Below are 56,585 nucleotides of genomic sequence, written 5' to 3'. Positions count from 1 at the left end.
AAAGACAACCCCGGCACCGGCTGGACCGTCACCCAACCCAGCCCCGGCACCTTCATCCACACCTCACCCACCGGCCGGACCTACACCAAAAACCCCCAACCCCCACCCTTCTAAGACCAACCCGTGCGAAGTCTCCTCGCACAGCATATGGTGGAACGGTAAGGACGCATTGGAAGATCCGCCGCCCGTGCCGGTAAAGTTCCCCGGCGCGCTGGCAGCACCAACCACCCTAGGAGTTAGCATGGCGACTACACGCACAGCCCATACCGTTTGGAACGGCGATCTGCCCAGTGGTTCCGGGCAGGTCACGCTGGATACTTCCGGCGTTGGCACCTACGACGTCACATGGAGGGCCCGTGCCGAGCAGGCCGAAGGCAAAACCAGCCCAGAAGAACTGATTGCCGCCGCTCATTCTGCATGTTTCTCCATGGCCTTCAGCAACATGCTGGGCGAAGAAGGCAAGACTCCCGACGAGGTTCATACCACCGCTGATGTGTCGTTCCAGCCGGGTGAAGGCATCACCGGTAGCCATCTGACGCTCAAGGCGAAGGTTCCGGGGCTCAGCGAAGAAGACTTCCAGCGTATTGCCGACAACGCGAAGTCCGGCTGTCCGGTCTCCGCAGCACTGGCCGGCGTCAATATAACGCTGACCGCCTCGCTGGAAGCTTAACACCCGCCACCGGAGCTTCCCACCGGGTTCTCCAGCGTCGGGAAGATTGATTCGAAGGCCGTGCGTCTCCTTGGGGATTCATGGCCTTCGATGCGTGCTGAAACACCATGCTGGTCTGCTTTGCCACCCAAAATCCGTACCGCTGCCATGGCCACTGTCTTCGGCACGGTCGTCTTATGCCACAGCTCCGGACACGGCCCAGAACCGGGCATGGCCCAGTTCCGGATGTCGACCAAATGGTCAGAGACCATCACGCCCGGCATCCGTACTCGCGCAATTCGATTGGGCGCAGGCCATGTACCGCGATGGAAACGATGGGCCCGGCGCTACTGGGCCTGCGGCCGGTCCGGCAGTGTACCGGGTGCCCGGCTGGGATAGCCGCTCAGCGGGGGAGGTGTCTGCGTGGGCATCTCGACGAGCATTTCCTTGAGAACGCCGACGGCGTACTCAAGCTGCGGGTCGGACCCGTCCCCGTAGGCGTGCGGTGGGAAGGGCACTTCGATGTCCGGATCGACCCCGTAGTTTTCCACCTTCCAACCGACTCCCCCGCTGAACCAGAAGGCGTAGCGCGGCTGCGTCACTCCGGTGCCGTCGGCCAAGCCGAACTTTCCGTCAATTCCTACGACACCGCCCCAGGTCCGCATGCCAACCACGGGACCGATCCCGCGCAGTTTGGCAACCTGAGTGATGATGTCTCCGTCCGAACCGGCAAATTCATCGGTGAGGATCACCACTGGCCCGCGTGGGGCCTGTGCGGGGTAGATGCCTGGTCGATGGCCCCGTGATTGTGTCCACGCAGTCATTTTTCGACCGATAAGCTCTGCCACCAGCTGTGAGGTATGGCCACCTCGGTTTCGGCGGACGTCCATAATCAGCCCGTCCTGGGCTGTTTCCGTATCCAGATCGCGATGCAGTTGAGCCCAGCCGCGTGCCTGCATGTCCGGAACGTGCAGGTAGCCGAACCGCTCGTTGGATGCCTGCCGAACTGTTCGGCGATTTCCCAGCACCCAGTCCTGGTAGCGCAACCGTTCCTCGTCCTTTATGGGCACGACGGCGATCCGGCGCACCATGCCTGCGCCGCCGTCGTTCGCGGCTCCAGCGTGTCCGCTGCCGTTGCGCACGGTTAATTCCACGGTCTTCTCCGCGGCGCCGACCAGAAGTGTTTCGGGTCCTTCCTCAGGCACGTCCACGCCGTCGATCCGCAGGAGTACATCGCCCTCAAGCACACCGGCACCGGGCGCAGCCAACGGCGAACGGGCCTGCGGATCCGAGGATTCTCCGGGCAGGACCCGTTGGACTTCCCAACCCTGGTGCGTACGTTTGAAGTCAGCGCCAAGCCTCCCCTGCTCGCCTGAGTCCGCCTCGGTGACTGGTTTCGGCGTGACGTAGGCATGCGAGGTGCCCAATTCACCGTGCATTTCCCAGAGTAAATCAACCAGATCATCGTGGGAGCCCAGTTTGTCCACCAGCGGCCTGTACCGGTCATAAACACCCTGCCAGTCGATCCCGGCCATGTCGGCGGTCCAGTAGAAATCCCTTTGCAGACGCCACGCTTCGTCAAACGCCTGACCCCAGACCTTCAGCGGCTCCAGCTGGACGCGGACGCGGCTCAGGTCCACTGCGACGCTCTCCGGGGCGCTCTCCTCAACCTTCGCATTAGCTGGAACCATACGAACCTTGTTCTCGTGCACCACTAGGATCCGCTTGCCGTCTCCGGTCACCTGATAGGCGCTAAGCGTCGGCACCAGCGTACTGAGCTCCCGCTTTGCAATATCGAATCGTTCCAGCCGCTGGGCTGCAGGCTCATCCGTTGTGGCAGCCCGACCGTCCCCGGTGACACCCTCACCTGCACCCGCCAGCCAAAGTAACGCTCCATCCGCAACACTGAGCTTTTCGTAGTTGCCCTGCGGAACCGGGACCGGAATGAGCCGGTCGGCAATTCCCTGCGCGTGGACCACGAGCGCCATCGGCTGACCGCGGACCGATGTCAGCGCGTCCGGCTCGGCCTCGGTACCTTCCACCGAAGGACCAAAGGGCGACGGCGTATTTGCGGCGAGTGCGATCAGGAACGGTTTGGTGGACGAGGGGAAACTGAGGTCAAATCCATGTGTGTCATAGACGGGGTCGAAGCTGCGCTGGGACAGAAAAGCAATGAAGCGCCCGTCCTGGGTGAAAGCCGCACCGTGATCGGCAAACCGTCCGTCAGTCAGTTCGATGATCGGCGTGTTTTTCCCAACTGGGTCCGCCTCAACTGCTCTTACCTCAACGCTGACCAGCCGTAACCGGGAGCGGTCGGTATCCGCGCCGACGGGTTCGGCCCACAGTAACCAGGCAGAGTCGGGGCTGAAGACAAGTTCACCAATTGCCCCGGTATCGGTGTTTGCGACCTCCCGCAGCGTTTCCGCTGTAACGTCCAGGAGCAGTACGGCGCCGAGTTCGGTTCCGATGGCCGCAAATCGGCCGTCCGGACTGGCAGCGATCTCACTGGCCCGGGTGATGCCCGCATAATCGATCCGCTTCGTCGATGTGTCCGGAACGCCCGGCGTTTTAGCGTCCTTCGCCGGTGCGGAGCTGGCCGCCGCTGCCGCGCCATCGGCGTATACCGACGCCTGCGAGCGCTCTGGCGAGCCTGTCCCACCCGTGGGCTGGTCAAATTTCGGGGCGTCGTGCTGCGGTGCCGGGTTTGCAGCGGTTAGCGTGCTGCCCTGATTGACCGCGGCGGCTGAGATGGGCCGAGGCAGTTCGTCCTTCGGCACCGTGGAAACCTGCGTCACTGTGTGGCCGGCCAGCTCCTGGCCGGACCGCTCGTACCCGGGAAGGGCAGCGGCGGAATTCTCGGCAACGCCGCCGGAAACGTCTTTGAGGTAAAGCGCCTCGACGCCGCCGTGATCGGCAACGTAAATGACCTTCCCGCGACCCAGCGGCCGGACCAGCCGGGCCCGAACGCCGGGGGTTGCCTCCAAAATCCTTGAGGGACCGTCACGGTGCGTCAACCAGTGCGCTGTGCCGTGGGCCTCCACGGCACTGGCCCTGCCAGTTTCGTCGGGCATGACCTGGCCCAGGTGCTCGCTGACGTTCAGCGGCCGCGGTCGGCGTCCGGTGGAGGCTGAACCCAGCGTGATCTCCAGCTTGACCGGTTCGGCGTCGAGGCCCGGCAGCAGGAACAGACCGCCGGCGGACTCGAAAACTATCCGTTGTCCGTCAGTTGCGGCATGTCGGACGTAAAACCCCTCGTGGTCCGTGTGCCGCTGCAGCCCTTCGCCGTCAGGCCGGACGGAGTAAACGTTGCCGTATCCCTCGTGATCGGAAAGGAACGCAATGCGGTCCCCAATCCACATTGGGTCGGTCAGATTGCCGTCCAGCTCGGGTACGAGTCTGGAAAATTCCCCCGATCCATCTGCATCGATCCACAGCTTCCCGCCGGTGCCGCCGCGGTACCGTTTCCACCAGGCCGGTTCGCGGGACAATACCGAAGAAACGACGACGGGTCGCTCGTCTCCGATTTCCGGACCGAAGGCGACGGACTCGACCGGCCCGTATGGCAGCACGCTACGGCCGGACCCGTCCGCTTTCACTGCATAGGCCCAGGTGTGACGGCTTTCTGCCTGCTCAAAAGCGCTCGTCACCAAGACATCCCCGATGGCGGTGAAGCCTTTGACCTTCGTGCTCGGATGTCCAAAATACGTCAGTCGGCGGAAGTCACCTCCGTCAACCGCCGAGCTGACCACCTCCGGCGCCGCCCCTTGGATCACCGTCCACACCAAATGGCTGCCGTCCGGGGAGAATCGCGGGTTCCTTGCCGGGAGCTGAAGGGACGACACCCGCCAGGCGCGGCCCCCACCGAGCGACGCCACCCAAACGTCGTCCTCGGCCACGAACGTGACCATGTCCTCGTACACGTGCGGAAAACGGAAATAGCTGGAAGAGCTCATTGTCCGATCTTAGCCACACCCTCACAGGGACTGGAGGGAATGAACCGTCGCTCCGTCAGCACAGTCTTTCGCCCCGGGCGGACTCCGTGATGTGATGAAGCATGCGAATCCTTATCTCCGGTGCTTCGGGCCTGCTGGGCTCTGCTAGCTGCGTAGCGCTCACCCGTGCGGGCCACCACGTTATAAAACTCGTTCGTCGCCAGTCCCAGGGTCCGGACGAAGTGCAGTGGGACCCCGCTGGGCAGGAGCTGGATCCGCGGCAGCTGGAAGGTATAGAAGCGGTGATCAACCTTTCCGGCGCAGGGCTGGCTAACCGTCCGTGGACGCGCAGCTATATCGAAACGCTGTATGAATCACGGGTGGATCCAACCAGGACCTTGGTTCGAGCCATGGCGCGGATGGACACGCCTCCGTCCGTCTTCCTCAGCCAGTCGGCAACGGGGTACTACGGCGAGTCGGATGCAACCCCCGTAGACGAGTCGTTTCCTTCTGCGGAAAAGTCTTTGCTGGCCGATATCTGCCGCCGATGGGAGGACGCCGCAAGTGCCGCCCCCCAAGAGGTCCGCACTGTCCTCATGCGCACCGGGGTCGTCGTGGCGCGCCGCGGTGGTGCGATCGGGAAGCTGCTGTTGCCCATGAAGGTCGGCCTCGGTGGCCCGCTCGGCAGCGGACGACAGTACTGGCCATGGATTTCCCTGCCGGACTACGTCTCCGCAATGGAATTCCTGCTGCATAACGATATCCACGGTCCAGTGAACTTTTGCGCACCCGAGCCGGTCCAGGTCGGAACGCTGACAGCGGAACTGGGTAAGGCGCTGGGCAAGCCATCGCGTCTGCGTGTTCCGAAGCTGGTGCTGACCACGCTGCTGGGAAAGATGGCAGAAGAGATGCTGCTGACCAGCATCCGTGCCGTCCCAGGCGTACTACTCGAGCACGGATTTACCTTCCAGCATCCGACGGCGGCCGTCGTCGCGGCATGGGTGACGGGCTCGGCAGAATCGCCCGTTGCTTAGCGGCTATTAGGGGCGGGGCTGGTGAACCTCGGCAATTCGCCAGTGCCCCTGTTCCCGCTTGAGCACAAACAACAGATGCTGTGTGACGGCGTCGGGCTGGGACCGGACCACCACACCCCGCCCGTCCTGCTCGACGAAACCGCTGGTCACGGTGGTGGCGCTAAGTTCTGCCAGGTCGGGAAGTTCGCCGGCTAATTCGGTGACGTTGAGGACCTGGCTTTCCAACCCGCTCAGCACATGCCCCTTTTGCTGCAGTGCCGCGGCAACATCCTGATCCGCTGCCGACGCGGGCGAGTCGCTGGCGTCGACATGCTGCAGCAATGCGGGCTGGCCGGATGAAAAGGCGTAGGACCGCAGCCACGCCAGTGCGCCAAGGGCCTCGGCCGGCGCGTTGGAAGCGAGCCTGGTCCGAATACTTTCCGGAACGGCCAAGGACAACAGCGCATCGTGCGGCGCGGTGGCTTCCGTGTCGAGGTCTGCCGGCGCCAGCGGCCCCGGCGGCATCGGCCCCCACATCAGCATGCCTGCCGCCGCCAGCAACAGTAGGACCAGTGCAGCCGCAACAGCACGGATCCTCCGGGCGATCCTGTTGTGCAGATTTCGTCCACCGGCGGCAGCCGCCACTGGCCGGGAGCGCCCGCGCCGTCGATTGCCGCGCGGATGTTCCCTGTGCCGGGCGTTGCGGTCCTTGGCGGAGCCGACTCCTCTGCCGTTTCGCCGAACCGTTGGCCAACGGTGACCGGCAGGCATGCGCCGGCATATCCAGTCCCACGGCTTGTGCCATCGAACGCGCGGCACCGGCACCTTTCGACGCGTCAGCAGGTCCGGCAGGACACTGGGATGAACGGCGCTGGACAAATCGATAGGTGCAGCCGGAGCGCTGCGGTATACGGCCTGGGCGAATTCCATCGCTGTGGGGCGACGGGAGGGCGTCTGCTGTAATCCTGCTTCAAGGGCAGCAGCAAGCTCCTCCGGCACATCGGGCACAAATGCTGAAAGCGGCGGTCTCGAGTCCGTATCCCCGGGCACCTGGCCGGTCAGGGCGTACCAGCCTACGGCCGCCGCAGCATAGACATCGGCCGTGGTATCCAAAGCCAAATGGGTATCAGCGTTGAGGAGGTCACCGCGTTCGGCGGCACCGCGTAACCTTGAGGCCTCCCGATCGCGGCGGATTGCTGCAAAGAATCCCGGGGTCCCGTAGTGGGATCGACCGGCCTCTCCCACCATTCTGGCGACGCCAAAGTCAGCCAGCATCGGTTTGCCCTGGGCGGTGAAGAGCACATTGCCGGGCGAAACATCACCGTGTGCGACCCCCTCACCGTGCAGGTAACCCAGCACGTGGGCCAGCGGAGTGAGAACGGTGACGACCTCACCGACGCTGATTCGTCCGCGGATGGCGATCAGGCCCGCCAAGGATCCCCCTGGCGCATAGTCCATCAGCAGCGCCCTACCGCCGTGCCAGCCGCCGGACAGTTCAATGGCACCCCGGGCTGTCAGCAGATGTTCATGGCGAAAATTTGCCAGGATACGCAGTTCGCGCAGCAATGCCGGGCCGGATCGTAGTTCATCTGCCGCGTCTGCGGCTTCCACATCTGCGGCTGCCACAACTGCAGCCTTAACATCTGCGGTTCTAACATCTGCGGCTTTAACATCTCCACGGGCAGGCGGGTAGCACTTCGCGGCCAGGAGTTCGCCCGTTCCTTCATGCTGCACCAACCAGACGTGCGCGGTCGCCCCGGTTCCGAGCAGTCGTTCAGGACGATACCCCGGCAGGATCGGAGCGGCGACCAGCCCGTCGTCGCACCCGACAGTCAGCCCGTCGTGGAACCCGGCGCTGGGAGTTTCTTCCCACGGCAAAATATCCATATCTCAGGAATAGCCCAAATCCGGCCCGACTGCAGAAGTTATCCACAGGTCGAATGCCGTCAAATGGATTTAGGCATGCGGTTCAAGAGGTCTACCCTTGACTTCATGACTCTTGAGTTCGCCGAGATCGGTTTCGCACCGGACTTCGTAAATTACACACAGGCGTGGGATCTGCAGCGCACGCTGCACGGCGACGTCCTCGCCTCCCGTGCGTCGAGCACCGTTCTGCTGCTGGAGCACGCGGCCGTTTACACCGCCGGCAAGCGGACTGAGGATCACGAAAGGCCGCTAGACGGCACGCCGGTTATTGCGGTCGACCGCGGCGGCAAATTGACCTGGCACGGTCCTGGGCAGCTGGTGGGGTATCCGATCCTGGCGTTGCGGGATCCGCATGGTATCCGCGAATACGTCCGCATCCTCGAGGAAATCATCATTAACGTACTGAGCGGCTATTCCTTGTTGGTCAGCCGGGTTGAAGGACGGGCAGGTATCTGGATCGAAGCCGATGGCAAGGGACCTACTCGCAAGATTGCGGCCATTGGCATCCGCGTGCACGAGGGCGTCACAATGCACGGCTTTGCCATTAACTGCAACAATGATCTGGCTCCGTATTCAAAAATCATTGCCTGCGGGATCACGGACGCCGGCACCACATCCATTGCCGCCGAGACCGGCCTGGACGTTTGCCCGGCGGATTTGACGGCTCGTATCAAAGAGGAATTTTACAAGTACGAAGGGGCGCTCATTGTCCCGGACGTTCACCATGACGCGATCGGATGCGGCCCCACCGGACCGGCACCGGCAGAAGGAGTTCTACTGTGACCTTGGCACCGGAAGGCCGCAAGATGTTGCGCATTGAACAGCGCAACTCCGAAACGCCCGTCGAGCGTAAGCCCGACTGGATCAAGGCCAAGGTCAAGATGGGACCGGAATACATCGGCTTGAAAAACCTGGTGAAGAAGGAGGGGCTGCACACGGTCTGCGAGGAAGCCGGCTGCCCTAACATTTTTGAGTGCTGGGAAGACAAAGAGGCTACGTTCCTGATCGGTGGAGCGCAGTGCACCCGACGCTGCGACTTTTGTCAGATCGATACGGGGAAGCCTTCGCCGCTGGACCGCTTTGAGCCCACCAAGGTGGCCCGTTCGGTCAAGGCGATGGAGCTGCGTTACGCCACTGTCACGGGAGTTGCGCGCGACGATCTCCCGGATGAGGGAGTCTGGCTGTACGCCGAAACGGTCCGCAAGATTCACGAGCTCAACCCTGGCACCGGCGTCGAAATCCTCATTCCGGATTTCTCCGGAAAACCCGAGCACATTGCGGCCATCTGTGATTCGCGGCCAGAGGTCTTTGCGCACAATGTCGAGACGGTTCCGCGTATTTTCAAGAGCATCCGCCCTGCGTTCCGCTATGAGCGGTCGCTGGGAGTCATTACGCAAGGACGCGATCTGGGCATGGTGACCAAATCCAATTTGATCCTCGGCATGGGGGAAACGCGGGAGGAAGTTTCCTTGGCGTTGCGCGATCTGCACGAGGCAGGCTGCGACCTGATCACCATTAATCAATATCTGCGCCCCAGCGAGCGTCACCACCCGGTGGACCGGTGGGTCAAGCCGCAGGAATTCGTGGAACTGGCGCAGGAAGCCGAGGAAATCGGCTTCCTCGGTGTAATGGCTGGGCCGTTGGTGCGCTCGTCCTACCGCGCCGGACGGCTGTGGGCAACGGCTATGCGTAAAAAGGGTCTGACGATACCGGAGGAACTAGCGCACATCGCCGATTCGGGATCCACCCGCCAAGAGGCGGCCACCCTTCTGGCCGCACACTAAGAGCTCCAATTACGGATAGAATTAGTCCCACTATGGCCAAATCCTCTAGCTCCGCAGCCACCAGCCCCGACGCGCCTAAGCGTAAGCTGTTTTCCCGCCGTCCCAAGGGTGGCGCCACTGCCGTCCCTAAGAAGCAGGGACGAATCAAACAGATGGTGGAAATCTTCAAGATGACCCGCCGCTACGACCCGAACGTGGCGTGGCTGATGCTGCTGGTCTTCCTTGGGGCCATCATTGTGGCACTGGCTCTGGGGATCTTCGTTTTCAACGGCAACTGGATAACAGGTCTGATCCTGGGCATCGCGGTGGGCTTGCTCGCGGCGATGCTGGTCCTGTCCCGACGCGCCGAGAGCGCAGCGTTCGCACAAATCGAAGGTAAACCCGGTGCGGCGGGAGCTGCGTTGAACACGCTCAAACGCGGATGGATTATTGACGAGCAGCCGGTAGCTGTTAACCCGAGGACACAGGATGTCGTCTTCCGTGCCATCGGCCGGCCGGGCATTGTGCTGATCACTGAAGGCCCCTCCGCCAGGGTGCGCACCTTGGTGGACTCCGAGCGCAAGCGCCTGAAGCGCATCCTCCCCAACGTCACCGTCCATGTAATCGAAACGGGCCGCGGCGAAGGTCAGGTCAAGCTGCAGAAGCTGACGAAGAAGCTGCGGAAGTTCAAGCCGGAGCTGACCAAGACCGAGGTCGGGGCGGTCAACAAACGCATCTCGTCTTTGGGGAACAAGCTGCCGATCCCCAAGGGGATCGATCCGAACAAGGCCCGGCCGGATCGCAAGGCCGCCCGCGGCCGCTAGCCCAAGGAACCCGCCCCCTGGCCGCCCCGGACCGGGTTTAGGGGACCACGGCCCGGCGGAGGAATCCTGTTACAGTGGCGCCATGAAAACGCGACGATACAGCGAAGTGGATGTCTTCTCCCGTCAGCCATACCGGGGAAATGCCTTGGCTGTTGTTCATGATGGCGATGGTTTGAGCACCGCTGAAATGCAGCGGTTCGCGAACTGGACCAACCTGTCTGAAACTACGTTTCTCCTGGCTCCCAGCAGTCCGCGAGCCGATTATCGTGTGAGAATCTTCTCCGCCAAGGAAGAACTGCCCTTTGCCGGCCATCCCACCCTGGGATCCGCCCGGGCATGGTTGGACGCCGGTGGATCTGCAGGGCCCGACGGGATGGTCATACAGGAATGCGCTGCAGGACTTATCCGGGTCCGTGCAGCCGAAGGTGAGCTAGCATTCCAGGCGCCGCCCCTAACCCGCTACGGCCCCGTTGAAGAGCCGCTCGTACGTCGAATCGCTTCGATCTTGGGTATCTCCCGAGACCGAATAATCGATGCGTCGTGGCTGATTAATGGTCCCCGCTGGATTGGTGTCCGGCTCTCGTCCGCGCTGGAGGTTTTGGAACTCCGACCCAACCCGGGAAAAGCAGGCGATCTTGAAATTGGCGTGGTGGGCCCCTATGAATCCAACGAGGAAACCCTATTTGAAGTGCGTGCCTTCGTTGGAGGAGACCCGGTATGGGAAGACGCCGTGACAGGTAGCCTGGATGCTGGCCTTGCGCGGTGGTTGATCGACTCAGCTGTGGCCGTTCCACCTTATACAGCATCCCAGGGAACCATTCTGGGACGCCAGGGGCGAGTGCAGATAAGCCTGGATAACGGGACGATCTGGGTTGGTGGACACGTCACGAGCTGTATCGCGGGAACAGTCCGGCTGTAACCGTTCATGACCCCTGCCCGAGCAGGAACGATCAAGCTCTACATCCGGACGAGTTTGGTGTTCATCGCCTTGTCGTGGAGCCCCCGGTGGTCAGCGTCCACAACAGCGACAGGGATCACCAGAGCAAGCAGCAGGGTGCGGACCACGGCCGCCAGCGGGCCGGCCGGGCCGCCGTCGAGCCTTGTCACGTGAATGCCGGCAATCCGGTGACCAATGCTGTAACCCAGCGTACCTACCAGCAGAATCTGTTCCAGGACGAAAATACCCAGGATTCCGGTGGAGTTTCCGTTCAACAGCAGGTGGGCTATCAGGTAGCACAGTCCCCAGTCGATGCAGATGGCCAGGATCCGCCGCCCGGCCCGGGCCATCGAGCCGGCGCCGGATTCGGGCAGGCCGAGCCGCTCCCCCGGATATTTGGAAATTCCCGAGGTATCCGGGCCACCAAGCCAGGAACCAATGTCTTTGCGATCTACCACGCAACAAGCCTACCCGCGTCACGGGTGCGGGCCGGACCGCGCACCGCCGCTAGACTAAAGGCAGCGGCGAGTGCGAAACCTCACCGAAACACAGCAGACACTCCCGGGTAATCCCGTGTGCCTACTCTGGTAACAGTTGCAGTTGCACTACACGGCCCGCTGCGGTCGCAAACCCCTTATGCGTAAGGAGCATAGATGTTCAAGAACGCGGACGAAGTCCTCAAATACATCAAGGACGAAGACGTTAAATTCGTCGATATCCGATTCACGGATCTCCCGGGGGTCCAGCAGCACTTCAATGTTCCCGCGAAAAGCGTCGACGCGGACTTCTTCGTCCATGGGCAGCTCTTCGATGGTTCCTCCATCCGCGGTTTCCAGGGCATTGCTGAGTCAGACATGCAGCTCATCCCGGACGTGACCACCGCCTTCGTGGATGCCTTCCGGCTGGAGAAGACGCTCGCGCTGAACTTTTCCATCGTCAATCCGCGTACGGGAGATCCGTACCATCGTGATCCCCGCGGTGTTGCCGAGAAGGCCGAGGCATACCTGGCTTCCACCGGAATTGCCGACACCGCCTTCTTCGGCTCCGAAGCTGAGTTCTTCGTCTTCGACAACGTCCAGTTTGAGTCCTCCCCGCAGGGTTCGTTCTACAAGATCGATTCTGTCGAGGCACCGTGGAACACCGGCCGCAAGGAGGAAGGCGGCAACCTGGGCTACAAAACGCCCACCAAGGGCGGCTATTTCCCGGTCGCGCCGGTTGACCAGCAGGCAGATCTGCGCGATGCGATGTGCATCGAACTGGACAATGTTGACCTGGAAGTGGAGCGCTCCCATCATGAGGTTGGTGCGGCCGGGCAGGCCGAGATCAACTACAAGTTCAACACGCTGGTCCATGCCGCGGATGATCTGCAGAAGTTCAAATACGTCATCAAGAACACCGCATGGCAGTGGAATAAGTCCGTTACGTTCATGCCCAAACCGGTCTTCGGTGACAATGGGTCCGGCATGCATTGCCACCAATCGCTGTGGAACGGCGGAGAGCCGCTTTTCTACGATGAGAAGGGCTATGCGGGTCTGTCCGACTTAGCACGCTGGTACATTGGCGGTCTGCTCAAGCATTCTTCGGCCGTTCTGGCGTTCACTAACCCGACGGTCAACTCCTATCGCCGCCTGGTCAAGGGGTTCGAGGCGCCGGTTAACATGGTGTATTCGCAGGGCAACCGTTCGGCCGGCATCCGCATTCCGATTACCGGTTCCAATCCGAAGGCCAAGCGCCTGGAGTTCCGTGCCCCTGATGCCTCGTCCAACCCATATTTGGCGTTTGCCGCGCAGCTGATGGCCGGGCTTGACGGGATCAAGAACCGGATCGAGCCGCCGGCACCGATTGACAAGGACCTCTACGAGCTGCCTGCCGAGGAGGCCAAGGATATTCCCAAGGCGCCGGGCTCCCTTGAAGAAGCGCTGGAGGCTCTGGCCGAAGACAATGAGTTCCTGCAGGCCGGCGGAGTTTTCACCCAGGACCTGATCGACACCTGGATCGAGTACAAGTACGAATACGAGATCCGGCCGCTGTCCCTGCGCCCGAACCCGTACGAATTTGAGCTCTACTACGGAGTGTAGCGACAGCAGCACTTGTCGCTGACAGAACGACGACGGCGGCCCGCACCTAATGGTGCGGGTCGCCGTCGTCGTGGGGAGACCAGAGGGGCTAGAAGATGGACCAGCCGGTGCGGGTGGTGAATTCATCCAACGCGGCCATGCCGGCCAGCGAGTTACCCGACTTGCTCAGCCCCGGGCTCCAGACGCAGATGGTGCAGCGTCCCGGTACCACGGCGACGATTCCGCCGCCGACGCCGCTCTTGCCCGGCAGGCCAACCCGGTAGGCGAACTCGCCGGCGGCATCATAGGTGCCGCAGGTCAGCATCACGGCGTTGATCCGCTTGGTCTGGCTGGACGAGAGGAACTGCGAGCCGTCCGCGGCCACACCGTTGCGGGAGAGAAAGCGCGCTCCGACAGCTAAATCCCGGCAGCTCATCTCCAGCGCGCACTGATCAAAATACTGCTCGAGGACCAGATCCACAGGATTTTCCAGATTTCCGTAACTGGCCAGCAAGTGTGCCAGAGAGGAGTTCCGGTGCCCATATTCCGCCTCCGACGCCGCCACCAGCGGGTCGACGGCCACGTCCGGATTTCCGCTCTCGCGGCGCAGCAGATCCCGCACGGCCGCGCCAGCATCGCCAGTGAGCGTGATGAGGCGGTCCGTCACTACCAACGCCCCGGCGTTGATAAATGGATTGCGGGGTATGCCCTCCTCGGATTCCAGCTGCACCAGGGAATTAAACGGGGTGCCGGACGGCTCCCGGAAAACACGCTGCCAGATCCGGTCGCCGTCGCCGGCCAGCACCAGACCCAGGCTGAAGACCTTGGAAATACTCTGGATGGAGAACTTACTGGTCCACTCCCCGGCACCGTAAATCTCCCCGTCCGCCGTCGCTACGCAAATGCCGAAATGGTCGGCACTGACGGAGCTCAGCCCGGGAATGTAATCCGCGACCTCACCCGCGGCTGCAACGGGGCGCACGCTGCCGGCGATCTCTTCGAGCAGACTTTGAATATCCATTCCTGGGTTCACCCTTCGTGCTGCAGTTCTCCCCGGCTACCTATGGTGCCGTAATTGTTGTTTCGGGCCAGCTAAAGTACAGGTATTCCACCCTCGGCGCTCCAAACGGTCCACGGGTACCAACGGGCGGCGTCAGCGCTTCCCGTATCGCTTGTGCACTGCTTGTTTACTGACGCCCAAGCACAGTGCAATAGCTTCCCAGGACAGGCCAGCGGCCCGGGCGCGCAGCACGGTCCGGGTTTCTGTCCGGGCCAGTTCCTGGTGCAGCGCCGCTACGGCGTACAACGCTTCGGCCGGCCCCTTGCCGTCCATTGATTCTCCGTCCAACGATCCGATCATCGTCCTCAACTGATCCACCTCCATGCGGTCAACCATAGTTGACGCTTGGAATCGGCGTCAACTTAAGTTGACGGGGCGGCGGCAGGCTGGCGCTGCGGGACCAAGGCCCGGCACCCAAGCCTCGTTCAAGGCCTCCGGAGCCAGCGGCCCGGCGGCAGCGGACCGGCGGCAGCGGACCGGCCCGTCAGAGAACCTTGGCCAGGAAGTCCTGCAGGCGCGACTGCTGCGCGTGGGAGAAGATTTCTTCGGGGCTGCCCTGCTCGCAGATGACACCATCCGCCATGAAGATCACGCGGTCTGCCACTTCGCGGGCAAACCCCATTTCATGGGTCACCACCACCATGGTCATTCCCACCGCCGCCAGGTCACGGATGACCTGGAGCACCTCGCCCACCATTTCCGGATCCAGCGCGCTGGTTGCCTCATCGAACAGCATAATCCCGGGGTTCATGGCCAGCGCCCTCGCAATGGCAACGCGCTGCTTCTGTCCACCGGACAGGGACGCCGGCCGGGCATCTGCTTTCTCCTCAAGACCGACTCGCTTGAGGAGATCCATTCCGCTCTGGCGGGCTTGTTCCTTGGTCTGCTTTTTCAGCTCCACGGGGGCCAACGTGATGTTCTCCAGCACGGTCATGTGCGGGAAGAGGTTGAAATGCTGGAAGACCATGCCGATCTGTTGGCGGACTTTGTTAAGGTCCACTTTCGGTTCGGTCAGGTCAATGCCGCCGACCAGCACCGAACCGGCGGTGATGTCCTCCAGTTTGTTCAGGCAGCGCAGGAAAGTCGACTTCCCCGAGCCGGAGGGGCCAATGACGCAAACCACCTCACCGTCCGCCACCTCCACATCGATGCCCTTGAGGACCTCGTTGGTGCCAAAGGACTTCTTCAGCCCCCTGACGGAGATTTTGCTGCCGGGGTCTGTGCTGCCGGAGTTTTCGCCGGGCCGGGCCGGATGTGCCTGCTCGCTCATTTGTTGAACCTCTTATCCACGATGTTGGACAGTTTCGTCAGGATCATGATTACGATGAAGTACATCGCGGCCACAATCAGCAGCGTTTCGCTGATCCGGAAGTTATTGGAGTAGATCTGCTGGCCCTGGTACAGCAGCTCGGCGAAGCCGATCGCCAGCAGCAGTGAGCTGTCTTTGAGCAGGATGACCAACTGGTTGATCAGCGCCGGCGTCATTATTTTGAACGCCTGCGGAACCACGACGCGGCGCATCGACGTGCCGTAACCAAGCCCCAGGCTGCGGCTGGCCTCCAGCTGCCCTGGATCCACCGACTGGATGCCGCCGCGGACAATCTCGGTGACGTAGGCGGCGGAGTTCAGGCTCAGGGTCAGCACACCTGCCACCCAGATATTGACCGGCTGCCCGATGATCTGCGGCAGTCCGAAGTAAAAGAAAAATGCCTGCACCAACAGCGGAGTGCCGCGGAATATGTTCACGAAGGTGGTAGCCACGCCGCGCGACACAATATTGTGGGAGACCTTGAGGAAACCGAAGAACAGTCCGAGCAACATGGCGAACGCGAAGGAAATCAGCGTGACGACGACGGTGTTCTGCAGGCCCTTGAGCAGCGCCGGCATGCTGCTGACCAACAGCGCCCAGAAGCTGCTGTCCGCCGAGACGGTGTCCTGCGGGGATTTGAGGTATTTGTCCAGGATTGCCTGATACTGCCCGTTGTCCTTCAGCTCGGCCAGACCGGTGTTAAAAGCGGCCATCAGCTCCGCATTTTGCCCCTTGTTGACGGCAAAACCATAGGAGCCGCCGGCTTCCTTTTTCGTCACGGTCTTCAGGCCATTGTTTTGGCTCACACCGTAGGCCAGCACCGGGTAGTCATCGAACACCGCGGCCGCGTTGCCGGATTTGACCAGTTCATACATAGTGGCCGACTGGTCGAGCGGCTTGACTGTGAAGCCGTATCTGCCCGCGATCGACTGCGCGAAGCTCTCCCCCTCGCTGCCGGTCTTCGCGGTGACCGTCTTCCCTTTGAGGTCTGCGTAGCCCTTGATGTCCGTGTTGTCCTTGGCCACGGCCATCTGCACGCCGGAATCGAAGTACGGATCGGAGAAGTCATAGACCTTTTTCCGTTCGTCCGTAATGGACATCGCCGCGATGACCCCGTCCACCTGCTTGGAGGACAGTGCCTGCAGCGCCGCGGCAAATCCGAGGGACTTAATCTGCACCGTGAATCCCTGGCTTTTGGCCACGGCACGGATAATATCCATGTCAATGCCCACCAGCTCACCGCTGCTGTCGCGGAACTCAAACGGGGCAAACGTGGTGTCGGTTCCGATGGTGAAGGTTTTTCCCTCGACGTTCGACGGCGCCGACGGAACCTGTGCCGACGCACCGGAGACACCGAAAAACATCGCCAAGACTGTCAATAACGCACCTGCTACGGCGAGGCCGCCGGGCCGGGTTCGTCGGGCTATCGGTAGCCTCTGCATCTAATACAACCCCTCATAGGTTCACGGCCGGCAGCTTCGAACGCCGGTCAAGTACGCAGCTGACGCTACCCGTTGTGGCGGGCAGCGCGAAAACGCGCCAGCGGCCGGCCGCAGTTTCAGTAACCGTAAAATAGTCTTTCAAAAACGGCACGGGCCCGTCTGGTCAGGCCAAGGTAATCATCTTCGAGCTGCGCCGCCTGACCCCCTTCGTATCCACACCAGCGCGCCACCGCCTCCAGGTCCCGGCGGGAGGACGGCAACACATCCGACGATTTTCCGCTCCAGATCACATTGGCGGAGCGGATCCGGCTGGCCAGCCGCCAGCTCCCGGCCAGCAGCCCGGCGTCCTCGGCGTCCACCAGACCCAGTTTCTGCGCCGCTTCCAGCGCACCAAGAGTGGACGAGGTGCGCAGCGCGGGTTCACGGTGTGCATGTTGGAGCTGCCAAAGCTGCACCAGCCACTCGACGTCGCTCAGTCCGCCACGGCCCAGCTTCACATGCCGTGCCGGGTCAGCCCCGCGCGGTAGCCGCTCGGATTCAACTCTCGCCTTGACCCGGCGCACCTCCCGCAGATCCGCCTCCGTCACTTCCACCGGATAACGCACCGTATCGATCAGCGCAGTGAAATCAGCGGCGAGATCGTCACAGCCGGCCATGGGACGCGCGCGCAGCAGCGCCTGAGCCTCCCAGATGAGAGACCAGCGCTGGTAGTACTCCCGGTAGGACTCCAGTGATCTGACCATCGGCCCGTTCTTTCCCTCTGGTCGCAGGTCCGCGTCGATGCTCAGCACCCGCTCGGCCAAAATGGCGGGCTTAAGCGGCTGCGTCAGTAATCCGCAGAGCCGGGACACGATGGATTCTGCCTGCTGCTGCGCCGCAGCCGCCGGTACGCCCGGCAGAGGCCGATGCACATAAAGGACGTCCGCGTCCGAACCATAGCCAATTTCGCGCCCTCCTTGGCGGCCCATCGCCATCACCAGCAGCTTTGTTTTCGCGCCGTCGGCTGCATGGGCCTCCGCTTCCGCCACATGCAAGGCGCCGAGCACGGCGGCACGATCCACATCCGCCAAGGCAAGCCCGACTTCGTCTTGGCGCAGCAGCCCGGAACTGTCCGCGATGGCGATCCGCAGAACCTCACGACGGCGGATCAACCGGATCAGCCGCACGGCCTCGGCCGGAGCGGGGTGCCGGGACATTTTGGCCCGGATTTCCTGCCATTGCGCCTCAAAGGTCAGCGGCACCAGTTCCTTATTCGAACCGAGCCACGCGGTCGATTCAGGCGAAACCTCCAGCAGATCGGTGATTAGTCTGGAGCTGGAAAGAACGTGACAGAGCCGCTCCGCCGCAGCCTGCGAATCACGGAGCATGCCCAGATACCAGTGTGTTGTGCCCAAAGCCTCACTGACCCGACGAAAGCCGAGGAGCCCGGCATCCGGGTCAACGCCGTCCGCCAGCCAGTCCAGCAGCACCGGCAGCAGTTGGCGCTGCAGCGCCGCGCGACGGCTCACCCCCGAGGTCAGTGCCTCGATATGGCGGATGGCGCCGGCAGTATCCCGATAGCCCAACGCGCCCAGCCTTCCCTGCGCCGCCTCAGACGTAAGTCTGACGTCGTCGGCGCTCAGGTGCGCCGCCGTCGTCAGCAGCGGCCGGTAGAAAATCCGCTCATGGAGGCTACGGACGTCGCGCTTGATCTTCTGCCACTGCGCCAGCAGCGAATCTCCCGTCGGGCGGCCGCTGCTCAGCGGACCGGCCAGCGACTTGGCGAGCGCCCGCAAGGCGCTGTCCTTGGTGGGCATCAGGTGCGTGCGGCGCAGCTGCACCAACTGGATCCGATGCTCCAGCACACGCAGGTAGCGGTAGGCGGCGTCGAAACCGCGGGCATCCGTGCGGCCGATGTACCCGGCGGAGGACAACGCCGCAATGGCCGACGTCGTGTCCCGGCACCGCAGCGAAGCATCGGCCTTGGCATGGACCAGCTGGAGCAGCTGGACGGTGAACTCGACGTCGCGCAGGCCGCCTTTGCCGAGCTTGATCTGCCGGGCCTCTTCCACGGCGGGAATATTCTCCGTGACACGGCGGCGCATGTTTTGCACGGATTCGACAAAGCCATCCCGTTCGGAGGACTGCCAGACCAGCGGCGCCACGGCGTCTTCATAGCGTGCCCCGAGGGCAGGGTCGCCAGCGATGCTGCGTGCCTTGAGCAGCGCCTGGAATTCCCAGCTATGCGCCCAGCGCTGGTAGTAGGTCAGGTGCGATTCCAGCGTCCGGACCAAAGGGCCGTCCTTGCCCTCCGGACGAAGATTGGCATCAACCTCCCACAGCCCCGGCTCGCGGCCCGGAGCGTTAATGGCATGCGAGATCCCGGCGGCAAGTTGGTTCCCAATGGTGACGGCCAGGGACTCCTCCATGCCGGGAGCATCAATGACGTAGATGACGTCGACGTCGGAAATATAGTTCAGTTCCCGCGCACCGCACTTGCCCATGCCGATGACCGAGAGCCGCACGCCGGCGACTTCGCTGGGACTTACCGTGGCAGCCAGTTCGCACCGGGACACGGCCAGCGCAGCCTCCAGTGCCGCTCCGGCCAGGTCCGCCAGTTCCGCCGCCGCGTCCGGCATAAAGTCCTGCGGGGATGCCGCACACAGGTCACGGATGGCCAGTTCGGTCAGGTGCCGGCGGTACCTGGTGCGCAGCGCGATGTACGCCTCGGCGCCCTGCAGCTTCGCCACCGGCAGGTCGGCCTGTGGATCTGCACCCACAGCGTCCAGCAGCGACCGCCGCAACACGGCACCGTCCTTTGCCCTGGGCTCCGGACTGACGGCAGCATTGAGTACGTCCAGGTGTTCAGGATGACGCATCAAAAATTCTGCCAGCGCCTCCGACGCCCCAAGCAGTCGGAACAGCGGCTCGGACCGCTGCACGCCGTCGTCGATCAGCGTCCGCAAGGACGAGTTATGGCTCAGCAGCCGGACCAATGACTGCAGCGCCAGGTCCGGATCCGCAGCCATGGCCAGGCCGTCAAAAAGCACCGGTTCCGGTAGGCCCTTCAGCTCCGGGGCGTTCAGGAACCGCTCGCTCTTGTCCAGATCCGCGAAGCCATGGGCAATCAGCGTTCGCTGCAGGCTCTTCACCGGCATTCCCGTATTTCGTTCCGGCCCGTCATTGGCACGGCCTAGAGGATGCCCAAATAGCGCTGCAGCTCATAGCGGGTCACCTGCAGGCGGTAATCCTGCCATTCGGCACGCTTATTGCGCAGGAAGTGCTCAAAGACCTGCTCGCCCAGGATCTGCGGCATCAGCTCGGAGTCCTCCATTTGCCGGACCGCGTCGTGCAGGCTGGAGGGCAGCGGATCATGGCCCATCACCCGGCGCTCGCCCGCGGTCAGTGACTCAATGTCATCTTCGGCCGCCGCCGGCAGTTCGTAGCCCTCTTCGATGCCCTTAAGGCCTGCGCCGAGCAGCACGGCATACGCCAGATACGGGTTGGCTGCCGAGTCGATGCCGCGGTACTCAATCCGCGCGGACTGGCCCTTGCCGGGCTTGTACAACGGCACACGCACCAGGGCTGAACGGTTGTTGTGTCCCCAGGACAAGTAGCTCGGCGCTTCGCCCCCGCCCCACAGCCGCTTATAGGAATTAACAAACTGATTCGTCACGGCGGTAAATTCCGGCGCGTGACGCAGTACACCGGCGATGAATTGCCGCGCGGTCAGGGACAGCTGGAATTCAGCCCCCGCTTCGTAGAACGCGTTGGTATCGCCTTCAAAAAGGGAGAAATGCGTGTGCATTCCGGAGCCGGGATGATCGGAGAAAGGCTTGGGCATGAACGTCGCATAGGTGCCCTGCTGAAGCGCGACCTCCTTGATCACCGTCCGGAAGGTCATAATGTTGTCCGCTGTCTGCAGGGCATCCGCATAGCGCAGGTCGATCTCGTTCTGCCCGGGGCCGCCCTCATGGTGGCTGAATTCCACCGAAATGCCGACGTTTTCCAGCATGGTTACGGCTGTGCGGCGGAAGTCCTGCGCCACCCCACCGGGAACATGGTCAAAATACCCCGCCTGATCCACCGGCACCGGGATTCCGTCCGGTCCAAGGTCCTGGGACTTGAGCAGGTAGAACTCGATCTCCGGATGGGTATAGCAGGTAAACCCCATGTTTGCGGCCTTCGCCAACGTCCGCTTCAGCACATTGCGCGGATCAGCAGCCGACGGTTCGCCGTCGGGCGTGAGAATGTCGCAGAACATCCGCGACGTCTGGTCGGTTTCCCCGCGCCACGGCAAAATCGCAAAGGTGGACGGATCGGGCTGGGCCAGCATGTCGGACTCAAAAACCCGGGCCAGCCCTTCGATCGAGGAGCCGTCAAAACCGAGCCCCTCCTCGAAGGCGCCCTCCACCTCGGCGGGTGCCAGGGCCACGGATTTTAACGAGCCGACGACGTCGGTGAACCACATGCGCACAAAGCGCACGTCGCGCTCTTCGATGGTGCGAAGTACGAATTCCTGCTGGCGATCCACGACGCCCTCATTTCTGACTCGGTGGCGCATCTTCGGGGCACTACACACTGTACTAAGTAAATCGCCATCCGCTCCCGTCCGGCGTTAAGCTTCAAAGATGGCCTCCGCAAGCACTCCCGATCCGTTGCCCGCCACCGAACTCCCTGCGCCCTACGGCTCCGGGCCGGCCGGCACTGGTACGTCAGCGGCTTCCACGGACCCGCAGAGTACCGGGCCCACCGGCTCCTCCCCGGTCAAGCGCGTACGCACCCACCATCTTCAGGCGGCGAAGGACAACGGCAGCAAATTCGCCATGCTCACCGCCTACGACCAATACGCTGCACAAATTTTCGATGAGGCGGGGATCGAAGTGCTGTTGATCGGCGACTCGGCGGCGAACAACGTTCTGGGCTACCAGACGTCTCTGCCGATCACGATGGATGAAATGGTGATCTTTTCCCGCGCTGTCAGCACGGCCGCACACCGTGCCGTCGTGGTCGCTGACCTTCCCTTCGGCAGCTACGAGGCATCCCCCGCCCAGGCCATCGAGTCCTCCGTCCGGCTGATGAAGGAAGGCCGGGTGCACGCAGTCAAGATGGAGGGCGGCGCCTATTACGCGGACACCGTCCGCGCCCTGACAGCCGCCGGCATTCCTGTGATGGCGCACATCGGCTTCACACCGCAAAGCGAGCACGCCTTGGGCGGGTACCGCGTGCAGGGCCGCGGTGCGGCGCAGCAGGCACTGGTGGACGACGCCGTCGCGCTGGCCGAGGCGGGCGCGTTCTGCGTCCTGATGGAAATGGTGCCGGCCGAGGCTGCGGCCGCCGTCGACGCAGCCGTGCGCGTGCCGACCATCGGCATCGGCGCAGGAAAAGCGACCACCGGCCAGGTGCTCGTCTGGCAGGACATGGCGGGTCTGCGCACCGGACACATCGCCAAGTTCGTCAAACAGTATGCGGATCTGCACAGCGTGCTTGCCAATGCCGCCGCGGCGTTTGGCGACGACGTCCGCAATGGGACGTTCCCGGGCCCGGAACACTCCTTCTAGGCTCAGACTTCCTTGCTGAAGTCTTACGCGCCACAACGGACAGCGCGCCACAACGGAAAGCGGTGCCACAACGGAAAGCGGTGCCGGCCGGGACCGCCGAACCGGTCAGTCGTCGTCGCCCGCTTCCCAGGACTCATTGCGGGCCTTTACCTTCGTCAACGCCAGTTCGGCCGCCTCGCGGCTGTTGTACGGACCGATCAGCTGCGTGTAGTCGCTCATAGCGTCCTCTTCGACCTGGTGGGTGTTGACGTTGTACCAGAACTGCGGCATTGCTGCTCCTTCAGTGGGTCCAAGTGTTGCTGACTGCAACGGGTTCGGCGACTCCTTATAGGATAGGACCATGCCTGCGTACGCCACCACCGCCCCCGTCGGAACTCTTGTGCAAGGAAACGTCAGCCCGCATTTGCCGGTGCCGGCCTCCATTGCCCGCCCCGAGTATGTCGGCAAGGCCGGGCCGGCCAAGTTCACCGGCTCGGAGGTCAAGTCGGCGCAGACCGTGGAGCGAATCCGCGTTGCCTCCAAAATTGCCGCCGACGCCATCGTGGAGGTCGGTAAACATATTGTTCCCGGCGTCACCACGGATCAGTTGGACCGGGTGGGCCACGAATTTCTGCTGGACCACAAGGCCTATCCGTCGACACTGGGCTATCGCGGCTTCCCCAAGTCGCTGTGCTCCTCGCTAAACGAGGTCATCTGCCATGGCATCCCGGACAGCACTGTTGTGCAGGACGGCGACATCATCAACATCGATATCACCGCTTACATCAACGGCGTGCACGGGGACACTAATTACACCTTCCTCTGCGGCGACGTAGATGAGGAGTCGAGGTTGCTGGTGGAGCGCACGCAGGAATCCTTGGCAAGGGCCATCCGTGCGGTGGCGCCGGGGCGTGAAATCAATGTTATTGGACGCACGATCGAGTCCTATGCGAAGCGGTTCGGCTATGGAGTGGTCCGTGATTTCACCGGCCATGGTGTCGGTGAGGCGTTCCACACCGGTCTGATAATTCCGCATTATGACGCCGCCCCTGCGTACAACACCGTGATCGAAACCGGAATGGTATTTACCATCGAACCGATGCTTACGCTCGGCACCGTCGAGTGGGACATGTGGGAGGATGACTGGACGGTCGTCACACGTGATCGCAAGCGTACGGCACAGTTTGAGCACACCCTGCTGGTCACCGATTCGGGCGCAGAGATCCTTACCCTGCCCTAAGGCTGGCAACCCCGAAGCCCCCGTCCGTTGTCAGCCCCATCAACCTTCCGGAGTCAAAATGTCGAAAAAGGCCCCCTCCCATTCCAACGTCATCGGCATCGACATTGGCGGCACCGGCATAAAGGGCGGGATCGTCAATCTGGAAAAGGGCAAGCTGGTTGGCAATAGGTTCCGCTTCGACACGCCGCAGCCCTCCACACCGGAGGCCGTTGCGAAGGTCGTAGGCGCGATCGTGGCGGAACTGATGACCCGCGACGGCGCCCCGGACAAGGACGCGCCCGTTGGCGTGACCTTTCCCGCCATCATTGCCCACGGTGTCGCCAAATCTGCCGCAAATGTGGACAAGAGCTGGAAGGGCACGGACGTCGATGCTCTGCTGACGCAGGAACTTGGCCGGGACGTGCAGGTCATGAACGATGCCGACGCCGCCGGCCTCGCCGAGGCCCGCTACGGTGCCGGCCGCGGGATCAAGGGCACGGTACTGGTCATCACTTTGGGAACCGGGATTGGTTCCGCCTTCATCTTCGACGGCAAGCTGGTGCCAAACGCAGAACTCGGCCATCTTGAGCTCGACGGCGCGGACGCCGAATCACGGGCGTCCGCTGCCGCCCGCGAACGGGAAAATCTCAGCTGGCCCGACTACGCCAAGCGGCTGCAGCGCTACTTCGGCCACCTCGAGTTCATCTTTTCCCCTGAGCTGTTTATCATTGGTGGCGGCATCTCCAAACGCACCGAAGACTTTCTGCCGGCCATGCATCTGCAGACCGAAATCATCCCCGCGCAGTTGCAGAACAACGCGGGGATCGTGGGCGGTGCGCTGCAGGCCGCCATGCACTTCAAGCTCGTCAAATAACGGGCCAAGCCGGCGGCGGGCCAGGGCTTGCCCTCCCCGCCACCGCGGAGCCTATTGAGTCCTAGCCGAGCTCAGACGAGACGCTTGTGGCTGACGCAGACGCGCCGCTCGAGGCAGACGCTCCGTCTGTGGCTGAGGCGCCGCGTAAATTGCCGGCTGCTACCCCACTGTCCAAGCCGGGGCTCGGATTCTGGCGGAGAACCGCGATAGCCTTTTCGAAGTCCTCCAACGACTCAAAGTCCTGGTATACGCTCGCGAACCGCAGGTAGGCGATCTGGTCCAGTTTCTGCAGCGGGCCCAGAATGGACAGGCCAACCTGGTGGGCTTGAATTTCAGCTGCACCGCTGGCACGAATGGCTTCTTCAACCTCTTGGGCAAGTAAGGCCAGGTCATCTTCGGTGACCGGACGGCCCTGGCATGCTTTGCGCACACCGCTGATGACCTTGCTCCGGCTGAACGGTTCGCCGACCCCGGAACGCTTAATCACGGAAAGGCTGGCAGCTTCAACGGTGCTGAACCGGCGACCGCACTCCGGACACTGCCTGCGGCGCTTGATGGCTGCGCCGTCGTCGGTCATTCGGCTGTCGACCACCCGTGAGTCCGGGTTGCGGCAAAACGGACAGTACATGCCTCACCCTTCCCGCGTTTGTTTCACACTCGTGAACATTTCACTCCAGTCTAGGACTACATCTGGTTGAACTACAATGACGTCATTACCATATGTAGTGGTCGGCCTGGGTTTGCTTCTCAGCTGTGTGCTTTACTGCCAACGGTGGAGTCCTTGCCGAAGCGGGCCCGTACAGCATCGGCATGCCCGGGAAGGTTCTCCGCCTCGGCTAACGCGCCAATGTGCTCCGCCACCTCCCGCAACGCAGTCTTGTCGTAATTGATGACCTGGACAGCCCGCAGGAAAGTCGTCACATTCAGTCCCGAGGAAAATGCCGCAGTGCCTCCGGTGGGGAGCACATGGTTGGATCCTGCACAGTAGTCCCCCAGGCTCACCGGGCTGTAGCTCCCGACAAAGATTGCCCCCGCATTGCTGATCCTGGCAGCCACGGCAGGAGCGTTGTCGGTCATAACTTCCAAATGCTCGGCGGCATAGGCATCACAGACGGCAATGCCCTGTTCCAGCGAGTCCACCAGCACGACGCCGGACTGCCGGCCGGAGAGCGCTTGAGCCACACGGTCACGGTGCCGGGTTGCCGCTGCCTGGATCTGCAGTTCGCTTTGGACGGCGCGGGCGAGTTCGGGCGAGTCGGTGACCAGGACCGAGCTGGCCTGTGGATCATGCTCGGCCTGACTGATCAGATCCGCGGCCACCAGGACAGGATTAGCCCCGGCGTCGGCCAGGATCGCGATTTCGGTGGGGCCGGCCTCCGAATCGATGCCGACCACGCCCCGCACCAGCCGCTTGGCGGTGGCAACAAAAATGTTTCCCGGTCCGGTGATTACGTCCACTGGGTCCAGCGCCGCTGCCCCGTCTTCGCCGGCTGCAATCCCATAAGCGAAGGCTGCTATGGCCTGAGCCCCGCCGATGGCATAAACCTCCTCGATGCCGAGTAAGGCAGCGGCCGCCAGGATCGTAGGGTGCGGGCGCCCGTTGAATGACTTCTGCGGCGGCGACGCCAGCGCAATGGAACCGACCCCGGCAGCCTGGGCGGGTACAACGCTCATCACGACGGAGGATGGATACACCGCGAGCCCGCCGGGAACATACAGCCCGACGCGCCCCATCGGCAGCCACTTTTGGCCCACCACGGCTCCGGCTGCCAGTTCGACGTCAACATCCGGCGGGCGCTGGGCCGTGGCGACTCTCCTGACCCGGTCAATTGATTCCTCCAGGGCCGCCCGCACCGCGGGATCGAGCCCCGCCAGAGCGTCGCCGAGCGCAGCCGCCGGGACCCGCGGGTCCCGCTGTGTGACGCCGTCGAACCGTTCAGCCAGCTCGCTTAGCGCAGCGTAACCGCGACGCCGTACATCGTCGATGATCTGCTGAACCTTGTGTTCGGCGTCAGCAGCGTCCGCCGGCGCAGCCCGTGGCACTGCCCGCCGGAGACCTTCAGGCCCCAGGTCCCTGCCGCGCAGGTCAATGGTGCGCAGGTCAATGGTGCGCACCGTGAGGGCATCGGTGGGGCGGGAACCTTGAATCTGGCTGCTAGTCACCCTTGAAGTTTACCGGCTGGAGCTTCGGTGGCAGGTGCGTGCCCGGCAGCCATGGCAAATCAGCAGCTGTGGCATAAGCACACCTGATCATGGGATGCCGTTGCATTTTACTGTTCGCGGGACGGACCGGCGCGCAGCAGGCTGAGCAAGGTCACGACGAAAACGATCAGCGAACATACCGCGGGCCAGAGTGCGAGCACGCCAAGGGAGCGCAGCGAGAAGGCAATGCTCTCACTTGCCGGGTGGCTGGTCGGGTGACCGAAGAGCGCTCCCGCCAGGGTGCCAATCTGCCATGCGATGACCGAGCCTGCTGCGGAACCGACGACGGCGGCGAGCACCTTTGCATACGAGCCGGCACGACGGCCTTGGGGCAGCAGGAAGACCGCGGCTAAAACGCCGGCGACCAGTCCCAATGTGCCCAGGACGAGGTCCCGGGGAAGCCAGGTTGCAGGGTCCTCCCCTGACCCGTAGAACGCACCGCCGGGTGCCAGCAACCACCACAGAACCCCCACCACCACGCCTGCGGCAGCGGTGAGCGAGAACCAGTGCAGCAGCGAAGCCGGCGGGGCGCTGGTGAGGTCGCCCGGAACGGCCTTCGCATACACGGCGGGCGGGTACTGTGCTGCGCCTGTGTTGGGCGGTTGAGTCATGGTTCTACGCTAGCAAACGAAACAGCGACCGGAAATCCGGCCGGCTGTCCGGCACCCACGCCACTCACACTTCCAGACACGCCGGACCCAGCAGGACCTTGAGGTCTCCGAAGAGCGCCGGGCTCGGATTCACGCGCAGGTGGAGTCCGAGTTTCATCACCTCAATGGTGCGGGATCCGGCCAGCCGCACCTGCACTTCCGTGGTTCCCGGGTGCGTCTGCAGAACGTCGCCGAGGGCGGTAACCACATGTTCGGTGGCCTTGAAGCTTGGCAGCGAGATGACGACCGGTCCGGAATGGCCGTCGCTGAGGTCGGGAACCGTCAGCTCCATGGCATTCAGGGTAATGGCGCCGTCGTCGCGTTTCTGCAGCCTGCCCTTGACCACAACAATCAGGTCCTCCGCCAGCACGGTAGCGATGGGTCCGTACACCTGGCCAAAGAACATCACCTCGATCGAGGCTCCCAGATCCTCCACCTCGGCGCGGGCATAGGCATTGCCGCTGGCCTTGGCGATGCGTCGGGACAGGGAGGTGATCATCCCGGAAATGGTCACGATGGCGCCGTCGGCCGGACCGTCCTCGCCGATTAGTGCCGTAATTGTCTGGTCGGCGTGCTGGCTCAGCACACCCTCCAGCCCCTGCAGTGGATGGTCCGAAACGTACAGTCCCAGCATGTCCCGTTCAAAGGCAAGTTTGTCCTTCTTCTCCCATTCGGGCAGCTCCGGAATATCCAGGGCCAGGCTCGCCTCGGGCTCCTCCTCGGCGAAACCGGCAAAAAGGTCGAACTGACCGACAGCCTCGTTGCGCTTGAGGACGATCACCGAGTCGATGGCCTCTTCATGCACCATCGCCAGCGCGCGTCGCGGATGGCCGAGGGAGTCGAAGGCACCGGCCTTGATCAGGGATTCGATGGTCCGCTTATTACAGACGACGGCGGGAACCTTCAGCAGGTAGTCCTTGAAGGACGTAAAATTGCCCGCTTCTCCTCGGGTGCTGACCATGGCCTCAACGACGTTGACGCCAACATTACGGATCGCCGCCATGCCGAAGCGGATGTCATGCCCGACCGGAGTGAAGTTCACACTCGATTCATTCACATCCGGCGGCAGCACCGTGATGCCCATCCGCCGGCACTCGTTCAGGTACAGGGCCAGTTTGTCCTTGTCATCGCCCACGCTGGTCAGCAGCGCCGCCATATATTCGGCCGGATAATGCGCCTTCAGGAAGGCCGTCCAATACGAGATCATTCCGTAAGCTGCCGAGTGCGCCTTATTGAAGGCGTAATCAGAGAACGGCAGCAGGATGTCCCAAAGGGTTTTCACGGCCGCGGCTGAGTAACCGTTATCCTTCATCCCCTGTTCAAAGCCCGCGTACTGCTTGTCCAGTTCAGACTTCTTCTTCTTACCCATGGCACGGCGCAGAATATCGGCCTGGCCCAGGGTGAACCCCGCCACCTTTTGGGCAATGGCCATTACCTGCTCCTGATACACGATCAGGCCGTAGGTGCCGCCAAGAATCTCGGCAAGCGGCTCCTCGAGTTCTTTGTGAATCGGGTCAATGTTCTGTAGACCGGTTTTGCGCAGGGCATAGTTCGTGTGCGAGTTGGCGCCCATCGGACCCGGGCGGTACAGGGCGATAACGGCGGAGATGTCCTCGAAGTTATCCGGGCGCATCTGCTTGAGCAGCGCGCGCATTGGGCCGCCGTCGAGCTGGAAAACGCCAAGCGTGTCACCGCGGGCCAGCAGCTCGTAGGACTCCTTGTCATCGAGTTCCAGATCCTCCAGCACCAGGTCGACGTCGGCATTGGCCTTAATGTTTTCTACCGCGTCGCTGATGATGGTCAGATTGCGCAGCCCCAGAAAGTCCATCTTGATCAGGCCCAGGCCCTCACAGGTGGGGTAATCAAACTGGGTGATGACTTGGCCGTCCTGCTCACGGCGCATAATAGGGACAATGTCGATCAGCGGGTCCGAAGACATGATGACACCCGCGGCGTGCACACCCCACTGGCGTTTGAGGCCCTCCAGCCCGAGTGCCATGTCAAAGACCCGCTGCGAGTCCGGATCTGTGCGCAGTATCTCCCGGAGCTCCTCGGCCTCCGAGTATCGCTTTGCCTCCTTGTTGTGCACCTCGGTCAGCAGCATGCCCTTGCCCATGACGTCCGGCGGCATCGCCTTAGTCAGGCGCTCGCCCGTGGAGAACGGATAGCCCTGCACCCGGGAGGAGTCCTTCAGCGCCTGTTTGGCCTTGATGGTGCCGTAAGTGACAATCATGGCCACCCGCTCGTCGCCGTATTTCTCTGTGACGTAGCGGATCACCTCGGAACGGCGCCGATCATCGAAGTCCACGTCGAAGTCGGGCATGGACACACGCTCCGGGTTCAGGAAGCGCTCAAAGATCAGTCCGTGCCGCAGCGGATCCAGGTCCGTGATGCGCATGGCGTAAGCCACCATGGAACCGGCACCGGAGCCCCGTCCGGGCCCCACCCTGATGCCGTTGTTCTTGGCCCAGTTAATAAAGTCCGCCACGACCAGGAAGTACCCCGGAAACCCCATCTGGGTGATGACGCCGACCTCGAACTCGGCCTGCTTACGCACCTCGTCGGGAATTCCGGCCGGGTAGCGGTAGTGCAGACCTGTTTCGACCTCTTTAATAAACCAGGAATGCTCATCCTCGCCCTCCGGCACGGGGAACACCGGCATGTAGCTGGCACTGGTATTGAAATCAACGCTGCAGCGCTCGGCTATCAGCAGCGTGTTATCGCAGGCCTCGGGATAGTCCCGGAAGAGCAGCCGCATTTCCTGCGGTGACTTCAGGTAGAACTCGTCCGCATCAAATTTAAAGCGTTTGGGATCGGCCATGGTGGAACCGGACTGCACACAGAGCAGCGCCGCATGCGAGGCCGCGTCTTCCGGATGCGTGTAATGCAGATCATTGGTGGCCAGCAGGGGAAGACCCAGTTCCTTGGCCAGCTTGTGCAGATCCGAGGAGACATTGCGTTCGATGTCCAGACCATGGTCCATCAATTCACAAAAGTAGTTGTCCTTGCCGAAGATGTCGCGGAAATCCGAGGCAGCCTGAACGGCTTCTTTATACATTCCGAGCCGGAGCTTGGTCTGCACCTCCCCCGAGGGGCAGCCGGTGCTGGCAATGAGCCCCTTGCCGTAGGTCTGGAGCAGGTCCCTATCCATCCGCGGCTTGTAGAGATACCCTTCCAGCGAGGCCTTCGAGGACATCCTAAAAAGGTTGTGCATGCCCTCGGTACTCTCGGACCACATGGTCAGGTGCGTGTAGGCCCCGGCTCCGGAGACGTCGTCGCGCCCGCCCCCGCCCCACTGCACACGGGTGCGGTCCTGACGTGCCGTGCCGGGCGTCAGATACGCCTCGACGCCGATAATCGGTTTGATGCCGGCGGCCTTTGCCTTGGCCCAGAAGTCGAAGGCGCCGAAGACGAAGCCGTGGTCCGTGGTCGCGAGGGCGTTCATGCCGAGTTCTTCTGCATGGCTGAACAGGTCGTTCAGCCGGGCGGCACCGTCCAGCATCGAATACTCGGTGTGATTGTGCAGATGAACAAAGGAATCGGAGCTAGCCACCCGTACATTCTAGGCCGTGGCGGCCATGGTCGCCGGACCATGGTCCGTGCCGGAACGCTGCCGGGGGAAAATGACCGACCTAGTGCAGGCCCGACTGCAGCGCGCTCAGCGCGTAGGAAAGGTCCTCCGGGTACTCGCTGACGACTTCAACCCAATCACCCGTTCGGGGATGGCTGAAGCCCAACTGACGCGCGTGCAGCCATTGCCGTGTCAGCCCCAGCTCGGCCGCAAATTTCGGGTCCGCGCCATATGTCAGATCCCCCGCACAAGGATGGCGAAGAGCGGAAAAATGCACTCTGATCTGGTGCGTCCGGCCGGTTTCCAGATGGACCTCCAGCAGGGCAGCCCGGCCAAACGCCTCCAGCACTTCATAGCGCGTGATCGAGGGACGACCGTCTTCGATCACCGCGAAACGCCAGTCGTGGCCCGGATGCCGGCCGATCGGTGCGTCGATGGTACCCCTAAGCGGGTCAGGCAGGCCCTGCACGATGGCGTGATAGACCTTCTCCACCGTTCGTTCCTTAAAGGCGCGTTTAAGCACCGTGTACGCCGCCTCGGTCTTGGCCACCACCATCGCTCCGGATGTGCCGACGTCGAGCCGGTGCACAATGCCGGCCCGCTCCTGCGCGCCCGAGGTGGAGATCCGGTAGCCGGCAGCGGCCAACGCGCCGACCACCGTCGGCCCCACCCAGCCCGGTGAGGGGTGGGCAGCAACGCCGACGGGCTTATCGATGACAACGAAGGACTCGTCGTCGAGCAGAATCTTCAGATCCTCCACCGGTTCAACGATGACGGCCAGCGGATCCCGGCGCACCGGGATAGTCACCTCCAGCAGCGAACCAGCGCGGAGCTTGTCCGCCTTGCCCAGGGCAGCTCCATTGAGCCGAACGTTTCCCTCCGAGCAAAGCAGCGCCGCTGACGACCGGGACATCCCCAGCAGGTGGGCCAGTGCGGAGTCAACTCGTTCCCCGGCCAGATCCACCGGGACGTGCACCTGCTCAGTCATTGGTGCTCTCGGCACCTGCGGGACTCACCGGTGAAGCATCGGCCGGCGGTACTTTGCCACCGAACGGGATCCCTTTGAGCGTCAGAATGCAGATCAGGATCACCGAGCCTACAACAGAGGAATCAGCGACATTGAAGATGGCAAAATTGGGCAGCGCAATGAAATCGACCACGTGTCCCATGCCAAAAGACGGCTCACGGAACAAGCGGTCGGTTAGATTTCCGAGCGCGCCGCCGAGCAACATGCCCATGGCCACGGACCACCAGACGGAACCCAGCTTGCGCGCCTGAACCACGATGCCGATCGCCACCGCCGCCATAACGATGGTGAAGAGCCAAGTGACATTTTCCCCAATGGAGAAGGCGGCTCCGGAATTGCGGATGTAATGCCAGCTGAGCACCGGCGGGAGCACCTGGGTGATCTGCCCATCCGTCATGGTGCTGGAAACCCACCATTTGGTCAGCTGATCCAACACATAGGCGAGCACCGCAAACCCGGCCAGCGTCAGCACCAGTGGCCGCCGGCGTCGTCCGGGACGTCCCGCCGCCGCACCCGCAGCCGGCGCACCCGCAGCTTTCGCCGGAGTCGGGGCCGTCGGGGCCGGACCCGACTCGGTTGGACCCGCCGGGGTTGGGATGGCTGCGGGAGGAATTGCTGCGGTTGGGAGTGCTGCAGGAGCCTGCCGGCGCCGTGATGCCTGGGATGCGGCCGCGCCGCGGGCTGGATCGTCGTTCATAATGCTTTCGTAGTGTCGCTGGAAGTGGATCGTCTTAACGCGGGAAACAGGCGTCTCAACGCCGAAAACCGGCAGCCGGAGATTCCCCCAGCCACCGGTTTTCGCTATGCAATTCAGGAATTGGCGCTGCTGTCCGAGACGTCCGGGGATGCGACGGAGCCGCGGGCGTCCAGATCGCGCAGCTGGCCTTCGATGTAGGCCTTGAGTCGGGCACGGTAATCGCGCTCGAACCCACGAAGCTGCTCGACCTTACGCTCCAGGACGGAACGCTGCTGTTCGAGCGCGCCAAGGGTTTTCCGGCTTTTCTCCTGTGCGTCGTTGACCAGAGAGCTGGCTTCCATCTGAGCCTCGGCAATGATCTTGTCGCGCTGCTCAACGCCGGCGTTAACGTACTCGTCGTGCAGACGCTGGGCCATTACCAGGACCCCGGCTGCCGAATCGATGCCGGCCGCATTCGCGGACGGTTCGGCACTGGTGGCCGGCGCGGCAGCCGCCGGTGCGGGCGCAGCTTCGGCAGCCGGAGCCGGGGCAGCTCCCGGCGTAACCGCGCTTGTGGACGCGGCGTCGTTCTTGACCGAGGTGCTGCCCTTTGCGTCACTGCCCGTGACGTTGCTGCCTTTAGCATCACTGCCTTTTACGTCGCTGCCCTTAGCATCACTGCCTTTAGCACCGTCGCCCTTGCCGTCGCCCTTGCCGGACTTAGCGCCCTTGGTCTCAGCCTTGACGTCATCGGTCTTGCTGTCTCTGGCCGGGATCTTTTCCACAATCGGTGCCGGAGCGGAGGCGGCAGATGCGGAACCCCCAGGCTGTGCGGCGAGCTTCTTGCGGAGCTCTTCGTTTTCCTGGGTCAGTCGGCGTAGTTCAACCACGATCTCGTCGAGAAAGTCGTCGACTTCGTCCTGGTCATAGCCTTCACGGAATTTCGTTGGCTGAAACCGCTTGTTGACAACATCTTCTGGCGTGAGCGCCATCTAGTCACCTCGTTGATATAAGTTAGTCCAGACCGCCCGGAAGCGCTCTCAACTGCGGTACCGACTACGGACCTTGAGATCCATAGTGCAGGGTCTATCAAATTTACAGTATAGCTTTTCTGATCTGCTTACTAACGTCAGCCGAACCAGACGCGGCTGGAAAAGACAATGTGGTTTTACGCACGCTACACGGCGACGGCCTGAGTGAGAGACATGGCTATTCCGACCAGGATCAGCAGGAGCATGAAGCCTAGGTCCAGCGACATACCGCCGAGCTGAAGCGGAGGGATCCAGCGACGGAGCAGTTTCAGCGGCGGATCCGTCACCGAATAGACCCCGGACGCGGCCACGAGCGCCAGGGATTTCGGGCGCCAGCCGCGGGCAAACACCTGTACCCAATCAAAAACCAAGCGGACCATGAGCGCCAGAAAGAACAGGAACAGCAGCAGGTATAGCAACGCGAAAACAATTGACACGGCGGTCAGACACGATCCTTATCTGAAGTCGGCAGGTGGAGACATCAACAATACCGTCCCCGGACGTGAAAAGGCCCGGCCAGTCGGCCGGACCTTGCCGCGATTAGCTCTGGTTGAAGAAGCTGGCTTGTGTGTCCGAGGCCTTCTTGTCGTCTCCGAGAACCTCAATGTAGGAGGGCGAGAGCAGGAAAACCTTGTTGGTCACGCGCTCAATGCTGCCATGCAGACCGAAGACGAGCCCGGCGGAAAAGTCGACCAGGCGCTTGGCATCAGCTTCACCCATATCCGTGACATTCATGATGACAGGGATGCCTTCGCGAAAGCTTTCCCCAATCACTTTGGCGTCATTGTAGGAACGGGGGTGCACCGTGGTGATCTGGCGCAGGCCGGAAGCACTTTCGCGGCTCGAGGCTGCCCGCTTGATCGGCGTCACCGGAGCCCGGTACTCGTCGATAGCTGTCCTCGCAGCGGTCTGCTCGGGAGCGGCCTCCACGCGGCTTTGCGCGTCGCGGCTGTGTACTTCCCGACTGTGTACATCCCGACCGGCGACATCCCGATTCTGTACATCCCTGTCGTAGTCCACTGAATAATCCTCATTCTTGTGTCCAGACTGAGGGTGCTCAGCCTCGTAGTGCTCCTCACCATCGGCGAGCCCAAGATAAATCATTGTCTTGCGCAGAGCGCCAGCCATGGTAGCTCCTCATAGGTCTTCTAGCTGCGTGTCATAGGGGTTGTTCCCAACTGCATTGACGCTACCTCAACGCCGGTCGCGGACCGAGGATATCCGATCCGACACGCAGGTGTGTCGCGCCGGCGGCGATGGCACGTTCCAGATCCTGGCTCATGCCGGCAGAAATCGCCGTCGCCTGTGGAAAACGCTGGACGACGGCGGCAGATACCTTGGCCAGTCGCGCAAAGGCTTCGTCTGCGTCACCGTCGCGCGGTGCCACGGCCATCACCCCGGCCAGCCGAAGACCGGGAGCCAGTTCAATGAGTTCTGCCAGCCTCATCACGTCCGCTGCTGCGACCCCGCCCCGGGACGCAGCCCGGGGCGGACCTGCCGGGTCTGGACCCGACGTCAACGCCGGGTCCAGGTTCACCTGGACGAAGCACAGCAAATCAGCCCGGCCGGTGCGCTGTTGTTCCGCAGTGACAGCTGCACTGAGTGCCTTTACGAGCCCCGCTCTGTCCACGGAGTGGACGGAGTACGCATAGCCTGCGACCGATTTCGCCTTATTGGACTGCAGCTGGCCGATAAAATGCCAGCGCAATGTGGCCCCGGTGATCCGCTGCGTAACCTCAGCGGATTTGGCTGCCGCTTCCTGGTCCCTGTTCTCCCCCACGTCCCGAACGCCAAGTTCTGCGAGCAGGAGAACATCAGCCGCCGGGTGGAACTTCGTCACCACGATCAGCTCAGGATCGGCCTTCCCTGCCGGGCGGGCAGCGGCAGCGGTGGCGATCCGGGATCGGACCTGCTCCAGATTCCGTTCCAGCTCAGAGCCACGGTCCCGACCGGACGGCTGCTCTTCACTGGGCCGCTGGTGGGCGCCGGACTGCTCAGGACCAGGCTGGTCATCCATGGACATAGATCACTCCGGCGAATCGGCCCTGCGGGAGCTTCCGGGCCGTATCCCGGCGGTACGAAAAGAGGTCCGATTGCTCCATGGTGCAACCCGCTACCCGCTCGGCCGACACGCCATCTGCTGCGAGCTGGGCAATTACGCCGGCGGGGAGGTCAAGGGCCGGTGTCCCCCAGCTTGTGGTGGCAAAAGCTGCCGGCTCGACGGCTGCCACCTCGTCGCGCAGTTGGGCTGGAACCTCATAGCAGTTCCCGCAGACCGAGGGACCCAGCCAGGCGCGGATCCGCACCGCGCCGCATTCACGCATGGTAGCCACGGTATTCGGCACCACCTTCGCCGCAACGCCAGGCCTGCCGGCGTGGGCCACCCCCAGCACGGGCCCGCCATCGGCCCGCTCGCCCAACAGCACCACGGGAACACAATCGGCCACCAGTACGGCCAGCGCGGAATCGACGGAGACCATGGCGTCCGCCGTCGGAATCTCGGGCTGACCGGCGCCCGGCATGGCGCCGGACTCAGCACTGCTGCGTTGGCCGCGGATCACTTGCCCACCACTGCGTTTACCGCCGCCCACTTGAACCACGCTGCAACCATGCACTTGATGCATAAACCGCAGCGGTGCGGCCCCGCGCCCTGATCCAAGTTCACGCTGCAGTCTCGCGCGGTTCCGGCTGACTGTCTCATCGAGGGCGCCACCTGCACCAACATGAAAGGCCAGGTTGCCGGCTCCCGTGTCCGTGAACCCCACCCGGATCCCCGGGCTGACTTCACGATTCCACCAAAACACAGCGACCTGGCCTCCTTTCCGCTACTTCAGGAAGTCCGGCACATCCAGGTCATCCATTCGATGACCGGAAAGATCCGGCTCGACGACGGCCGGCAGGTCTACATCAAAGCCGGCATCCGCAGGGACATGCCGGCTGGGCTGCTGAGCCCAGTGGTTAGTCCCAGCCGAGGGAACCGATGCAGGCACGCCAACCGGGGCAGCAGACGGGACCGCGGGAGCAGCCACATGGGCCGGCAGCGCCGGCTCCGCCTTCGCGGACGTAACATCCACGTTGTCAAACCCAGCGGCGATGACCGTCACGCGCGCCTCATCTCCCAAGGCATCGTCAATGACGGCACCGAAAATGATGTTCGCTTCCGGGTGCGCCACTTCCTGCACCAGGCGTGCGGCTTCGTTGATCTCGAACAGCCCGAGATCCGACCCGCCCTGAATGGACAGCAGCACGCCGTGGGCGCCGTCGATCGAAGCTTCCAGCAGCGGAGACGCAATGGCGAGCTCCGCGGCTTTGACGGCACGGTCCTCACCGCGGGCCGAGCCAATACCCATCAGCGCCGACCCCGCACCCTGCATCACGGACTTAACATCTGCAAAGTCGAGGTTAATCAGGCCGGGAGTGGTGATCAAGTCGGTGATGCCTTGGACACCGGACAGCAGAACCTGGTCCGCGGAGCGGAAGGCATCCAGGACGGAAACGTTCCGGTCGCTGATGGACAGGAGCCGGTCGTTGGGAATGACGATGAGCGTATCGACCTCGTCGCGCAGGGAGTCAATGCCGTTTTCGGCGCTGGTGGCCCGGCGCCGGCCCTCGAAAGTGAAGGGGCGAGTGACGACGCCGATGGTCAGCGCGCCGAGCGAGCGCGCGATGCGGGCGACGACGGGCGCGCCGCCGGTACCGGTGCCGCCACCCTCGCCTGCTGTCACGAAGACCATGTCTGCTCCGCGCAGCACCTCCTCGAGTTCGTCGGCGTGATCCTCCGCGGCCTGGCGCCCCACCTCGGGGTTAGCACCGGCACCAAGCCCGCGGGTCAGTTCACGGCCAATGTCGAGTTTGACGTCGGCATCGGACATCAGCAGTGCCTGCGCGTCGGTGTTGACGGCGATGAACTCCACGCCGCGCAGACCGACATCGATCATTCGGTTGATTGCGTTGACGCCACCGCCGCCGATGCCGACGACCTTGATGACGGCCAGGTAATTCTGGGGTGCTGCCACGTTACGTGTCCCTTGTTCGTGTGCTGTATGAAAATCCTTTGCCCCGCGGGGCGGAAGGCAAAGCCGGTACCTAAAGCTCTGTAATGCTTTGTATTTAAAGTCTGTACTTGGACATTAAACTCTGTACTACTGGTTGAAGCTTAGGAGTCTAACCTTCAACTTGAAGGTTATAGTTATGTCAAGTAACTCTTGTTGTGACGCTATTGGGCATAGCTCCAGCATGCAATAACCGCCGGGGCGTGTCGGATTAATCGGTGCAAATTATCTGCTTCGGCTGCTGCGTGAATTGATGCTTATCTGGTCACCGGATGCCGGGGCGTGCTGACATCGTAGACCTGCACGGGCGCCGGCGCAGGCCTGCCCGCCGCGGCGCTCGGCGCTGGTGCAGTCAGCAGTGCCTCCAACACCTTGGCCTTCAACTCCTTTTCACTGGCGTTGCCCCAGATGATGGTCTTACCGTCATTGAGGGTGAGTTCAACAGCGTCCGGAGATGCCGCTGACGCATGCTCCAGCTTACTGAGCACGCTCTGCGGCAAAGCAGCCAGCACTGCGGTCATGGCTTTAAACGTCTCCTTGCCGATCACGTCCGTGCCGCCGTCAATCAGTGGTAGGGCGACAGCGGCCGGATCCGGTGTAGTACCGAGCTGCACTCCGTCGGGATCAACCATAATGTATTGCTGGTCGGTTTTGAGCAGGGCCACCGGCTCGCGCTCCACAATATGCACCAGCAATGACGACGGCGGCCGCGCCTGCACGGAAACTGATCGGACCTGCTGGAGGGGCACCAGCAGCTTCTGCACCTGCCTCTGATCGATCTGCGGCAGCGGCTTGTCAATCAATGGCGCCAGTGCTGACTGGATAGCCTGGGTCGTTGCCAGTTTGTTGCCCTCCACGGTGATCGTCTTCAGCGCCAGCAGCGGAGAAAACATCACGGCTGCCATAACAACCGCAATCAGCGCAGCAACTACGACGACGGCGATCCATAGATTGACTCTGCGCCGCCTGCGCGGGACGCCCGGAAAAACCAGCACCTTCGCGGACGAACCAGCACTGCCCGGCTTTGCCGGGGACGGATCAACAGTGCCCGGCTTTGCCGGGGACGGATCAACAGTGCCCGGCTTTGCCGGGGACGGATCAACAGTGGCCGGATCTGAGCGCCTTGGCTTCTCATCTACCGGATCTTCGGCTCCGGTACCAGCATGTTCAGGGCTCGAGGAAGCCACCTGCTGCCCCGGCCCCGGGACGGATGACCCCTGCGATGCCGCAGGCAACCGGAGGACGGAGACTTTCGCCGAAGTCGCAGTGATACTCCCACTAGGAACATTCGAGCCAGGAACATTCGAGCCAAGAGAAGCGCCCCCGAAATCAACGTCCCCGCCGTGAATAACGCCCGGGTCGCCGTAGCCGGGGTCAATGCCGCCAAAGTCACCGTCATCGGCATCGATCTTTGCTGAACTGACCTTTGCCGAATGGACCGTGCCGTCTGTGACCGCGCCGTCGTTGCGGTCCCGCTTGCGGTCGCGAAAGCCGCCTCCAGGCTTACCGGGGTCGGTCCGGATTACCGGAGGTTTCCGTCTAGGCGCCACGTCGACCGCCCGGCTCATCCTGTTGTCCTTCGCCCAGCACAGCCCTGTCCAGCTGTGCAGCCCTCTCCAGCAGGGTCGCCCTGTCCAGCAGTGCCGTCACGATTGCCGGTCCGTATTGGGTTACGTCCCCGGCACCGACAGTGAGGATTATGTCTCCGGGCACGGCGGCTTCTGCCAATAGCTGCACGGCCACTGACGGGTCTGCGATATGGCCGCCGGGCCGGTCCAGACCTGCGGTGATCAGCTCGCTGCTGACCCCGTCGATGGGATCCTCGCGGGCGGGATAAATGTCCAGCACCGCGACGGTGTCCGCCCGTGATAGTGCCTGGCTGAACCCGGCGGCGAACTCCCGGGTGCGGGAGAAAAGATGCGGCTGAAACAGCACATGGACACGGTGCTCCCCCGCGACGGCGCGCGCTGCGGCCAAGGCCGCAGCCACCTCCGTGGGGTGATGTGCGTAATCGTCAAAAACGCGAACACCGGCGGCTTCTCCCTTGGCCTCGAACCGGCGCGATGCGCCGGAAAAGGTGCCCAGGGCCGCGACAGCTGCCTCCGGCTCAACCCCAAGTTCAAGGGCCACGGCCAAGGCAGCCACGGCATTGCGGGCATTGTGCACTCCGGGTACCTGCAGGACCAAGGACAGCTCCCGCGGGCCACCGGGCCGGAGACCTTCGGGTACGGTGCCGGCAGGCATCACCACGGTAGTCACAGTGCCGACGCCGCTGCTGGTCATGGTATTGGACAGCCGCAGGTCCGCCGCGTCACCCTGCCCATACAAGATCACACGCGTTCCGCCTGCCCGTGCTTTGCGTGCCAACTCCAGCGCGCCGGGATCGTCCGCGCACGCAATCAGCAGGCCATCTGCGGGCAGCAGTGCCGCAAATTCGTCGAAGGCCCGGTAAACCGCTTCGGCGTTGCCGTAGTGGTCAAGATGATCCGGCTCCGCATTGGTCACGACGGCAATCTGCGGCCGGTAGTTGAGGAAAGAACCGTCGGATTCATCCGCCTCCGCAACGAAGACGCCCGAGCTGCCATGCGCTGCATTGACGCCAAGAGCCGGCACGGTACCGCCGATGGCAAAGGAAGGGTCCCGTCCCACCGCGCGCAGCAAAACGGCAATCATCGCGGTGGTCGTCGTCTTACCATGCGTTCCGGCGACCGCCACAACGGTGTTGCCCGTCATCGCCACGGCAAGAGCCGACGACCGGTGCAGCACCCGCAGCCCCGCAGCCTTGGCCGACATTAATTCCGGGTTGGAATCCCGGATGGCAGAGGACACCACGACGGTATCGGCTCCCGTGACCACGGCAGGATCATGCCCGACGTGTATCCGGGCCCCCAACGCTGCCAGCTCGGTAAGCTGGCGCGACTCCATGGCGTCTGATCCGCTCACAGCGACGCCGCGGGCCAGCAGTATCCGTGCGATCGCCGACATTCCGGCACCCCCAATGCCGATGAAGTGCACGCGGCCCAACGCGGCCACGGTCCCAGCTGCTGAGGTACTGCCGGTACTCGCGGTCCCAGCTGATGAGGTACTGCCGGCCCTGTCGGCCCTGCTGCTGTCTGAGGCTGCCGTCATCGTCCTGCCGCTTCCCTGACCATCTGTGCCATTCTCACGTCCGCGTCCCGTATTCCCAATTCCCGACCCGCCGTGCCCATTCTTTCCAGTCGCTGCGGGTCTGTCAGCAGGGGCAGGAGTTCACGCTCCAGCCAGTCCACGGTGAAATCGGAGTCCCGCACCAGCACAGCCCCGCCCGCAGCCACCAAAGGTGCCGCATTGAGTGCCTGTTCGCCATTACCCACCGGCAGCGGCACGACCACGGCCGGCAACCCGACGGCCGCGAGTTCGGACACCGTGCCTGAGCCTGCCCGGCAAAGCAGCAGATCCGCCGCAGCATAGACATCCTCCATGGCGTCGACGTACTCCACCTGCCGGTAACGTTGCGCACTAAGTTCCGTGCCGTCGTCGGCCAGAATCCTCTTGCCCCGTCCGGTGATGTGCAAGACCTGCAGACCGGCGGCGTGCAGGACGGGAAGAGACTGCGCAACCGTCTGGTTAATCCGCAGGGCACCGAGCGAGCCGCCGGTGACAATCAGTGTTGTCAGCTCCGGATCAAGGCCCAGTGCCGCACGTGCCGCCTTCTGTGCCGCGCTGCTGCGGTCCAGTGCCGAAATCTGCCGGCGCATGGGCATCCCGACGAGTCGGCCGTGCCGAATTCGGGTCTGTGCAAACGCCGTCCCGGTAAACTTTGTGAAGCGGGAACCAAGCCTGTTGGCCAGACCCGCTTTGCTGTTTGCCTCGTGAATCACGATGGGAATTCCGCGCCGCCGGGCCGCCAGATACATCGGCGTGCAAACGTAGCCGCCGACGCCCACCAGTACGGATGCGTTGGCGCCGTCCAGGATATCGGTGCTCTGGCGCACGGCCCGCAGCATCCTTGCGGGGAGCCGAAAAAGATCCGCCGTTGGCTTGCGCGGCAGCGGAACACGGTCGACGACGGCGAGTTCTACTCCGGCGGCCGGGACGAGTCGGGTTTCCAATCCGTCAGCCGTGCCGACGGCCAGCAGCGAGACACCGGGATCGGCCGCCCGAAGCGCAGCGGCAATGGCGAGCAGAGGACTGACATGGCCGGCCGATCCACCTCCGGCGAGCACCACAGAAAAGGCATCGGCCGAAAGTCCCTTCGGCGACAGTCGCTTCGCTGTTTCCGCGCCGGGGCTCGTGGGGTTGGCGGAGTCAGCCATGGTGCGGTTTCTCTTTCCGTGCTGCTGCTTGTTTGACGGGAATTGTTCGTCTCCGGAGAGCAGGCGGCCTACGGGCAGACATCCGTTTGAAGGGAACCGATCGCGGACGGAGAGTTGCTTGTTCCACCGGGATGGCGCGGGCAAAGGACAGCACCACGCCAATGGCCGCGAGCACCAGCGTCAACGCCGTACCCCCGGAAGAAATCAGCGGCAGCGGCACACCAATGACGGGCAGCAGTCCGGTCACCATGGCAATATTTACGAATGCCTGGCCGATGATCCAGGTCAGAATGCAGCCGCAGACAATCCGAATAAATGGATCTGTGTGGCGGACAATGACGCGGAAGATGGCCAAGGCGATAATTCCGTACAGCAGCACGATCACCAAGGTGCCCAACAGGCCAAACTCCTCACCGATGATGGCGAAAATAAAGTCGTTGTGCGCTTCCGGGATCCAGTTCCACTTCTGTCGGCCCTGGCCGAGCCCGACACCCCACCAGCCACCGGATGCCAGCGCGTAAATACCGTTTTGAGCCTGCAGACAGAGATCGTTCCCGTCATTGCAGTTGCCCTGCCAGCCGGAAATGCGTGACATTCTGTTTCCACTGCTCAGCGCCAGGACCAGGGCCGCGAGTCCTCCGACGATCCCGACCGGAATAAAAAGCCTGGCCCCGACCCCGGCGAAAAACAGGCCAGCACCCATGATCGCCATAATGATCACCGAGGTGCCCAGGTCGTGCCCCAGCAGCACCAGCAAAATCACCAGTCCGCCCAGCGGGACGACAGGAATAAAAGCGTGCTTGAACTGTCCCAGCAGGGCATGTTTACGGGCGAGGACGGCGCCCATCCAGAGTGCGAGAGCGAGCTTGGCGGCCTCGGACGGCTGGGCCGTAATACCACCGATGGAAATCCAGTTCCGGTTACCACCGACGGCGAATCCCAGCGGAGTGAAGACAAGCAGCAGCAGCAATATCCCGATGATAAGCGCCGGCCACGCCAGCTTTTTCAGCGTTGAAATCCTAAGCCGGGACAGGAGGAACATCAGCACCACCCCGATGACGCCGAAGGTGCTCTGCCGCAGGAAGAGCTGATACGGATCCACGCCCTGGGAAATTGATTCCACTGCTGAGGAGGACAGGACCATCATCAAACCGATGCACGTCAACGCGATCGTAGAGCCCAAAATGAGGTAGTAGCTGGAGCCATTGCTGGGACGGTTGCTGCCCTCCACCCGGGGCCAGAACTCTCGGAAAAACCGCCGAACCGCTGAATCGCGGGTTGGCCGAGTAGGCGTGCTGACCATTAGAACTCCTTGCCGGCCTTCGCCTGCCCCTCCATGATCCCGTGGACGGCGCTGATAAAAGCGTCGCCCCGGTGAGCGTAGGAAGAAAACTGATCCATCGATGCGGATGCCGGAGCCATCAGCACGGTGTCGCCCCCCAGGGCTATTTCGGCGGCCGCTGCCACCGCCCACGTCATCACGGCGGCACCTTCGGTGTGACCGCCTCCGGCTTTATGTACCATTTCAGTCTGACTGGTGCCGGGCTCTATCACGGGCACATCGGGTGCGTGTCGCTGCAATGAGCCGCGCAGTGCGGCACTGTCGGCGCCGATCAGAATGACGGCCTTGAGCCGGCCGCCGTGCGTGCGGACCAACTCGTCGTAATCAACCCCCTTCGACAGGCCGCCGGCAATCCACACCACCGGGTCGAAGGCCGCCAACGATGCGGCCGCCGCGTGTGCGTTCGTCGCCTTGGAATCGTTGACCCAGAGCACGCCGTTGATAGTGGCCACCGGCTGAATCCGGTGTTCACCGCTGTGATAACTGCGCAACCCGTCCCGCACCGCCGATGGTGCAAGCCCATAGGCCCTGACCAGGGCCGCAGCGGCCAGTGCGTTTGCCGCCAAATGCTTCGGCACCAAGTCAGCGATATCGGAGACCTTGGCAAGTTCGACGGCGGAATCTTTGCGTTCGGCGATAAAGGCCCGGTCCACCAGCAAGCCGTCGACGACGCCGACCATGCTGATGGCGGGTGTGCCGGTGGTGAACCCGATGGCGCGGCAACCGGCAACGACGTCGGCATCCTCGACCATGCGCTCCGTTTGCGGTTCCTCGGCGTTGTAGACGCAGGCGATTCTGGTGTTGGCGTAGATCTTTGCCTTGTCGCGGGCATACGCGGCGAAGGAACCATGCCAATCCACGTGGTCCTCGGCCAGGTTCAGGCAAACGCTGGCCGCCGGTGAGACGGATTGCAGCCAATGCAGCTGGAAGCTGGAGAGCTCCACCGCCAGGACGTCATAGCCCTCCGGTTCCCGGACCGCGTCCAGGATCGGCGTACCAATATTTCCCACGGCGATTGCGCGCAGCCCGCCGGCCTGCAGCATCAACTCGACCATGCTGGTGGTGGTGGTTTTGCCGTTCGTGCCGGTGATCGTAATCCAGTCAGCAGTTTTTCGACCCGCCCGGGTACGCACCCGCCACGCCAGCTCAATGTCCCCCCAAACCGGTATCCCGGCGTCAAAGGCCGCGGTCAGCAGTGGATGGGCCGGGCGCATGCCCGGCGACGTGACCACAAGATCAGCAGGTTTCCCGTCCACCAGCGGCAGCTGGGTGGACAATTCTGCACCCAGGAGCACATCGACGACCCCCACGATCCGTAACGTATCGGCACTGCGGCGGGCGTCGTCGTCGTCCGACGCAGCAACCACCACCACCCGGGCACCCAGTTCAACCAGCGTATCCGCTGCGGAGAAACCGGTTTTCGTAATGCCGGTGACCACTACCCGCAGGCCGGTCCAGTCCGCATCCCAACTGGTCAGCGTGGCAAGCCGCTGAGCCGCATTCCCCTGCCCGGTCGGGGCGGCCGTTTGTTTATCCGTCACAGTTGAACGATCCATTCCGCATAAAAGGCACCCAGGCCGACGGCAACCATGAGCCCGCATAGGATCCAGAACCGCACCACCACGGTGACCTCCGCCCAGCCCTTCAACTCGAAATGATGCTGCAGGGGGGCCATTTTGAACACGCGTTTCCCGCCGCTGAGTTTGAAGTAGCCCACCTGAATGATGACGGACAGCGTGATCAGCACGAACAGACCACCGATGATGGCCAGCAGGATCTCCGTTCGGGACAGGATCGCGAACCCGGCAATCGCGCCGCCAATGGCCAGAGAGCCAGTGTCCCCCATGAAAATTTTCGCCGGCGAGGTATTCCACCACAGGAAACCGATCAGGGCTCCAAAAATAATCACGGACAGCAGCGCCAGGTCCAGGGGGTCGCGAACGTTGTAGCAGATCGTGTCGGAGACCGCCCGTGGCGAGCCGCAGCCCTGATTGCTCTGCCAAATGCCCATCAAAGTATAGGCGCCGAAGACCATCACCGCGGCCCCGGCGGCGAGTCCGTCAAGACCGTCCGTGAGGTTCACGCCGTTCGTTGCGGCGGTGACAATCAGATTCGACCAGATAATGAACAGAATCACCCCCACTCCGGCGCCGGCGAAGGCCAGATCCAGACCTGGAATGTCGCGTGCAAAGGAGATCTTCGTGGTGGCCGGCGTCAGTCCGTGGTCGTTCGGGAAGTTCAATGCCAGCACGGCAAAGGTTATCCCCACGGCGGCCTGCAGGACGAGTTTGGCCTTCGCATTCAGGCCCAGGCTGCGCTGTTTGGAGATTTTAATGAAGTCGTCCAGAAAGCCCACCAGCCCCATGCCGACCATCAGAAAAAGCATGAGCCAGGCCGAAACGCTCGGCCCCGGGGAGCGTGGATCGAGCAGCCAGAGCACCAGGTGTGTGATTAGGTAGGCGAAAACTACTGCCCCGACTACGACGGCGCCGCCCATTGTGGGAGTGCCGCGCTTGGTGTGATGCGAGGTAGGGCCATCGTCGCGAATGAACTGGCCATACCCCTTATTCACCAACAGCTTGATGAACAGCGGCGTGCCGATCATGGCAAAGGACAGGCCCAACCCGGCGCCCATGAGCAATCCGATCATTGGATCTGTGTCCTTCCTTCATCGGTGCCGTCAGTTGGTAATGCTATCCGATCGCCCAAAAACCTCAGTCCGGCGCCGTTGGAGGATTTGACGAGAACTACGTCCCCCGGTCGGAGCTCGGCGCACAGCAGATCATAGGCCGCATCTGCGTCCGCGACAAAGACGGATTCATCACCCCAGGAACCCTCCATCACAGCTGCCACGTGCATGGCGCGGGCCTGCTGGCCGACCACAACCAACCGGGAAATGTTCAGCCGGACGGCAACCCGGCCAATGGCATCGTGTTCGTGGATTGAGTCCGGCCCGAGCTCCAGCATCGGTCCGAGGACGGCCCAAGTTCTGTGTTCGGTTCCATCGCTGCCCCGTCCCAGTTCCGCAAGGGTGCGCAATGCTGCCCGCATGGAGTCGGGATTCGCGTTGTAGGCATCATTGATGATGGTCACACCATCGCGGCGTACTGTTCGTTCCATCCGCCAGCGGCTGAGTGCTTTTTGCCCGCGCAGCGACTGGGCAATCACGGCCGGCGGGGCGCCGGCGGCGCGGGCGGCTGCAGCCGCCGCCAGGAGGTTGGAAACATGATGCAGGCCCAATAGACCGCTGGTAATGGGCCAGGAGGTGCCGTCCGCATCCACGGCATTTGCCTTGGTTTCGACGGTCCGGCTGAATTCAGCGGGGAACTGCAGCGTGAATTCGGGTTGCCCCTCGTTGTTGGTCGTGACATCCACACCCCGCACCAGGCCTTGATTCTGGCCCGGGGGTCGATCTCCGGTGCCGAAATAGACAATCCGGGCCGCTGTGCGCGAGGCCATAGCCCGAACGCGGGCGTCATCGGCATTCAGCACAGCCGTTCCGCCGGCCGACAGGGCCTCCACTAACTCGCCCTTGGCCTGCGCGGTGTTCTCAATAGAGCCGAACCCGCCGACATGGGCCGTTCCAACGCCGAGGACCACTCCGATATCCGGCTTGACCAAGGACGCCAGGTATTCAATGTGACCGATGCCGGTGGCCCCCATCTCGATTATCAAATACCGGGTGGAAATATCGGCACCAAAGACCGTTAGCGGGACGCCGACCTCGCCGTTGTAGGAACCCTGCGGTGCCACGGTAGGGCCGAGCCGGGAGAGTATATTCGCCAGCAGGTCCTTGGTGGTGGTCTTCCCGGCTGACCCGGTAATACCAATGACAGTCAGCTCCCCCGCTGCGCGAATCATCTTCACAGCTTCAGCAGCCACGGCGCCCAGAGCCAGAACGGCATCGGCTACGACCACCGCGGGATAGGCCCTGCCCATCGGATCGGAGACCTCCCGTTCGGCCAGCACTAGGATGGCGCCGGCAGCGACGGCATCGCTAATGAAGTCGTGGCCATCCGCTGACTCCCCCGGCTTGGCGACGTAGACGCAGCCAGGAAATGCGTCCCGGGAATCCGTGATGATAGAGCCGAGTCCGACGACGAGGCCGGGTTCTGCTGTTAATGTCAAGTGGCCGTGGGTTAGCGCGGCGAGCTGTGCCGCTGTCAGTTCAATCATCTCGGTTTAGGACTCTATCCCGGGAACAGGCTCCGGAGTGAATCCGCAGCGGCGAAGGGCAGCGCGAAGTTCGGCCCTGTCATCCAAAGAATGATTGACCCCTTTAACTTCCTGCCACACTTCGTGGCCCCGCCCGGCCACCAGGATAACGTCCTGAGGCCCGGCCAGTTCGACCGCACGGACTATGGCGTCGGCACGCGGAAAAATCTCCAGGATCTCATGTCCAAAGGCCTGTTCGTCGTTGGCATTGCGCGCACCCTGCAGCACGTCCGCGCGGATCGACGCTGCGTCCTCGTCATGCGGGTCGTCGTCGGTGATTATCACCACATCTGCCAGCCGCGCCACCACAGCTCCCATTTTGGGTCGCTTACCTGCATCCCGCTGCCCCGTCGCGCCAAAAACGACAATCACCTTTGACTCGGGCTCCGACGACCGCACTGCCACGAGTGCGCGCTCGAGGGCATCAGGATTGTGGGCAAAATCAACAATCGCCGTTGGCGACTTCCCCACCAGCTGCATCCGTCCCGGCACAGCGAGCGTGAACGGGTCATGGCTGTCCAACGCGGCTTGGACGCGCTTCAAAACGGCCGACTCACCGCGTGCTTCCTGCAGCTGCAGCACCATTACAACCGCTAACGCCGCGTTTGCGATGTTGAAGCTTCCCGGCAGCCCCGTCGAGACTCTCAACGTGCGGCCATCGGCGGCGGCCAGTATGAAGGAGCTGCCCAGCCCCCGTTTCTCCACCTGTCTGACCTGCCAATCGGACTGCTCAGGCCCATTGGACTGCTCAACGGCTTCGCGGGATTGCCCGACTTCAGCCGTGCTGACTTCAACCGTGCGCAGCGTAGTGACAGGTATGGCTGCCTCCCGGGCAAGCCGTTGTCCCCAGCTGTCGTCCACGGTGATGACGGCCCGGCGCGCTCGGTGCGGACCGAACAGCTTGGCCTTCGTTGCGAAATATTCCTCCATGGTCCCGTGCAGATCCAGATGGTCCTGTGTCAGGTTGGTGAAACCGGCGATGTCGAATTGCACGCCGTCCACACGGTGGAATGACAAAGCATGCGAAGACACTTCCATGGACGCAGCGTCTAGCCCCCGCTCACGCATCAATGCCAGCAGGGCATGAACATCGGTCGATTCCGGCGTTGTCAGCCGACTGGGGACAGCCCCCGCCCCGGCAAGGATTTCAATGGTTCCAATAAGTCCGGGTGTGAAGTCCAAGGCCCGGAGCAGCGAATTGATGAAATACGTTGTAGTGGTTTTACCGTTCGTTCCGGTCACCGCATACAGCTCCATGGCGGCCGCGGAAGGACCCTCCGAAGGAGGACCGTCCAACCCGGCGTGGCCGGTGCCGTAGACGAAGGCCGCTGCCGTCCCGACCACGCCACGCGGGGAAGGAACCACCAGAACCGGAACACCGGCAAGCTCCGGCAGATCGTGCAAAAGGCGTGCGCCGTCGTCGTCCGTCACAATCGCCACGGCTCCCGCCGCCACCGCCTGGCCGGCATATTGCGCACCGTGCGTGCTTGCCCCGGGCAGCGCCAAATACAGATCAGCAGGCTCGACGGCGCGGGAGTCAAGGCTGACGCCGGTCAGCAGGACAGTCCCAAAGTCCTGCGCAGGAGCCCCAATGAGCTCCGCAAGCGCGGACAGAGGAACGGGGGTGACCCGGGCCGGACGCAGCGAGGGCTCCGCGCCGGACGGCTGTCTGCCGGAGGACGGTGGTTCAGTGGTACTCATGCAGATGGCTCCAAAAACCTAGTACCTCTGCGGCAGTGCCACAGAGGGTGTGGTGGACGGCGGCACATTGTTGGTGTGCAGGACCTGGCTCATCACGGAGTTAAACACGGGGGCCTGGGAGATGCCGTAAATATCACCTTGCGGACGTTGAACCGTGACCAGCACAACGTACTGCGGGTCTTCCATCGGCGCCATGCCGACGAACGAAGCGGTGTAGCCCTGGAATCCGGATCCGTCGTCCTTGACTGCCTCAGCGGTGCCCGTCTTACCACCAACCCGGTAGCCGGGCACAGAGATGTCCTTCGCATCCGCGGCAGTCACCACGCTCTCCAACAGGTCTTTGACGTCCCCGGCGGTCTGCGGGCTGACCACCTCGGTGCCCGGAGCCTGCGCTACCTTGTGTTCCGTACCGTCCGGATCGATGTAGGAATCGATGAGCTGGGGCTGCAGCCGAACGCCATTGTTGGCTATTGTCTGGTAAATCATCGCTGTCTGCAGGGGTGTCTGCGAAACTCCCTGGCCAAAGAGAACGGTGAACTCCTGCCGCCCGTCCCACTTTTCCGGAGCCGCCAGAATCCCTTTGTTTTCCCCGGGAAGCGGGATGCCGGTCGACTGCCCAACGCCAAAATTATGCAGGTAATCGTAGCGCTGCTGCTTACTTAACCGCTCGCCGACCATGACCGTGCCGGTATTCATCGAATCCCCAATAATGCCGGCAAAGGTCCGCTGCTCCGTCCCGTGCGTGAACGCGTCGGAGAACGTCTGACCGTTGACGGTGTACGTCGGCGGCACCAGCACATGGGACAGCGGCGAGACCTTGCCCTCCTGGATCGCGGCCGCTGCCGTGACGGTCTTCTCCGTCGAGCCCGGCTCAATCGCTGCGGTCACCGAACGTGCGCCGCGGTTAGCCGCCGCGGTTTCCCCGGGTCGGTTCGGGTCAACGGTGGAGTCCTCGGCCATCGCTACGATCTTGCCTGTTTTAGCCTGCACCACCACGATATTGCCCCACTGCGCGCCCAGCTTCTTGACCTGGTTGGAGATCGCCTGCTGTGCGTAGTACTGGAGATCACTGTTAATCGTCAGCTTGACGGTTTCGCCGTCCACCGCAGCCTTGTTTTCCTCCGGCGCAGTGGGGATCACAATCCCGTTTGCTCCGCGTTGGTAGGTACGGCTGCCGTCGGTACCCTGCAGCTTGGCGTTCAGCGTCTGTTCAATGCCGGAGCCACCACCGGTGGGTGCTCCGGCAGAATCCGGTCCAATGAAGCCGACGATACTCCCGCCGACAGCGCCGAGCGGATAGGTCCGCTGGCTGGTCGGCTCCGAATAAATGCCCGGCAGGCCCAAGGCCATGACCTCGGCTTCCACCCCCGGCGTTACGTCTTTAGTGATGTAGGCAAAGTTCCCCGTGCCGGTGGCCTGCCTGCGGACGTCGTCAACCTTCAAACCGAGAACGTCCGCCAACTCCTGCAGACCCTGATCCCGACTGACATTCTCGACTTTTCCGGTCGCCGGATTCAGGCGCTTGAATTCACCGGTCTTAAGTTCACCCGCCGTGGTGTTGTTCTTCGGGGACGCCGTGATGTTGTATCTGATGATACTTTGCGCCATGACCTTGCCATTGGCATCCAGGATCTCGCCCCGCGTGGCCGGCAGCTTCGTAACCACCGTGCGTTGCATGACAGCCGCCTCGGCCATGGAGCCCGCGTCCAGACCCTGAATCATGAACAATTTTCCGGAAATGATCAGCAACAACGCCAGAACAAATCCCAGGCCCACCCGGAGGCGAAGCCGGCTCTGGCCGGCAGTTTTCGTAGTCATGCGGTCCTTGCCGGTTTTTTCTGCCACGTGCTGTTCCTTTTGCCTTGCCCTTACAGCGCCGCGGCCGCCCCGCCGTGCTATCCGATTGCCCCAGAGAGTTTACCGTTAACCGATCTTTTGCTTGGGCGCAGGGATCGTGCCGCCATTGAGATCGGCTGCCGGGGGCGCGGCTACCTGCGACGGGGCGGCGGGAACCTCAGCGGGCGCCGTCGTCGCTCCTGCCTTGGAAGACCCGCCCGCCGTTACCGGAATCGTCGGCACATCCGCCACTTTCGCATCGGGAGCCACCTCGGAGTCCTCCGGCTGCCCGCTCACCGCCGGCGGTGCGATTGCCACCAAGGGCTTATCTCCTGCGACGGCGGCCTTCGGCGTACCACTGACGGACTTAGTTTCCACATCTATTTGACCCATCGAGGTGGAACTGACCATGCCCAATTCAGTGGCCTTGGCGACCAAGTTCTGCGGAGCCTGTGCATCCTGCACCTGCTGAGTCAGGTCCTGGTTCGTTTTTACCAGATCGACCTGAGTCGCGCGCAGTTCCACGAGTTGGTACTGGCCACTCGAGACAGAGATATTCAGTACCAGAACCGTGGCCAGCGCAGCAACGAGGGTAAGGAAGCAGAACACCACAAAAGGGGTGCGACGCTTGCGCGGCTGGCTAACCACCAGTGAAAGCGGGGACCGGGAGCGGCGCTCCCGCGCCGGCCCTGGAGCCAAAGCAGAAGCAGAAGGCATAAAACCGGAAAGTGTCCGGGCAGTATTTCCCGAGGTAGGTTCGAAGTCATCCCGGGCCGCTGCGCTCATACTGCTCTCCTGGTTCGAACTCGTTCTACTGCCCGCAATCGTGCCGATGCGGCCCGCGGGTTTTCGGCTATTTCAGCCTCGGTGGGGACCTCGGTCCCCCTGGTTAATAGCTTCAAGTCGGGCTTGTGCTCCTCTAGTTCAACCGGAAACCCCAGCGGAGCGGAGGATTTGGAACCGGCTGCAAAGACGGATTTGACGATCTTGTCTTCCAGCGAATGGTAGGACATGACCACGCAGCGCCCGTGCAGGGCCAGCGACCCAACTGCCGCTGGAACTGCCGCTTCCAGCACCTCGAGTTCCTCATTGACCTCGATGCGCAGTGCTTGAAACGTTCGTTTTGCCGGATGCCCTCCTGTTCGGGAGGCGGCTGCAGGCACCACCTGGCGAATCTGCTCCACCAACTCGCCGGTTGTCGAGAATGGCTTCACCTCCCGGGCCGCCACGATCCGGTTGGCAATCCGGCCAGCGAACTTTTCTTCACCCCATTTGCGGATGATACGCAGCAGGTCCTGCTCGCTATATCTGTTCACAATGTCCGCCGCCGTCTGGCCCCGGCTGGTGTCCATGCGCATGTCCAACGGCGCGTCATACGAGTAAGCGAAGCCGCGCTCTCGTTCATCAAGCTGGAGGGAAGACACACCCAGATCCATCAGGACTCCGTGGACTTCATGGGTACCCAGATCCGCGAGCACGTCGACTATTTCGTCATAGACCGCGTGGACCAAATCCATCCGAGCCGCAAATGCCGCCAGCCTGTCACCGGCTAGCGCGAGGGCTTGAGTGTCCCTGTCAATGCCGATCAAATGCAGGGTAGGGAAGCGCAACAGCATGGCCTCGCTGTGGCCGCCCATCCCCAGAGTTGCATCGACTACTACCGGCGTCGTTCCTGCAGCAACAGCACGGTCAAAAGCGGGTGCTAATAGGTTAATGCAACGGTCCCTTAGTACAGGCACATGGCGGGTGGAAGTCGGCGGCGTGGCGTTATCGTCAAACGTCATCGACGCATCCTTCCTCTCCGTTTCATGTTGTCGGTCAAAGTACCGGTCCTGCATTAGGTGTTTGTTACTGGTGCTTGTTACTCGTGTTTGTCGTTGCGCTAATCATCGGGTTTTGCGGTCTGCACGCTCGGCAATCCGCGTTCCGTTGGTTTCTTAAACCAGATCCCCATCCGCGCCGGATGCATATGCTGCCTGGCACCGGGGAAGGTGAGCCAGGTAGTCAATGCCGGGCGGCTGGAGATCTCATTCAAGAACCCGCTGTTTTAGGAAATGCCTGCTTCAAAACCACTGTTTCAAACAACTACGTCAGTCGGGAATCGGCCGTAGCGTGAGCCCCCTTCTTGTTCCTGTCTTTTGGCACTGTTTGCACTCTTGCTCGTAGTAGCTGCTCAATCGATGCCGGGGAGCGTTTTCTCATCCGTTTCAGAGAACGCATTCTCCTTCTCCTGCAGGTAGTCCTCCCACGCCTTCGCGTCCCAAATTTCTGCCCGGCTGCCCGCTCCAATTACTGTCAGCTCCCGTCCCAGCCCGGCGTACGTCCGAAGAACCGCAGGAATAGTCACCCGTCCCTGCTTGTCCGGTACCTCATCCGAAGCTCCCGACAGAAAGACTCTGCTGTAATCCCGAGCCTGGCGGGAGGAAAGTGGAGACTGGCGCATTTTTTCATGAACGTTTTCAAATTCGCTCTGGCTGAAGACGTATATGCACCGCTCCTGCCCCCTTGTCAGGACCAGCCCCTCCGCCAATTCCTCCCGGAATTTGGCTGGCAAGATGATCCTGCCTTTCTCATCAAGGCGCGGTGAGTGTGTTCCGAGAAACATTCCACCGCCTAGCTGTTGCGGGGATCTGCAGCACCCCATTCCCACTACCCTCTTACCGGCTCCACTTTACTCCACAATCCTCCACGGTCAACGCCAAAACCGTGCCGTAACGCGCGTGTTGCCGGTAATGTCCGCGGAACTGCACGGAACCCGTGCGTGGGTGCAGGTGGAGGAAGAATTGCGACCACAGACCTAAGATCGCCTTAAAAGCGAAAAGAGGTCCGCAATGGCGGACCTCCTCACCGATCATGCGGCCTTTCGCGGCGCTTGGTCAGTGTCTTCAGCGGGTGACTAAAATGGACCGGCGCAGAGGGCTCAGGACTACGCAGCCAGTGACGAGCGCACGATCCATGGCGCTCGGGACGACGCAGTCGGAATTAGCCGCACAGATGTGGTGTCGAACACCTCTAGGTCATTGACTCGTTCGCATAGGACATCCAAGTACACCTGGGCCAGAAGGGTTCGTGAATCATGGACGCGCAGGTTCAGCCTGAAGCGGCTTTCGCGTGAAGGCACGGACGTTGTCACACGCTGATTGAACCGGTTTTGTGCCGCCGGCTTTATGCTGACGAAAAATTGGTCAAAACCGGCTGTTCAAAGGTTACACAAATTCAGGCTTCGGCCTTACTGACCGTGCCGGCGCTCATCCCAGCGCTCCTCAAGGCTGCTCATAAACGAACTCTTCGGCCGTTTACTCTGCCCAGTCGTGGAGTCCCCAGCGCCGGACCGAGGAGATCCTTTGCGCAGCGTGGCAACGTAGACGCCGGCACCCATAATCAGGAATCCGCCAACACCCAATGGGATCAGCTGCCAAGCGACCCCTGCCAACAGGACAATTATCCCGACAATAGCTATCAGCACGCCTATCACCACGTGGCGGGTTGAGAACGAATTTGCCGGATCAGATCCCAAAGTGTGTGCAAACTTGGGATCCTCCGCATGCAACTGCTGTTCGAGCTGATCCAGTAGCCGTTGCTCGTGCTCCGAAAGGGGCATCTCGACCTCCTTCAGGTCCTTGCCGTGGGCGTCTACTCTGTTAACGAGCCGCATAGGCTACTTAGTTCCCACATTGCCAACTCCCGTGGCTGGGGATACTACCGCCTGCGAGGACGCCTTCAGATAACTCCTTGCCTTAAGAATAGGCCGGATTTCACAGAACTGAAACCCTTACCCAGACGACTCGTATAAGCGGTCCCCCGCGAGCCGACGCCGACGTGAATCAGGACTTCCCGGCGTCCCGTACGGACCGCCCTGGCCCACCATCGAGCAACCTTGCGGGCATAATTTTCCGCGACCCAAACTTCGCGGTAACGGCGTCCAAAGCCGCCTCAGCGGTACGCCAATTGTTATCACGACGATCCAAGCTCAGCTGCAGAAACGATTGACCGGCTTCTTCCAATTGTTCGGCCCGCAAACCCACCAAACGAACGCTCATGGGTCGAGGTCCCAGCGACTCCAAAAGCTGTACGGCGGTGGCGTAGAGAAGTTGGGCGCTGTCAACCGGCGTTGCAACGGTGTGAGACCTACTGACCGTAGAAAAGTCCGAATACCTCAGTTTCAAGGAAACCGTCCGTGCAACCATTCCGGATTCCCTAAGCCTTGCCCCAGTCCTGTGCGCCAGCGCCAGCAGTTCACGTCGCAGTATTCCGGCATCTGGCGTATCTGTCGCAAAGGTCTGCTCCGCACCAATGCTCTTTTCCACCCTTACAGGTGTCACCCGCCTCGGATCAACGCCGTGGGAGAGACGATAGACCTGCTCCCCCATTGCTCCGAGAGCCCGGCGCAATACCGGAAGGGGCGTTCCTGCTACATCGGCCACGGAATGAATTCCCAGCCTAGCCAGAACCTGGACGGTCTTCGCCCCTACGCCCCACAGCGCCTGCACCGGTAGAGTATGAAGATAGCGAACGGTTTCCGCTGCCGGGATCAAAAGCATTCCGTCCGGTTTGCACCGCGTGGAGGCGATCTTGGCAACAAATTTGGTCGACGCGATACCCACAGATGCCGTAATTCCAAGTTCGGAACTGACTCGGCGGCGGATCAACTGGCCGATCTCCAACGGTGGTCCAAGACGGCGCATCGCTCCGGCAACGTCCAAAAACGCCTCGTCGACGCTCAACGGCTCCACTAAATCCGTAATGGAGTCAAAGATCTCCATAATATGTCCAGAAACTTCACGATAAAGCCAGTGCCGGGGCTCAATAATAGAAGCAGCGGGACACATCCGAATGGCAGCGGACATCGGCATAGCAGAACGCACTCCAACGGCGCGGGCCTCATAAGATGCCGAGAGAACCACCGAGCGGCCTTCCGGGTTCCCCACAATCACAGGCTTTCCGATCAGCTCGGGAGCATCCCGCAACTCCACGGAAACATAAAAGGCGTCCATATCCACGTGCATAATATGGCTCGTGCGGTGCCCGTCACCGCTGTCGCTATGATCTGCCTCCATATCAGCCATCTTAGATTCAGGATCTGACATTCCCTTCCAGCCCCGGCAATTCGCCGGTCTTTCACTGCCCATGGCCCGTCTCCCTGCGTTTCAACCGCTTATTCAGCTACCCAGCATGACGGTATCCGCTCCGAGCGTCTTCTTGAATTTAGGTGCCGGTGATGATGGTGCGGGCGAAGTTTTGGGCGTCTTTGAGGTTGTCGTGGTAGGTGTTGCGGATCCAGGGGTTCCCGGCGTAGCGGGCTGTCGTCTCTTCGCCCAAGGCGGTGCCAGCTCCGATGTTTAGGCCGGTGGTGGTGTGGTGGTAGAAGCGTGGGCCCGGGTGTTGGCGGGCGTTGGGTCCGTATCTCAGGTAGGGGATCCCGTCGTCCATGGTGACTTCCAGGATCCCGGCGTGGACCAGGGA

General features: G+C 62.4%; 47 protein-coding genes. 10 read left to right on the top strand and 37 right to left on the bottom strand.

Annotated features, from left to right (window positions below):
• Window positions 1-241 precede the first annotated feature (241 nt).
• Window positions 242-670, top strand: a complete 429-nt coding sequence (locus tag IV500_RS18975) for an OsmC family protein (protein WP_196398387.1) — start codon at window positions 242-244, stop codon at window positions 668-670.
• A 326-nt stretch (window positions 671-996) separates the two neighbouring features.
• On the opposite strand, the gene IV500_RS18970 is transcribed toward IV500_RS18975, so the two are convergent.
• Entirely contained in the window at window positions 997-4,602 is a 3,606-nt protein-coding gene (locus IV500_RS18970; RefSeq protein ID WP_196398386.1) for a S41 family peptidase, read from the bottom strand.
• Between the two features lie 101 nt (window positions 4,603-4,703).
• On the opposite strand from IV500_RS18970, the gene IV500_RS18965 reads away from it, so the two are divergent.
• The gene (locus IV500_RS18965) at window positions 4,704-5,615 is read left to right on the top strand and encodes a TIGR01777 family oxidoreductase (protein WP_196398385.1); all 912 of its coding nucleotides are present in this window, start codon (window positions 4,704-4,706) and stop codon (window positions 5,613-5,615) included.
• Window positions 5,616-5,621: 6 nt separating this feature from the next.
• On the opposite strand, the gene IV500_RS18960 is transcribed toward IV500_RS18965, so the two are convergent.
• On the bottom strand, window positions 5,622-7,481 hold the full coding sequence (locus IV500_RS18960; RefSeq protein ID WP_196398384.1) for a serine/threonine protein kinase: 1,860 nt from the start codon (window positions 7,479-7,481) through the stop codon (window positions 5,622-5,624).
• 105 nt (window positions 7,482-7,586) lie between these two features.
• On the opposite strand from IV500_RS18960, the gene lipB reads away from it, so the two are divergent.
• The 4 genes from lipB to IV500_RS18940 all read left to right on the top strand — a co-directional run bounded on the left by lipB (window position 7,587) and on the right by IV500_RS18940 (window position 11,026).
• Complete coding sequence (gene lipB / locus IV500_RS18955; RefSeq protein WP_196398383.1) at window positions 7,587-8,303, top strand: lipoyl(octanoyl) transferase LipB; 717 nt, start codon at window positions 7,587-7,589, stop codon at window positions 8,301-8,303.
• Window positions 8,300-9,304: a lipoyl synthase gene (lipA, locus tag IV500_RS18950; protein ID WP_196398382.1), complete on the top strand. Its 1,005-nt coding sequence runs from the start codon at window positions 8,300-8,302 to the stop codon at window positions 9,302-9,304. Before lipB ends, lipA begins: the two co-directional genes overlap by 4 nt.
• A gap of 32 nt (window positions 9,305-9,336) precedes the next feature.
• Window positions 9,337-10,107 carry a DUF4191 domain-containing protein gene (locus IV500_RS18945; RefSeq protein ID WP_196398381.1) on the top strand — a complete coding sequence of 257 codons (771 nt, stop codon included), beginning with the start codon at window positions 9,337-9,339 and terminating at the stop codon, window positions 10,105-10,107.
• An 82-nt stretch (window positions 10,108-10,189) separates the two neighbouring features.
• Window positions 10,190-11,026 (top strand): PhzF family protein, encoded by an 837-nt coding sequence (locus IV500_RS18940; protein WP_196398380.1) that lies wholly within the window; start codon window positions 10,190-10,192, stop codon window positions 11,024-11,026.
• A 38-nt stretch (window positions 11,027-11,064) separates the two neighbouring features.
• Here IV500_RS18940 and IV500_RS18935 read toward each other — a convergent pair whose 3' ends face one another.
• Complete coding sequence (locus tag IV500_RS18935; protein WP_196398379.1) at window positions 11,065-11,502, bottom strand: RDD family protein; 438 nt, start codon at window positions 11,500-11,502, stop codon at window positions 11,065-11,067.
• 195 nt (window positions 11,503-11,697) lie between these two features.
• Here IV500_RS18935 and glnA (IV500_RS18930) point away from each other — a divergent pair, with 195 nt between their 5' ends.
• On the top strand, window positions 11,698-13,122 hold the full coding sequence (gene glnA, locus IV500_RS18930) for a type I glutamate--ammonia ligase (protein WP_196398378.1): 1,425 nt from the start codon (window positions 11,698-11,700) through the stop codon (window positions 13,120-13,122).
• An 88-nt stretch (window positions 13,123-13,210) separates the two neighbouring features.
• Here the strand turns inward: glnA (IV500_RS18930) and IV500_RS18925 are convergent, their stop codons facing one another.
• From IV500_RS18925 to glnA (IV500_RS18900), 6 genes are all read right to left on the bottom strand, one after another.
• Entirely contained in the window at window positions 13,211-14,122 is a 912-nt protein-coding gene (locus tag IV500_RS18925; protein ID WP_196398377.1) for a glutaminase, read from the bottom strand.
• Between the two features lie 132 nt (window positions 14,123-14,254).
• Window positions 14,255-14,497, bottom strand: a complete 243-nt coding sequence (locus IV500_RS18920) for an AsnC family protein (protein ID WP_230855178.1) — start codon at window positions 14,495-14,497, stop codon at window positions 14,255-14,257.
• Between the two features lie 148 nt (window positions 14,498-14,645).
• Window positions 14,646-15,431, bottom strand: a complete 786-nt coding sequence (locus IV500_RS18915; protein ID WP_196398375.1) for an amino acid ABC transporter ATP-binding protein — start codon at window positions 15,429-15,431, stop codon at window positions 14,646-14,648.
• Complete coding sequence (locus tag IV500_RS18910; RefSeq protein WP_196398390.1) at window positions 15,428-16,834, bottom strand: amino acid ABC transporter substrate-binding protein/permease; 1,407 nt, start codon at window positions 16,832-16,834, stop codon at window positions 15,428-15,430. The genes IV500_RS18915 and IV500_RS18910 overlap by 4 nt, the downstream gene beginning before the upstream one ends.
• A gap of 194 nt (window positions 16,835-17,028) precedes the next feature.
• On the bottom strand, window positions 17,029-20,049 hold the full coding sequence (locus IV500_RS18905; protein ID WP_196398374.1) for a bifunctional [glutamine synthetase] adenylyltransferase/[glutamine synthetase]-adenylyl-L-tyrosine phosphorylase: 3,021 nt from the start codon (window positions 20,047-20,049) through the stop codon (window positions 17,029-17,031).
• A gap of 35 nt (window positions 20,050-20,084) precedes the next feature.
• Entirely contained in the window at window positions 20,085-21,425 is a 1,341-nt protein-coding gene (gene glnA / locus IV500_RS18900) for a type I glutamate--ammonia ligase (protein ID WP_196398373.1), read from the bottom strand.
• 97 nt (window positions 21,426-21,522) lie between these two features.
• Between glnA (IV500_RS18900) and panB the strand changes: the two genes are divergently transcribed.
• On the top strand, window positions 21,523-22,452 hold the full coding sequence (gene panB, locus IV500_RS18895) for a 3-methyl-2-oxobutanoate hydroxymethyltransferase (protein WP_196398372.1): 930 nt from the start codon (window positions 21,523-21,525) through the stop codon (window positions 22,450-22,452).
• A gap of 105 nt (window positions 22,453-22,557) precedes the next feature.
• Here the strand turns inward: panB and IV500_RS18890 are convergent, their stop codons facing one another.
• Window positions 22,558-22,722, bottom strand: a complete 165-nt coding sequence (locus IV500_RS18890) for an SPOR domain-containing protein (RefSeq protein WP_196398371.1) — start codon at window positions 22,720-22,722, stop codon at window positions 22,558-22,560.
• Window positions 22,723-22,792: 70 nt separating this feature from the next.
• On the opposite strand from IV500_RS18890, the gene map reads away from it, so the two are divergent.
• Together map and ppgK are read left to right on the top strand one after the other, a co-directional pair.
• Entirely contained in the window at window positions 22,793-23,671 is an 879-nt protein-coding gene (gene map, locus IV500_RS18885) for a type I methionyl aminopeptidase (protein ID WP_196398370.1), read from the top strand.
• 58 nt (window positions 23,672-23,729) lie between these two features.
• The gene (gene ppgK / locus IV500_RS18880; RefSeq protein ID WP_196398369.1) at window positions 23,730-24,524 is read left to right on the top strand and encodes a polyphosphate--glucose phosphotransferase; all 795 of its coding nucleotides are present in this window, start codon (window positions 23,730-23,732) and stop codon (window positions 24,522-24,524) included.
• Window positions 24,525-24,585: 61 nt separating this feature from the next.
• Here ppgK and nrdR read toward each other — a convergent pair whose 3' ends face one another.
• From nrdR to IV500_RS18745, 27 genes are all read right to left on the bottom strand, one after another.
• The gene (nrdR, locus tag IV500_RS18875) at window positions 24,586-25,152 is read right to left on the bottom strand and encodes a transcriptional regulator NrdR (RefSeq protein ID WP_196398368.1); all 567 of its coding nucleotides are present in this window, start codon (window positions 25,150-25,152) and stop codon (window positions 24,586-24,588) included.
• A gap of 119 nt (window positions 25,153-25,271) precedes the next feature.
• Window positions 25,272-26,687, bottom strand: coding sequence for a histidinol dehydrogenase (gene hisD, locus IV500_RS18870; protein WP_196398367.1), 1,416 nt, complete (start codon window positions 26,685-26,687; stop codon window positions 25,272-25,274).
• A gap of 107 nt (window positions 26,688-26,794) precedes the next feature.
• Window positions 26,795-27,337, bottom strand: a complete 543-nt coding sequence (locus tag IV500_RS18865) for a hypothetical protein (RefSeq protein ID WP_196398366.1) — start codon at window positions 27,335-27,337, stop codon at window positions 26,795-26,797.
• Between the two features lie 64 nt (window positions 27,338-27,401).
• Entirely contained in the window at window positions 27,402-30,878 is a 3,477-nt protein-coding gene (gene dnaE / locus IV500_RS18860; protein WP_230855185.1) for a DNA polymerase III subunit alpha, read from the bottom strand.
• Window positions 30,879-31,008: 130 nt separating this feature from the next.
• On the bottom strand, window positions 31,009-31,935 hold the full coding sequence (locus IV500_RS18855) for an RluA family pseudouridine synthase (protein WP_196398364.1): 927 nt from the start codon (window positions 31,933-31,935) through the stop codon (window positions 31,009-31,011).
• The gene (lspA, locus tag IV500_RS18850) at window positions 31,928-32,449 is read right to left on the bottom strand and encodes a signal peptidase II (protein ID WP_230855184.1); all 522 of its coding nucleotides are present in this window, start codon (window positions 32,447-32,449) and stop codon (window positions 31,928-31,930) included. The genes IV500_RS18855 and lspA overlap by 8 nt, the downstream gene beginning before the upstream one ends.
• Before the next feature lie 335 nt (window positions 32,450-32,784).
• A complete protein-coding gene (locus IV500_RS18845; protein WP_196398362.1) occupies window positions 32,785-33,642 on the bottom strand; it encodes a DivIVA domain-containing protein in 858 nt (285 codons plus the stop codon).
• Between the two features lie 185 nt (window positions 33,643-33,827).
• Window positions 33,828-34,118, bottom strand: coding sequence for a YggT family protein (locus tag IV500_RS18840; RefSeq protein ID WP_196398361.1), 291 nt, complete (start codon window positions 34,116-34,118; stop codon window positions 33,828-33,830).
• A 103-nt stretch (window positions 34,119-34,221) separates the two neighbouring features.
• Window positions 34,222-34,809 (bottom strand): cell division protein SepF, encoded by a 588-nt coding sequence (locus tag IV500_RS18835; protein WP_196398360.1) that lies wholly within the window; start codon window positions 34,807-34,809, stop codon window positions 34,222-34,224.
• Between the two features lie 61 nt (window positions 34,810-34,870).
• Entirely contained in the window at window positions 34,871-35,698 is an 828-nt protein-coding gene (locus IV500_RS18830; RefSeq protein ID WP_196398359.1) for a YggS family pyridoxal phosphate-dependent enzyme, read from the bottom strand.
• Entirely contained in the window at window positions 35,691-36,485 is a 795-nt protein-coding gene (locus tag IV500_RS18825) for a purine nucleoside phosphorylase YfiH/LACC1 family protein (protein ID WP_196398358.1), read from the bottom strand. Before IV500_RS18825 ends, IV500_RS18830 begins: the two co-directional genes overlap by 8 nt.
• 21 nt (window positions 36,486-36,506) lie before the next feature.
• The gene (gene ftsZ / locus IV500_RS18820) at window positions 36,507-37,697 is read right to left on the bottom strand and encodes a cell division protein FtsZ (protein ID WP_196398357.1); all 1,191 of its coding nucleotides are present in this window, start codon (window positions 37,695-37,697) and stop codon (window positions 36,507-36,509) included.
• A 293-nt stretch (window positions 37,698-37,990) separates the two neighbouring features.
• Complete coding sequence (locus tag IV500_RS18815; protein WP_196398356.1) at window positions 37,991-39,301, bottom strand: cell division protein FtsQ/DivIB; 1,311 nt, start codon at window positions 39,299-39,301, stop codon at window positions 37,991-37,993.
• Window positions 39,273-40,718, bottom strand: a complete 1,446-nt coding sequence (gene murC, locus IV500_RS18810; protein WP_230855180.1) for a UDP-N-acetylmuramate--L-alanine ligase — start codon at window positions 40,716-40,718, stop codon at window positions 39,273-39,275. The genes IV500_RS18815 and murC overlap by 29 nt, the downstream gene beginning before the upstream one ends.
• Window positions 40,719-40,858: 140 nt before the next feature.
• Window positions 40,859-42,028: an undecaprenyldiphospho-muramoylpentapeptide beta-N-acetylglucosaminyltransferase gene (murG, locus tag IV500_RS18805; protein WP_196398354.1), complete on the bottom strand. Its 1,170-nt coding sequence runs from the start codon at window positions 42,026-42,028 to the stop codon at window positions 40,859-40,861.
• The gene (gene ftsW, locus IV500_RS18800; RefSeq protein ID WP_196398353.1) at window positions 42,021-43,331 is read right to left on the bottom strand and encodes a putative lipid II flippase FtsW; all 1,311 of its coding nucleotides are present in this window, start codon (window positions 43,329-43,331) and stop codon (window positions 42,021-42,023) included. Before ftsW ends, murG begins: the two co-directional genes overlap by 8 nt.
• Entirely contained in the window at window positions 43,331-44,911 is a 1,581-nt protein-coding gene (gene murD / locus IV500_RS18795) for a UDP-N-acetylmuramoyl-L-alanine--D-glutamate ligase (RefSeq protein ID WP_312875987.1), read from the bottom strand. The genes ftsW and murD overlap by 1 nt, the downstream gene beginning before the upstream one ends.
• Complete coding sequence (mraY, locus tag IV500_RS18790; protein ID WP_196398351.1) at window positions 44,908-46,020, bottom strand: phospho-N-acetylmuramoyl-pentapeptide-transferase; 1,113 nt, start codon at window positions 46,018-46,020, stop codon at window positions 44,908-44,910. Before mraY ends, murD begins: the two co-directional genes overlap by 4 nt.
• Window positions 46,017-47,546, bottom strand: coding sequence for a UDP-N-acetylmuramoyl-tripeptide--D-alanyl-D-alanine ligase (locus tag IV500_RS18785; RefSeq protein WP_196398350.1), 1,530 nt, complete (start codon window positions 47,544-47,546; stop codon window positions 46,017-46,019). The genes mraY and IV500_RS18785 overlap by 4 nt, the downstream gene beginning before the upstream one ends.
• Before the next feature lie 6 nt (window positions 47,547-47,552).
• Window positions 47,553-49,286: a UDP-N-acetylmuramoyl-L-alanyl-D-glutamate--2,6-diaminopimelate ligase gene (locus tag IV500_RS18780; protein ID WP_196398349.1), complete on the bottom strand. Its 1,734-nt coding sequence runs from the start codon at window positions 49,284-49,286 to the stop codon at window positions 47,553-47,555.
• An 18-nt stretch (window positions 49,287-49,304) separates the two neighbouring features.
• Window positions 49,305-51,131: a peptidoglycan D,D-transpeptidase FtsI family protein gene (locus tag IV500_RS18775; RefSeq protein ID WP_376770228.1), complete on the bottom strand. Its 1,827-nt coding sequence runs from the start codon at window positions 51,129-51,131 to the stop codon at window positions 49,305-49,307.
• Window positions 51,132-51,209: 78 nt separating this feature from the next.
• Window positions 51,210-51,908 (bottom strand): cell division protein FtsL, encoded by a 699-nt coding sequence (gene ftsL / locus IV500_RS18770; protein WP_196398348.1) that lies wholly within the window; start codon window positions 51,906-51,908, stop codon window positions 51,210-51,212.
• A complete protein-coding gene (gene rsmH, locus IV500_RS18765; protein ID WP_196398347.1) occupies window positions 51,905-52,906 on the bottom strand; it encodes a 16S rRNA (cytosine(1402)-N(4))-methyltransferase RsmH in 1,002 nt (333 codons plus the stop codon). The genes ftsL and rsmH overlap by 4 nt, the downstream gene beginning before the upstream one ends.
• Before the next feature lie 389 nt (window positions 52,907-53,295).
• Window positions 53,296-53,727, bottom strand: a complete 432-nt coding sequence (gene mraZ / locus IV500_RS18760; RefSeq protein ID WP_196398346.1) for a division/cell wall cluster transcriptional repressor MraZ — start codon at window positions 53,725-53,727, stop codon at window positions 53,296-53,298.
• A gap of 624 nt (window positions 53,728-54,351) precedes the next feature.
• Window positions 54,352-54,723, bottom strand: a complete 372-nt coding sequence (locus tag IV500_RS18755; protein ID WP_196398345.1) for an SCO2097 family morphological protein — start codon at window positions 54,721-54,723, stop codon at window positions 54,352-54,354.
• Between the two features lie 223 nt (window positions 54,724-54,946).
• The gene (dinB, locus tag IV500_RS18750) at window positions 54,947-56,179 is read right to left on the bottom strand and encodes a DNA polymerase IV (RefSeq protein ID WP_230855176.1); all 1,233 of its coding nucleotides are present in this window, start codon (window positions 56,177-56,179) and stop codon (window positions 54,947-54,949) included.
• A gap of 148 nt (window positions 56,180-56,327) precedes the next feature.
• A partial coding sequence (locus IV500_RS18745) for a hypothetical protein (protein WP_196398344.1) occupies window positions 56,328-56,585 on the bottom strand: 258 nt, incomplete at its 5' end.

The organism is Arthrobacter terrae, from assembly GCF_015708085.1.
GTDB lineage: Bacteria > Actinomycetota > Actinomycetes > Actinomycetales > Micrococcaceae > Arthrobacter_M > Arthrobacter_M terrae.
This window is presented reverse-complemented; position numbering and strand designations above follow the sequence as displayed.

What these genes read in the sequence shown, in the direction of transcription:
- IV500_RS18975 (WP_196398387.1), top strand. Translation starts at nt 242, where the DNA reads ATGGCGACTACACGCACAGCCCATACCGTTTGGAACGGCGATCTGCCC.
- IV500_RS18970 (WP_196398386.1), bottom strand. Translation starts at nt 4,602, where the DNA reads ATGAGCTCTTCCAGCTATTTCCGTTTTCCGCACGTGTACGAGGACATG.
- IV500_RS18965 (WP_196398385.1), top strand. Translation starts at nt 4,704, where the DNA reads ATGCGAATCCTTATCTCCGGTGCTTCGGGCCTGCTGGGCTCTGCTAGC.
- IV500_RS18960 (WP_196398384.1), bottom strand. Translation starts at nt 7,481, where the DNA reads ATGGATATTTTGCCGTGGGAAGAAACTCCCAGCGCCGGGTTCCACGAC.
- lipB (WP_196398383.1), top strand. Translation starts at nt 7,587, where the DNA reads ATGACTCTTGAGTTCGCCGAGATCGGTTTCGCACCGGACTTCGTAAAT.
- IV500_RS18945 (WP_196398381.1), top strand. Translation starts at nt 9,337, where the DNA reads ATGGCCAAATCCTCTAGCTCCGCAGCCACCAGCCCCGACGCGCCTAAG.
- IV500_RS18940 (WP_196398380.1), top strand. Translation starts at nt 10,190, where the DNA reads ATGAAAACGCGACGATACAGCGAAGTGGATGTCTTCTCCCGTCAGCCA.
- glnA (WP_196398378.1), top strand. Translation starts at nt 11,698, where the DNA reads ATGTTCAAGAACGCGGACGAAGTCCTCAAATACATCAAGGACGAAGAC.
- IV500_RS18925 (WP_196398377.1), bottom strand. Translation starts at nt 14,122, where the DNA reads ATGGATATTCAAAGTCTGCTCGAAGAGATCGCCGGCAGCGTGCGCCCC.
- IV500_RS18920 (WP_230855178.1), bottom strand. Translation starts at nt 14,497, where the DNA reads ATGGTTGACCGCATGGAGGTGGATCAGTTGAGGACGATGATCGGATCG.
- IV500_RS18915 (WP_196398375.1), bottom strand. Translation starts at nt 15,431, where the DNA reads ATGAGCGAGCAGGCACATCCGGCCCGGCCCGGCGAAAACTCCGGCAGC.
- IV500_RS18910 (WP_196398390.1), bottom strand. Translation starts at nt 16,834, where the DNA reads ATGTTTTTCGGTGTCTCCGGTGCGTCGGCACAGGTTCCGTCGGCGCCG.
- IV500_RS18905 (WP_196398374.1), bottom strand. Translation starts at nt 20,049, where the DNA reads ATGCCGGTGAAGAGCCTGCAGCGAACGCTGATTGCCCATGGCTTCGCG.
- panB (WP_196398372.1), top strand. Translation starts at nt 21,523, where the DNA reads ATGGCCTCCGCAAGCACTCCCGATCCGTTGCCCGCCACCGAACTCCCT.
- IV500_RS18890 (WP_196398371.1), bottom strand. Translation starts at nt 22,722, where the DNA reads ATGCCGCAGTTCTGGTACAACGTCAACACCCACCAGGTCGAAGAGGAC.
- map (WP_196398370.1), top strand. Translation starts at nt 22,793, where the DNA reads ATGCCTGCGTACGCCACCACCGCCCCCGTCGGAACTCTTGTGCAAGGA.
- ppgK (WP_196398369.1), top strand. Translation starts at nt 23,730, where the DNA reads ATGTCGAAAAAGGCCCCCTCCCATTCCAACGTCATCGGCATCGACATT.
- nrdR (WP_196398368.1), bottom strand. Translation starts at nt 25,152, where the DNA reads ATGTACTGTCCGTTTTGCCGCAACCCGGACTCACGGGTGGTCGACAGC.
- IV500_RS18865 (WP_196398366.1), bottom strand. Translation starts at nt 27,337, where the DNA reads ATGACTCAACCGCCCAACACAGGCGCAGCACAGTACCCGCCCGCCGTG.
- dnaE (WP_230855185.1), bottom strand. Translation starts at nt 30,878, where the DNA reads ATGCTGGACGGTGCCGCCCGGCTGAACGACCTGTTCAGCCATGCAGAA.
- IV500_RS18855 (WP_196398364.1), bottom strand. Translation starts at nt 31,935, where the DNA reads ATGACTGAGCAGGTGCACGTCCCGGTGGATCTGGCCGGGGAACGAGTT.
- IV500_RS18845 (WP_196398362.1), bottom strand. Translation starts at nt 33,642, where the DNA reads ATGGCGCTCACGCCAGAAGATGTTGTCAACAAGCGGTTTCAGCCAACG.
- IV500_RS18835 (WP_196398360.1), bottom strand. Translation starts at nt 34,809, where the DNA reads ATGGCTGGCGCTCTGCGCAAGACAATGATTTATCTTGGGCTCGCCGAT.
- IV500_RS18830 (WP_196398359.1), bottom strand. Translation starts at nt 35,698, where the DNA reads ATGGATGACCAGCCTGGTCCTGAGCAGTCCGGCGCCCACCAGCGGCCC.
- IV500_RS18815 (WP_196398356.1), bottom strand. Translation starts at nt 39,301, where the DNA reads ATGAGCCGGGCGGTCGACGTGGCGCCTAGACGGAAACCTCCGGTAATC.
- murC (WP_230855180.1), bottom strand. Translation starts at nt 40,718, where the DNA reads ATGTCGGCGATCGCACGGATACTGCTGGCCCGCGGCGTCGCTGTGAGC.
- murG (WP_196398354.1), bottom strand. Translation starts at nt 42,028, where the DNA reads ATGGCTGACTCCGCCAACCCCACGAGCCCCGGCGCGGAAACAGCGAAG.
- ftsW (WP_196398353.1), bottom strand. Translation starts at nt 43,331, where the DNA reads ATGGTCAGCACGCCTACTCGGCCAACCCGCGATTCAGCGGTTCGGCGG.
- mraY (WP_196398351.1), bottom strand. Translation starts at nt 46,020, where the DNA reads ATGATCGGATTGCTCATGGGCGCCGGGTTGGGCCTGTCCTTTGCCATG.
- IV500_RS18785 (WP_196398350.1), bottom strand. Translation starts at nt 47,546, where the DNA reads ATGATTGAACTGACAGCGGCACAGCTCGCCGCGCTAACCCACGGCCAC.
- IV500_RS18780 (WP_196398349.1), bottom strand. Translation starts at nt 49,286, where the DNA reads ATGAGTACCACTGAACCACCGTCCTCCGGCAGACAGCCGTCCGGCGCG.
- ftsL (WP_196398348.1), bottom strand. Translation starts at nt 51,908, where the DNA reads ATGAGCGCAGCGGCCCGGGATGACTTCGAACCTACCTCGGGAAATACT.
- rsmH (WP_196398347.1), bottom strand. Translation starts at nt 52,906, where the DNA reads ATGACGTTTGACGATAACGCCACGCCGCCGACTTCCACCCGCCATGTG.
- mraZ (WP_196398346.1), bottom strand. Translation starts at nt 53,727, where the DNA reads ATGTTTCTCGGAACACACTCACCGCGCCTTGATGAGAAAGGCAGGATC.
- IV500_RS18755 (WP_196398345.1), bottom strand. Translation starts at nt 54,723, where the DNA reads ATGCCCCTTTCGGAGCACGAGCAACGGCTACTGGATCAGCTCGAACAG.
- dinB (WP_230855176.1), bottom strand. Translation starts at nt 56,179, where the DNA reads ATGGAGGCAGATCATAGCGACAGCGGTGACGGGCACCGCACGAGCCAT.